Origin of the sequence: Bacillus sp. SN32, from assembly GCF_002837495.1 — a bacterium.
In the GTDB taxonomy this organism is placed as follows: Bacteria; Bacillota; Bacilli; order Bacillales; family Bacillaceae; genus Bacillus; species Bacillus subtilis.
Window position 1 is genome coordinate 748,252 of record NZ_PJCT01000002.1, and the last position, 57,671, is coordinate 805,922.

58 protein-coding genes and 1 other annotated feature (2 of these 59 only partly in view) are annotated in these 57,671 nt (G+C 44.8%); of the genes, 25 read left to right on the forward strand and 33 right to left on the reverse strand.

The genetic code is table 11. The annotated features are described in order from the left end of the window. Together sacA and scrA are read right to left on the reverse strand one after the other, a co-directional pair. A protein-coding gene (gene sacA / locus CW370_RS12185) for a sucrose-6-phosphate hydrolase (protein ID WP_024572193.1) crosses the window boundary here: on the reverse strand, positions 1-1,329 show its 5' portion. It extends 111 nt beyond the left edge of the window; 1,329 of the gene's 1,440 nt are visible here — the first part of the coding sequence; it begins with the start codon at positions 1,327-1,329; the stop codon falls past the left edge of the window. Then, the gene (gene scrA / locus CW370_RS12190; RefSeq protein WP_024572192.1) at positions 1,326-2,711 is read right to left on the reverse strand and encodes a PTS system sucrose transporter subunit IIBC; all 1,386 of its coding nucleotides are present in this window, start codon (positions 2,709-2,711) and stop codon (positions 1,326-1,328) included. The genes sacA and scrA overlap by 4 nt, the downstream gene beginning before the upstream one ends. 301 nt (positions 2,712-3,012) lie before the next feature. Here scrA and CW370_RS12195 point away from each other — a divergent pair, with 301 nt between their 5' ends. Continuing rightward, entirely contained in the window at positions 3,013-3,783 is a 771-nt protein-coding gene (locus CW370_RS12195) for a formate/nitrite transporter family protein (protein WP_024572191.1), read from the forward strand. 38 nt (positions 3,784-3,821) lie between these two features. Here CW370_RS12195 and sacT read toward each other — a convergent pair whose 3' ends face one another. After that, positions 3,822-4,652, reverse strand: a complete 831-nt coding sequence (gene sacT, locus CW370_RS12200; protein WP_024572190.1) for a sac operon transcriptional antiterminator SacT — start codon at positions 4,650-4,652, stop codon at positions 3,822-3,824. A gap of 39 nt (positions 4,653-4,691) precedes the next feature. Next, positions 4,692-4,994 (reverse strand): hypothetical protein, encoded by a 303-nt coding sequence (locus tag CW370_RS12205; protein WP_003222155.1) that lies wholly within the window; start codon positions 4,992-4,994, stop codon positions 4,692-4,694. Positions 4,995-5,523: 529 nt separating this feature from the next. On the opposite strand from CW370_RS12205, the gene vpr reads away from it, so the two are divergent. Continuing rightward, positions 5,524-7,944: a serine protease Vpr gene (gene vpr, locus CW370_RS12210; RefSeq protein WP_029946560.1), complete on the forward strand. Its 2,421-nt coding sequence runs from the start codon at positions 5,524-5,526 to the stop codon at positions 7,942-7,944. A gap of 37 nt (positions 7,945-7,981) precedes the next feature. Here vpr and CW370_RS12215 read toward each other — a convergent pair whose 3' ends face one another. The 3 genes from CW370_RS12215 to rodA all read right to left on the reverse strand — a co-directional run bounded on the left by CW370_RS12215 (position 7,982) and on the right by rodA (position 11,194). Next, positions 7,982-8,983: an LLM class flavin-dependent oxidoreductase gene (locus CW370_RS12215; RefSeq protein WP_024572483.1), complete on the reverse strand. Its 1,002-nt coding sequence runs from the start codon at positions 8,981-8,983 to the stop codon at positions 7,982-7,984. 173 nt (positions 8,984-9,156) lie between these two features. Further along, entirely contained in the window at positions 9,157-9,906 is a 750-nt protein-coding gene (gene nfsA, locus CW370_RS12220) for an oxygen-insensitive NADPH nitroreductase (protein WP_014478349.1), read from the reverse strand. 106 nt (positions 9,907-10,012) lie between these two features. Next, the gene (gene rodA / locus CW370_RS12225) at positions 10,013-11,194 is read right to left on the reverse strand and encodes a cell shape-determining peptidoglycan glycosyltransferase RodA (protein ID WP_015250943.1); all 1,182 of its coding nucleotides are present in this window, start codon (positions 11,192-11,194) and stop codon (positions 10,013-10,015) included. A gap of 496 nt (positions 11,195-11,690) precedes the next feature. On the opposite strand from rodA, the gene ywcE reads away from it, so the two are divergent. After that, positions 11,691-11,954 (forward strand): spore morphogenesis/germination protein YwcE, encoded by a 264-nt coding sequence (ywcE, locus tag CW370_RS12230; protein ID WP_003227411.1) that lies wholly within the window; start codon positions 11,691-11,693, stop codon positions 11,952-11,954. Positions 11,955-11,995: 41 nt separating this feature from the next. On the opposite strand, the gene qoxD is transcribed toward ywcE, so the two are convergent. The 4 genes from qoxD to qoxA are packed head-to-tail and all read right to left on the reverse strand — an operon-like array spanning position 11,996 to position 15,942. Then, positions 11,996-12,370: a cytochrome aa3 quinol oxidase subunit IV gene (gene qoxD, locus CW370_RS12235; RefSeq protein ID WP_003227410.1), complete on the reverse strand. Its 375-nt coding sequence runs from the start codon at positions 12,368-12,370 to the stop codon at positions 11,996-11,998. Position 12,371: 1 nt separating this feature from the next. Beyond that, complete coding sequence (gene qoxC / locus CW370_RS12240; RefSeq protein WP_003227409.1) at positions 12,372-12,986, reverse strand: cytochrome aa3 quinol oxidase subunit III; 615 nt, start codon at positions 12,984-12,986, stop codon at positions 12,372-12,374. A gap of 13 nt (positions 12,987-12,999) precedes the next feature. Then, positions 13,000-14,949, reverse strand: coding sequence for a cytochrome aa3 quinol oxidase subunit I (gene qoxB, locus CW370_RS12245; protein ID WP_003227407.1), 1,950 nt, complete (start codon positions 14,947-14,949; stop codon positions 13,000-13,002). 27 nt (positions 14,950-14,976) lie between these two features. Further along, complete coding sequence (gene qoxA, locus CW370_RS12250) at positions 14,977-15,942, reverse strand: cytochrome aa3 quinol oxidase subunit II (protein WP_010886637.1); 966 nt, start codon at positions 15,940-15,942, stop codon at positions 14,977-14,979. A gap of 515 nt (positions 15,943-16,457) precedes the next feature. Here qoxA and CW370_RS12255 point away from each other — a divergent pair. Next, positions 16,458-16,703 carry a GlsB/YeaQ/YmgE family stress response membrane protein gene (locus CW370_RS12255; protein ID WP_009968363.1) on the forward strand — a complete coding sequence of 82 codons (246 nt, stop codon included), beginning with the start codon at positions 16,458-16,460 and terminating at the stop codon, positions 16,701-16,703. 70 nt (positions 16,704-16,773) lie between these two features. On the opposite strand, the gene galT is transcribed toward CW370_RS12255, so the two are convergent. The 4 genes from galT to slrC form a co-directional block, all read right to left on the reverse strand. Beyond that, positions 16,774-18,315, reverse strand: a complete 1,542-nt coding sequence (gene galT / locus CW370_RS12260) for a UDP-glucose--hexose-1-phosphate uridylyltransferase (protein ID WP_024572480.1) — start codon at positions 18,313-18,315, stop codon at positions 16,774-16,776. Between the two features lie 3 nt (positions 18,316-18,318). Then, positions 18,319-19,491, reverse strand: a complete 1,173-nt coding sequence (locus CW370_RS12265; protein ID WP_024572479.1) for a galactokinase — start codon at positions 19,489-19,491, stop codon at positions 18,319-18,321. 80 nt (positions 19,492-19,571) lie between these two features. After that, positions 19,572-19,955, reverse strand: coding sequence for a GtrA family protein (locus CW370_RS12270; protein WP_003227398.1), 384 nt, complete (start codon positions 19,953-19,955; stop codon positions 19,572-19,574). 17 nt (positions 19,956-19,972) lie between these two features. Further along, positions 19,973-20,644 (reverse strand): transcriptional regulator SlrC, encoded by a 672-nt coding sequence (gene slrC / locus CW370_RS12275; protein ID WP_014478350.1) that lies wholly within the window; start codon positions 20,642-20,644, stop codon positions 19,973-19,975. A gap of 354 nt (positions 20,645-20,998) precedes the next feature. On the opposite strand from slrC, the gene slrA reads away from it, so the two are divergent. The 3 genes from slrA (at position 20,999) to CW370_RS12290 (ending at position 23,446) form a co-directional block, all read left to right on the forward strand. Further along, on the forward strand, positions 20,999-21,157 hold the full coding sequence (gene slrA, locus CW370_RS12280) for a transcriptional regulator SlrA (protein WP_003243648.1): 159 nt from the start codon (positions 20,999-21,001) through the stop codon (positions 21,155-21,157). 442 nt (positions 21,158-21,599) lie between these two features. Further along, a complete protein-coding gene (locus tag CW370_RS12285; RefSeq protein ID WP_003227392.1) occupies positions 21,600-21,908 on the forward strand; it encodes a DUF485 domain-containing protein in 309 nt (102 codons plus the stop codon). Further along, the gene (locus CW370_RS12290; protein ID WP_003227390.1) at positions 21,905-23,446 is read left to right on the forward strand and encodes a solute symporter family protein; all 1,542 of its coding nucleotides are present in this window, start codon (positions 21,905-21,907) and stop codon (positions 23,444-23,446) included. Before CW370_RS12285 ends, CW370_RS12290 begins: the two co-directional genes overlap by 4 nt. 30 nt (positions 23,447-23,476) lie before the next feature. On the opposite strand, the gene CW370_RS12295 is transcribed toward CW370_RS12290, so the two are convergent. The 7 genes from CW370_RS12295 to cidR all read right to left on the reverse strand — a co-directional run bounded on the left by CW370_RS12295 (position 23,477) and on the right by cidR (position 30,590). Then, positions 23,477-24,079 (reverse strand): DsbA family oxidoreductase, encoded by a 603-nt coding sequence (locus tag CW370_RS12295; protein WP_024573570.1) that lies wholly within the window; start codon positions 24,077-24,079, stop codon positions 23,477-23,479. An 89-nt stretch (positions 24,080-24,168) separates the two neighbouring features. Continuing rightward, complete coding sequence (efeB, locus tag CW370_RS12300) at positions 24,169-25,419, reverse strand: iron uptake transporter deferrochelatase/peroxidase subunit (protein ID WP_101169662.1); 1,251 nt, start codon at positions 25,417-25,419, stop codon at positions 24,169-24,171. Between the two features lie 18 nt (positions 25,420-25,437). Then, on the reverse strand, positions 25,438-26,595 hold the full coding sequence (gene efeM / locus CW370_RS12305) for an iron uptake system lipoprotein EfeM (RefSeq protein WP_024571776.1): 1,158 nt from the start codon (positions 26,593-26,595) through the stop codon (positions 25,438-25,440). Beyond that, complete coding sequence (efeU, locus tag CW370_RS12310) at positions 26,592-28,037, reverse strand: ferrous ion permease EfeU (RefSeq protein WP_024571775.1); 1,446 nt, start codon at positions 28,035-28,037, stop codon at positions 26,592-26,594. Before efeU ends, efeM begins: the two co-directional genes overlap by 4 nt. A 156-nt stretch (positions 28,038-28,193) precedes the next feature. Further along, positions 28,194-28,862 (reverse strand): thiamine phosphate synthase, encoded by a 669-nt coding sequence (gene thiE, locus CW370_RS12315; protein WP_024571774.1) that lies wholly within the window; start codon positions 28,860-28,862, stop codon positions 28,194-28,196. Continuing rightward, positions 28,859-29,677 (reverse strand): hydroxyethylthiazole kinase, encoded by an 819-nt coding sequence (thiM, locus tag CW370_RS12320; protein WP_024571773.1) that lies wholly within the window; start codon positions 29,675-29,677, stop codon positions 28,859-28,861. The genes thiE and thiM overlap by 4 nt, the downstream gene beginning before the upstream one ends. Positions 29,678-29,684: 7 nt before the next feature. Then, positions 29,685-30,590 (reverse strand): cidABC operon transcriptional activator CidR, encoded by a 906-nt coding sequence (gene cidR / locus CW370_RS12325; protein ID WP_003227377.1) that lies wholly within the window; start codon positions 30,588-30,590, stop codon positions 29,685-29,687. A gap of 105 nt (positions 30,591-30,695) precedes the next feature. Between cidR and CW370_RS12330 the strand changes: the two genes are divergently transcribed. The 4 genes from CW370_RS12330 (at position 30,696) to CW370_RS12345 (ending at position 33,278) form a co-directional block, all read left to right on the forward strand. Next, positions 30,696-31,082, forward strand: a complete 387-nt coding sequence (locus CW370_RS12330; RefSeq protein ID WP_003227375.1) for a CidA/LrgA family holin-like protein — start codon at positions 30,696-30,698, stop codon at positions 31,080-31,082. Then, entirely contained in the window at positions 31,064-31,741 is a 678-nt protein-coding gene (locus CW370_RS12335; protein WP_003227371.1) for a CidB/LrgB family autolysis modulator, read from the forward strand. The genes CW370_RS12330 and CW370_RS12335 overlap by 19 nt, the downstream gene beginning before the upstream one ends. Before the next feature lie 103 nt (positions 31,742-31,844). After that, on the forward strand, positions 31,845-33,047 hold the full coding sequence (locus tag CW370_RS12340) for an MFS transporter (RefSeq protein WP_015250930.1): 1,203 nt from the start codon (positions 31,845-31,847) through the stop codon (positions 33,045-33,047). 33 nt (positions 33,048-33,080) lie between these two features. Next, positions 33,081-33,278: a YwbE family protein gene (locus CW370_RS12345; protein WP_015385004.1), complete on the forward strand. Its 198-nt coding sequence runs from the start codon at positions 33,081-33,083 to the stop codon at positions 33,276-33,278. 33 nt (positions 33,279-33,311) lie between these two features. Here CW370_RS12345 and CW370_RS12350 read toward each other — a convergent pair whose 3' ends face one another. After that, positions 33,312-34,499, reverse strand: coding sequence for a class I SAM-dependent rRNA methyltransferase (locus CW370_RS12350; protein ID WP_024571772.1), 1,188 nt, complete (start codon positions 34,497-34,499; stop codon positions 33,312-33,314). Positions 34,500-34,619: 120 nt separating this feature from the next. Here CW370_RS12350 and glxA point away from each other — a divergent pair, with 120 nt between their 5' ends. Next, the gene (gene glxA, locus CW370_RS12355) at positions 34,620-35,000 is read left to right on the forward strand and encodes a glyoxalase GlxA (RefSeq protein WP_003227362.1); all 381 of its coding nucleotides are present in this window, start codon (positions 34,620-34,622) and stop codon (positions 34,998-35,000) included. A 38-nt stretch (positions 35,001-35,038) separates the two neighbouring features. Here glxA and CW370_RS12360 read toward each other — a convergent pair whose 3' ends face one another. Both CW370_RS12360 and celB read right to left on the reverse strand, forming a co-directional pair. Then, on the reverse strand, positions 35,039-35,716 hold the full coding sequence (locus CW370_RS12360) for a DUF2711 domain-containing protein (RefSeq protein WP_024571771.1): 678 nt from the start codon (positions 35,714-35,716) through the stop codon (positions 35,039-35,041). A 77-nt stretch (positions 35,717-35,793) separates the two neighbouring features. Further along, positions 35,794-37,128 carry a PTS cellobiose transporter subunit IIC gene (gene celB / locus CW370_RS12365; RefSeq protein WP_029946268.1) on the reverse strand — a complete coding sequence of 445 codons (1,335 nt, stop codon included), beginning with the start codon at positions 37,126-37,128 and terminating at the stop codon, positions 35,794-35,796. 219 nt (positions 37,129-37,347) lie between these two features. Between celB and epr the strand changes: the two genes are divergently transcribed. From epr to sacY, 3 genes are all read left to right on the forward strand, one after another. Further along, positions 37,348-39,285 carry a minor protease Epr gene (gene epr, locus CW370_RS12370; protein ID WP_024572917.1) on the forward strand — a complete coding sequence of 646 codons (1,938 nt, stop codon included), beginning with the start codon at positions 37,348-37,350 and terminating at the stop codon, positions 39,283-39,285. A gap of 426 nt (positions 39,286-39,711) precedes the next feature. Further along, positions 39,712-41,091 carry a SacY negative regulator SacX gene (sacX, locus tag CW370_RS12375; protein WP_024572918.1) on the forward strand — a complete coding sequence of 460 codons (1,380 nt, stop codon included), beginning with the start codon at positions 39,712-39,714 and terminating at the stop codon, positions 41,089-41,091. Positions 41,092-41,144: 53 nt separating this feature from the next. Beyond that, complete coding sequence (gene sacY, locus CW370_RS12380; protein WP_003244589.1) at positions 41,145-41,987, forward strand: transcription antiterminator SacY; 843 nt, start codon at positions 41,145-41,147, stop codon at positions 41,985-41,987. A gap of 52 nt (positions 41,988-42,039) precedes the next feature. Here sacY and CW370_RS12385 read toward each other — a convergent pair whose 3' ends face one another. Together CW370_RS12385 and CW370_RS12390 are read right to left on the reverse strand one after the other, a co-directional pair. Then, a complete protein-coding gene (locus CW370_RS12385) occupies positions 42,040-42,900 on the reverse strand; it encodes a glycosyltransferase family 8 protein (RefSeq protein WP_015714932.1) in 861 nt (286 codons plus the stop codon). A 109-nt stretch (positions 42,901-43,009) separates the two neighbouring features. Continuing rightward, positions 43,010-43,723, reverse strand: a complete 714-nt coding sequence (locus CW370_RS12390) for a YwaF family protein (protein ID WP_024572602.1) — start codon at positions 43,721-43,723, stop codon at positions 43,010-43,012. 150 nt (positions 43,724-43,873) lie between these two features. Between CW370_RS12390 and ywaE the strand changes: the two genes are divergently transcribed. The 3 genes from ywaE (at position 43,874) to ywaD (ending at position 47,404) form a co-directional block, all read left to right on the forward strand. After that, positions 43,874-44,389: a tyrZ transcriptional regulator YwaE gene (ywaE, locus tag CW370_RS12395; RefSeq protein ID WP_024572601.1), complete on the forward strand. Its 516-nt coding sequence runs from the start codon at positions 43,874-43,876 to the stop codon at positions 44,387-44,389. After that, positions 44,384-44,598, forward strand: a binding site (T-box leader). (Overlaps the previous gene by 6 nt.) A 41-nt stretch (positions 44,599-44,639) precedes the next feature. After that, on the forward strand, positions 44,640-45,881 hold the full coding sequence (gene tyrS, locus CW370_RS12400; protein WP_080262636.1) for a tyrosine--tRNA ligase: 1,242 nt from the start codon (positions 44,640-44,642) through the stop codon (positions 45,879-45,881). A 155-nt stretch (positions 45,882-46,036) separates the two neighbouring features. Then, positions 46,037-47,404: an aminopeptidase YwaD gene (ywaD, locus tag CW370_RS12405; RefSeq protein WP_029946269.1), complete on the forward strand. Its 1,368-nt coding sequence runs from the start codon at positions 46,037-46,039 to the stop codon at positions 47,402-47,404. 48 nt (positions 47,405-47,452) lie between these two features. Here the strand turns inward: ywaD and CW370_RS12410 are convergent, their stop codons facing one another. The 6 genes from CW370_RS12410 to CW370_RS21275 all read right to left on the reverse strand — a co-directional run bounded on the left by CW370_RS12410 (position 47,453) and on the right by CW370_RS21275 (position 52,092). Continuing rightward, the gene (locus CW370_RS12410) at positions 47,453-48,292 is read right to left on the reverse strand and encodes a helix-turn-helix transcriptional regulator (RefSeq protein WP_024572548.1); all 840 of its coding nucleotides are present in this window, start codon (positions 48,290-48,292) and stop codon (positions 47,453-47,455) included. Between the two features lie 67 nt (positions 48,293-48,359). Continuing rightward, positions 48,360-48,743, reverse strand: a complete 384-nt coding sequence (locus CW370_RS12415; protein WP_024572547.1) for a carboxymuconolactone decarboxylase family protein — start codon at positions 48,741-48,743, stop codon at positions 48,360-48,362. A 6-nt stretch (positions 48,744-48,749) separates the two neighbouring features. After that, complete coding sequence (locus tag CW370_RS12420; RefSeq protein WP_029946271.1) at positions 48,750-49,943, reverse strand: MFS transporter; 1,194 nt, start codon at positions 49,941-49,943, stop codon at positions 48,750-48,752. Positions 49,944-50,085: 142 nt separating this feature from the next. After that, on the reverse strand, positions 50,086-50,718 hold the full coding sequence (ywaC, locus tag CW370_RS12425) for a GTP pyrophosphokinase YwaC (protein ID WP_003244564.1): 633 nt from the start codon (positions 50,716-50,718) through the stop codon (positions 50,086-50,088). Positions 50,719-50,859: 141 nt separating this feature from the next. Further along, positions 50,860-51,795 carry a 1,4-dihydroxy-2-naphthoate polyprenyltransferase gene (locus tag CW370_RS12430; RefSeq protein WP_015250916.1) on the reverse strand — a complete coding sequence of 312 codons (936 nt, stop codon included), beginning with the start codon at positions 51,793-51,795 and terminating at the stop codon, positions 50,860-50,862. Positions 51,796-51,957: 162 nt separating this feature from the next. Beyond that, a complete protein-coding gene (locus CW370_RS21275) occupies positions 51,958-52,092 on the reverse strand; it encodes a hypothetical protein (protein WP_021480955.1) in 135 nt (44 codons plus the stop codon). Between the two features lie 149 nt (positions 52,093-52,241). On the opposite strand from CW370_RS21275, the gene CW370_RS12440 reads away from it, so the two are divergent. The 7 genes from CW370_RS12440 to CW370_RS12470 form a co-directional block, all read left to right on the forward strand. Continuing rightward, a complete protein-coding gene (locus CW370_RS12440; protein WP_003227330.1) occupies positions 52,242-52,391 on the forward strand; it encodes a teichoic acid D-Ala incorporation-associated protein DltX in 150 nt (49 codons plus the stop codon). Positions 52,392-52,408: 17 nt separating this feature from the next. Beyond that, positions 52,409-53,920 carry a D-alanine--poly(phosphoribitol) ligase subunit DltA gene (gene dltA / locus CW370_RS12445; protein ID WP_101169663.1) on the forward strand — a complete coding sequence of 504 codons (1,512 nt, stop codon included), beginning with the start codon at positions 52,409-52,411 and terminating at the stop codon, positions 53,918-53,920. Further along, entirely contained in the window at positions 53,917-55,104 is a 1,188-nt protein-coding gene (dltB, locus tag CW370_RS12450) for a D-alanyl-lipoteichoic acid biosynthesis protein DltB (protein WP_003227327.1), read from the forward strand. The genes dltA and dltB overlap by 4 nt, the downstream gene beginning before the upstream one ends. 16 nt (positions 55,105-55,120) lie before the next feature. Beyond that, positions 55,121-55,357 carry a D-alanine--poly(phosphoribitol) ligase subunit DltC gene (gene dltC / locus CW370_RS12455; RefSeq protein ID WP_003227325.1) on the forward strand — a complete coding sequence of 79 codons (237 nt, stop codon included), beginning with the start codon at positions 55,121-55,123 and terminating at the stop codon, positions 55,355-55,357. Continuing rightward, a complete protein-coding gene (gene dltD, locus CW370_RS12460) occupies positions 55,357-56,535 on the forward strand; it encodes a D-alanyl-lipoteichoic acid biosynthesis protein DltD (protein WP_003227323.1) in 1,179 nt (392 codons plus the stop codon). Before dltC ends, dltD begins: the two co-directional genes overlap by 1 nt. A 90-nt stretch (positions 56,536-56,625) precedes the next feature. After that, positions 56,626-57,384: an SDR family oxidoreductase gene (locus CW370_RS12465; RefSeq protein WP_015714939.1), complete on the forward strand. Its 759-nt coding sequence runs from the start codon at positions 56,626-56,628 to the stop codon at positions 57,382-57,384. Positions 57,385-57,524: 140 nt separating this feature from the next. Continuing rightward, positions 57,525-57,671, forward strand: partial view of a branched-chain amino acid aminotransferase gene (locus CW370_RS12470; RefSeq protein ID WP_003244231.1) — the beginning only. The gene runs 945 nt beyond the window's last position; the window shows 147 of its 1,092 coding nt (coding positions 1-147); its start codon is at positions 57,525-57,527; its stop codon lies beyond the right edge, outside the window.

Consider the following 57,671-nt stretch of genomic DNA (forward strand, 5'->3'; position numbering starts at 1 on the left):
GTTATTGATAAAGATTTCCACAGATGACGCGTCGAGAAACATGTGTACGGTATGCAAATCCTTGATGTGGCAATGTCTCGCTTCTGTTCTTTTTCCGTCAAAGCTCTTTCGTTCCAGAGTAACAATCCCCTCGTCTTTTTGGAAGGAAAACGTAGCCGTTCCGCGGATACTGATTGAAAAGCCAGACTCCGTATGAATGTCTTCCAGCAGAATCTCAGCTCTTTCAGGTTTTTCCACTGGAATCGTACCAGATGATCCATGCATATTGATGTGTATTTTTTTCTCATTTCTGCGCATGGCTTTTAGCTCAGGCAGCGGCTGCTGAATCAGCTTCTGGCCTGAAAGCGTCAGCTGTCTCGGCAGCGTCATGCAGTGAATCCAGTGGCAGTCAATCGTCGGATGGGACCCTTCATCCTGATCAGGCACCGCCATCCATGCAAACAAAATCCGCCTTCCCTGATCGTCTTCAAGTGTTTGCGGCGCGTAAAAATCAAAACCTTGATCAAGCTCCGTAAATTCACCATGCTTCAGTTCAGGCTTGTTATAATCGAGACGGCCGACAAAATAACCTGATTGATATACGTTCTGATAACGGAAACCGTCAGCCTCAAGCCCTTGAGGCGAAACAATCAGCACGTCCGATCCTTGAAGGGAAAACAAATCAGGGCATTCCCACATGTATCCAAAATCGTCCAGCCCGTTGAAGCCTGCGCCAGTTATCGGGCCAAGAAATCTCCACTCTGTCAGGTTATCAGAAGCAAACAATACAGCCTGCCCTTTCAAATTCTCTGTTTGCGCACCAATCACCATATACCATGTGCCTTCATGCTCCCATACCTTCGGATCGCGAAAATGCGCCGTATATCCTTCCGGAAGGCGGGCGACGACACCCTTTTTCTCAAAGGACAGCCCGTCGTCAGAAACAGCAAGGCATTGATACGTTTCCCGATTTCCATCCTGATCCCTGACATTTCCTGTGTAAAAAAGATAGAGCCGATCGTCTTTCGTGACAGCGCTGCCCGAGTAGCAGCCGTTTTTATCAAACCAATCACTCGGAGCCAGCGCAATCTCTTCCCGCTTCCAATTCACAACATCCTGTGTCGTATAATGCCCCCAAAATTTTGCGCCGTGCCCCGTCTGAAACGGCTGCCACTGAAAGAATACATGATAGCTGCCCTTCCAATAAATCACGCCATTCGGGTCATTCAGCAGCCCAACCGGCGGCATGATATGAAAATGCTGGCGGTGCGGATCGCTGTTAGCGATGGGCTCTTTTTTCTCCACTTCTTCATAAGCCCGGCGACGAAGCTCCTGATCATGTGCTGTCATTTTTTCCTCTCCTCATCCTCATTAATCTTCATGACAAATGCTGCAATGAACGCTGACACTGCCGCAATCGCCATGCCAATCAGATAGTGAATCAAGTTGCTGACGCCAAACGGAGCCGCAATGGCGATCATCGGAATTCCCGTTAACCCGTAAGCGTTTGCAGCTACATGTGTAAAGACGACATATGCCCCACCCAATGCGCCTCCGATCATCGCGGCGATAAACGGTTTTCGGTAGCGCAGATTGACTCCGAAGATGACGGGCTCAGTAATGCCAAGAAAAGCGGAAAATGCAGCTGGAAGCGCGATTTCTTTTGTCTTTGCCTTTTTCGCCATAAAGAAGACGGCAAGACCTGCCCCGCCCTGTGCGACATTCGCCATTGACCAGATCGGCAGCAAGTAGTTTTTGCCTATATCTGCAATAAGCCCAGCCTCAATCGCATGGAAGCTATGATGAACGCCTGTCAGCACGATGAGTGAATACGTGCCCCCGAAAATCAGACCTGCGACAAAACCGGCATGGTCATACACATAAGTTAAAGCAACCGTAATGCCGGAGCCAAGCGCTCTGCCCAGAGGGCCAATCGCGATAAAAGCAACAAACCCGGTGACAATCACAGTAACAAATGGTGTAACAAGCAAATCCACCGCATGTGGAACCACTTTTCTCGTCCATTTCTCTACCTTGCTCATCACATACACCGCAAGCAGGACAGGGATAACAGTTCCCTGGTAGCCGAGAAGCGCGATATCAAATCCGAAAAGATGCATGTAATCAGGTGTCGCTTCCGCCAATCCCCATGGATTTAAAAGATTCGGATGAATCATGATTCCCCCGATGACCGCTCCCAAGTATGGATTGCTGCCAAACTCTTTTGAAGCGCTGACCCCGATTAGAATCGGCAAGAAAATGAATGCTGCACTTGAAAACATATCAAGCAGCTGCAAAAGCGCAGAATCCTTGCTCATCCAATGAAACGCATTGATCATACCCAGCAATCCCATTAATAGGCCGCTGGCTACAATAGCCGGGATGATTGGAACAAAAATATTAGAAAGCGTTTTCGCAAATCTCGCAGCGGGATTCAGCTTTTCTTTTGCCGCATCCTGATGATTTACGTGTTCTTCACGCTCGATATCTGCTTCTTTAGAAAAGGCATCGAATACTTTATTCACAAGGCCTGTTCCGAAAATGATCTGGTACTGGCCAGAGCTGCTGAAAGCCCCTTTGACGCCATCAAGCTCTTCTACTTGTGCTTGATCTATCTTTGATTCATCTTTCATCACTAAACGCAGTCTTGTTGCACAATGAGCCGCGCTGATAATATTTTCTTTCCCTCCGAGAAGCTCAATGAGGCGTTTGGCAGTCTCTTTGTAATCCATCTATTTCTCCCCCTTTTATTTAAACAAAAAAGACCTAAAATTCGCCAACGAATAAAGGATACAGCGATCCTTTTTCATTTACGCAAATTTTAGGTCTTGCCTGCTTTACCAGTCACAATCCCGCTTATTCAGATTAAGAATACGCTTTCATCATAAATCATGACAGCGTTTTCGTCAACTATTTTTTTAGTTAAATAGTTTGATAAAACATGTAGACAAAAATTCGTAAAAATTAATTGTGAAATAATTCACAATATCGTGCTATACTATGCTCAATCATGAAAGAAAGCAGGAAAAGACAATGGAAACTCAAGCATTGCAAAAGGTTGAACAGTATGCTTTGAAAAAACAAAACATATTCGCTTCAAGCAAAATCCGTTATGTGCTTCGGTCCATTTTGGCCAGTATGTTTATTGGTTTTGGCATTACAGCCGCAAGCAAAACAGGCAGCTATTTCTTTATGGCTGATTCTCCGTTTGCCTTTCCGGCAGCCGCTGTCACTTTCGGGGCCGCTATTCTGCTGATTGCTTACGGAGGCGGAGATTTATTTACCGGCAACACCTTTTATTTCACCTATACCGCGCTCCGGAAAAAACTCAGCTGGCGCAACTCCCTGTACTTGTGGATGTCAAGCTATGCCGGCAATTTAATCGGCGCCATTCTGTTTGCCATCCTGATCAGCGCGACGGGACTTTTTGAGGAGCCTTCTGTTCATTCCTTTTTGATTCATTTGGCAGAGCACAAAATGGAGCCGCCGGCTTCCGAATTGTTTTTCAGAGGAATGCTGTGCAATTGGCTTGTGTGCCTCGCCTTTTTCATTCCAATGTCTCTCAAAGGGGAAGGAGCAAAGCTTTTTACCATGATGCTTTTCGTTTTCTGCTTCTTTATTTCCGGCTTTGAACACAGCATTGCCAATATGTGCACATTCGCCATCTCGCTTTTGATCGAGCACCCTGATACAGTGACACTGATGGGAGCAGTCAGAAACTTAATTCCCGTTACGCTCGGCAATCTGACCGCGGGAATAGTTATGATGGGCTGGATGTACTACACACTGAATCCTGATCAATAAAAAAACTTCCAGAGATCACTCCCTGCAAGTCAAAGCGGTTATTCCGAGAGATCTTGAAGACGCTGGACATGCAGCGTGATATAGCCGGCCTCGGATTCCGGCAAATGTAATTGATATTCATTTTTCAAAAACTCCGCCAGCTCCAGCGCACATTGATAGGCGAATGAATACTTTTTTTGGATGAAATAAAGCATCTCCTCGTCCATACGATGGAGCGCTTCATTTGATTCCAACCGGCTGACCGCGTATCGCAAATGCGTGACAAGGCGTTGATAGGAAATGCTGTTTTCATCCACCTTTCGATTAAAGTATTGTTCTATTTTCTCTATCATTTCTTTGATCATGGTCGTATGCTTCAGCGCTGAATACATGCTCTCCGCATCCATCTTCGCCGTATGGATGTGAAGGGCAATATAACCCGCTTCATCTTCAGGCAGAGACACGCCCAATGTCTCTTTTACATGTCCGATCGCCCACAGGCCGATCTCATATTCTTTTTTATAGAGCGCCTTTATCTCATGCAGCAATTTATTCTGCACAAGCAGCCCATTTTGAATCCTTTCGAGCGCAAAGGACAAATGGTCAGAAAGCGCGATATGAATGTGATCGCTCAGCGGCGCCGCGAGCTCTCCTTCCGCATAGCTGATGATATCCTCAGCTATTTCTATATGCTCCTCCGGCAGTGTTTGCAGGATTTGTTTGAACTTTTCATTCTCGTCGCGCACGACAAAGATCTTTTCCACTTTATTCATAGGGATGAGATCATTTTTCTTTTTTTGAAAAGCGATTCCCGGCCCCATCACGATTTTTTCCTGATCATCCTCTTTTATTAAAGCCGCATTGTTGTTTAATACTTTATAGATTTTCAAGAGGTTATCTCTCCCGCCAATTTGCTTTTGACTGGGATTTTACCTCCTTTTGACCGCCATGTAAAGATGCGGGCCCGCTCTCTCCTGCTTTGGCGATTCCTTGAAGGCTTGCAAACATCTTCTTTTATAAAGCGCGGCGGCTTTCGCTTTCTGCTTTTCTTCCTCATTCACAGCCATCCGCCATTCATAAAACGAAACGAGTCCTGCGGCCTGCACAGCCGCCTTTCTTTGGTATGTACGCTGAGCCGAATAAACCGCGGCAGCCGCAGTTTTTCTGTCCGGCGTCACCCAGTTCATCAAAAAGACCATCCACACCCGTAAAGATACAAGCAAACGTTTCATAGAAAAACATCCCTCCGCTTCTTTTTGGCAGGCAGCCTTTTTAGCAGCCCGTTTTCTCAGCCGCAGCCCGCAAGAAAAGACGGCCGATTTCTTTTCTCGCAAACTAGCGGCTCTAGCAAAACTCATGACTCTATGATAGACCGTGGAAAGAGAATTCTTTGTCACAATATGAGTGAAAAAACCAACTAGTTTTTAGAAGTTTTGTTGAAAGCTGAAAGAATTGAAATGAAAATTGGAGAACCGCTTTGAAAACTTTATACACAAGTTATCCCAAAGATAAGAACAACTTAATCACAAGAGATATCCACATGTCCACAAACTCTATCTATATTTTGTATACGAACGTATATTCCTAACTATATATATACACAGGTTTATTCACTTATACACAGGGTTCTGTGCATAACTCCTTCGTTATACACAAACAAAATCCAATAAATGGTCCAAATGACACAAGGATTTTTTTGAATTTTCAAGAAATATATACTAGATCTTTCACATTTTTTCTAAACACAAAGGGGGAAACACATTGAAAAAGGGGATCATTCGCTTTCTGCTTGTAAGTTTTGTCTTATTTTTTGCGTTATCCACAGGTATTACGGGCGTCCAGGCAGCTCCGGCTTCTTCAAAAACGTCGGCTGATCTGGAAAAAGCCGAGGTATTCGGTGATATCGACATGACGACAAGCAAAAAAACAACCGTTATAGTGGAATTAAAAGAAAAATCCTTGGCAGAAGCGAAGGAAGCGGGAGAAAGCCAATCGAAAAGCAAGCTGAAAACCGCTCGCACAAAAGCAAAAAACAAAGCAATCAAAGCGGTGAAAAACGGAAAAGTAAACCGGGAATATGAGCAGGTATTCTCAGGCTTCTCTATGAAGCTTCCAGCTAATGAGATTCCAAAACTTCTCGCGGTAAAAGACGTTAAGGCAGTGTACCCGAACGTCACATATAAAACAGACAATATGAAGGATAAAGACGTCACAATCTCCGAAGACGCCGTATCTCCGCAAATGGATGACAGTGCGCCTTATATCGGAGCAAACGATGCATGGGATTTAGGCTACACAGGAAAAGGCATCAAGGTGGCGATTATTGACACTGGGGTTGAATACAATCACCCAGATCTGAAGAAAAACTTTGGACAATATAAAGGATACGATTTTGTGGACAATGATTACGATCCAAAAGAAACACCAACAGGCGATCCGAGGGGCGGAGCGACTGACCACGGCACACACGTAGCCGGAACTGTGGCTGCAAACGGAACAATTAAAGGCGTAGCGCCTGATGCCACACTTCTTGCTTATCGTGTGTTAGGGCCTGGCGGAAGCGGCACAACGGAAAACGTCATCGCCGGTGTGGAACGTGCAGTGCAGGACGGGGCAGATGTGATGAACCTGTCTCTCGGAAACTCTTTAAACAACCCGGACTGGGCGACAAGCACAGCGCTTGACTGGGCCATGTCAGAAGGCGTTGTCGCTGTTACCTCAAACGGCAACAGCGGACCGAACGGCTGGACAGTCGGATCGCCGGGCACATCAAGAGAAGCGATTTCTGTCGGTGCGACTCAGCTGCCGCTCAATGAATACGCCGTCACTTTCGGCTCCTACTCTTCAGCAAAAGTGATGGGCTACAACAAAGAGGACGACGTCAAAGCGCTCAATAACAAAGAAATTGATCTTGTCGAAGCAGGAATCGGCGAAGAAAAGGATTTTGAAGGGAAAGACCTGACAGGCAAAGTCGCCGTTGTCAAACGAGGCAGCATTGCATTTGTGGATAAAGCGGATAACGCTAAAAAAGCCGGTGCCATTGGCATGGTTGTGTATAACAACCTCTCTGGAGAAATTGAAGCCAATGTGCCAGGCATGTCTGTCCCAACGATTAAGCTTTCATTAGAAGACGGCGAAAAACTCGTCAGCGCCCTGAAAGCTGGTGAGACAAAAACAACATTCAAGTTGACGGCCTCAAAAGCGCTCGGTGAACAAGTCGCTGATTTCTCATCACGCGGCCCTGTTATGGATACGTGGATGATTAAGCCTGATATTTCCGCGCCAGGGGTCAATATCGTGAGCACGATCCCAACACACGATCCTGACCATCCATACGGCTACGGATCAAAACAAGGAACAAGCATGGCATCGCCTCATATTGCCGGAGCGGTTGCCGTTATTAAACAAGCCAAGCCAAAGTGGAGCGTTGAACAGATTAAAGCCGCCATCATGAATACCGCTGTCACTTTAAAGGATAGCGATGGGGAAGTATATCCGCATAACGCTCAAGGCGCAGGCAGCGCAAGAATCATGAACGCAATCAAAGCAGATTCGCTCGTCTCACCTGGAAGCTATTCATACGGCACGTTCTTGAAGGAAAACGGAAACGAAACGAAAAAAGAAACGTTTACGATTGAAAATCAATCTTCCATTAGAAAATCATACACACTGGAATACTCATTTAATGGCAGCGGCATCTCCACATCCGGCACAAGCCGTGTTGTGATTCCGGCACATCAAACCGGGAAAGCCACTGCAAAAGTAAAGGTCAATACGAAGAAAACAAAAGCTGGCACCTATGAAGGAACGGTTATCGTCAGAGAAGGCGGAAAAACGGTTGCTAAGATACCTACATTGCTGATTGTGAAAGAGCCCGATTATCCGAGAGTCACATCTGTCTCTGTCAGCGAAGGGTCTGTACAAGGTACCTATCAAATTGAAACCTACCTTCCTGCGGGAGCGGAAGAGCTGGCGTTCCTCGTCTATGACAGCAACCTTGATTTCGCAGGCCAAGCCGGCATTTATAAAAACCAAGATAAAGGTTACCAGTACTTTGACTGGGACGGCACGATTAATGGCGGAACCAAACTTCCGGCCGGAGAGTATTACTTGCTCGCATATGCCGCGAACAAAGGCAAGTCAAGCCAGGTTTTGACCGAAGAACCTTTCACTGTTGAATAAGAAAAAGCCCTGCCGATTCGGCAGGGCTTTTTAAAGATCAGTCAGCAAACGCCTCCTGCAATAAGCGATACGATCGGAGCTTATCTTCAAAATGATGCGTGATGGTCACCACCATGATTTCCTCTGTTTCATACGCTTTACTCAAAGCTAGCAGCCGCTCCTTAACCTGTTCTTTCGTACCAACAATCATTCGATTTCGATTATCAGCAATTCGTCTCTGTTCATAAGGAGAATACGTATTTTTCCGAACAGCTTCATACGAAGGAACTCCCTCTAAAGGAATACCCTGCTCTCCCGCCAAAAGTGTAAAATCAAGCACAGCCCCAAGCTCATCTGCCTTCTTCTCCGTGTCAGCACAAAGAACAAAAACAGCAACTGCCGCTCGAGGCGTATCTCCTAACACAGACGGTTTGAATCGCCTCTTATACTGTCTGACAGTACCCTCTCCGCCCTCTCCATTGATAAAATGGGCAAACATATAGCCAGCGCCAGATTCAGCTGCGAGCAGCGCGCTTTCTCCAGATGAGCCGAGCAGCCACACATCCGGAGCCGTTGAAATATGCGGCGCAGCCGTCAGATTCGGAAAACGGTGTTTATCATCCGCCAAATCATGCAAATACATGGTCAACTCCTTGATTTGCTGCGGATACTGATCAGCATTGCGCTTACCGCCGTCATTCAGCGCCCATGATGCAATCGGCATTCCCCCCGGTGCTCTGCCAAGCCCCAGGTCAATTCTTCCTGGTGTCAGCCCCTCCAGAACACGAAAGTTTTCAGCTACTTTATAAGCACTGTAATGCGGCAGCATGACTCCTCCTGATCCAACACGGATTCGCTTTGTTTTCGCTGCTATATGACTGATTAGCACCTCAGGACTGGACCCTGCCAGACGTTTTGAAAAGTGATGCTCAGAAACCCAAAATCTCTTATATCCAAGGTCCTCAGCAGCTTGGGCAAGCGCAACGGTTTGCTGTAAGGCCGTTTCTGCATTGCTGCCCTCTGATACTGGAGATTGATCTAATATACTTAATGAAACCATCCCTACCACCTCATCCTCATCGTATCACTGATCTTCTATTTTTTCTCCAAAGCCGCTCACACTGCTTATCAGTGTTCCCTATCATTCGCCATTTATTTGTGAAAGCCTGTCCCTATTTGTCGGAATATGTTACACGTGAAACATAAAAACCCCTCCAGACGGAGAGGTTTGCTTTAGTTTTTATTAAAGCCCTTTTCTTTCACGTAGTCATTTAAATACGTACGCGGCTTTTGCTTCATAAAGTTCAGTATTTGATCGGACCACGTTTCTTCCCGCTGCCCGTTTGTTCTTTCTCTATAGTAATCAGAAATGGTTTTGTCATACGTATTCATAGTATGACGGAAATCGTCTGTGTTCACATTATACGTATTCTCATGATAAACGGCCTGCTTTGGCAATCTCGGTTTTTTGCCGGAAAGGTTCGCAGGATGGCCTACTGCCAGTCCGAAAAGCGGGAGCACATGGTCAGGCGTTTGCAGCACCTCTGTCACCTTGTCCAGTTCATTCCGAATGCCGCCGATATAGCAAATGCCAAGCCCCATGGATTCAGCGGCAATGCTCATATTTTGCGCTGCCAGCGCCGCATCAATCAAGCTAACCATAAACATTTCTGTATTCTCGAGCAGCTCAGAAATATGTTCACCTTTTTCCTCAGCCAGTTGTTGATGGCGGTACAAATCCGCACAAAATACAAAAAAGTGTCCGTTCTTCTCAACGTAAGGCTGATTCCCAGCAAGCACGGACAGCTCGCGTTTTTTCTCAGGATCAGAAACCCCGATAATCGAATATGCCTGCACATAGCTGGATGTAGACGCAGCCTGCGCACTTTTCACTAATGTATCAATTTCTTCAGCTGTCAAAAGCTGATCAGTAAAAGACCGGATTGACCGATGATTCAAAATGGTTTCGATTGTGTTATTCATCACAAGAACCTCCTTATCACTTTTTATCATATCCGAAAAAAAGTGATCTCAAAAGTGAAATGCTCTGCACAAAAAAAAGACAGCCTCTGTAAAGGCTGTCTGCATATTAAGAATTAAAAAGATAACTTCTGTATTTCGTCAGCTGCACACTTGCATTATATACAATCCCAAATCCGATTAACGTGGAAAGGGTCGAACTTCCCCCATAGCTGACAAACAGCAACGGAATCCCGGTAACAGGCATAATTCCAATGTTCATTCCGATATTCTGGAATGTGTGGATCACAATTAACGCCGTATAGCCAACGCAAAAGAAAGAAGCGAAACGGTTAAACGGATGTATTTTGTCTATCAGAACAACAAGCCTGTAGATTAAAAAGAAGAACATGATGACAACAATTGCACAGCCTATAAAGCCAAATGACTCACCTATTATAGAAAAGATAAAGTCAGTCGTACTCTCTGGAACATAAACCTTCAAATTAGAAATACCATTACCTAAAATACCACCAGATCCTATTGCCATGATGGCCTGGTCAACTTGCCAGCTGTCATTTGAATCTTCCTGTGTCTCATTTGAAGCAGACACCCAAGAAGTGACCCGCTTAATTTGATAATCCTGTATTCCAACTGATTTAGCAACGTCAGGAAAGTTTATCATTACTAATAAAATTAATGAAATGAGTAAGATACCTGAACCAGCTATGATCGCAATCAATTTCCAATTTATCCCTGACATAAAAACCATTACAAGAACGATAAACATACATATTCCCGCAGTCCCAGCATCCTGCATCAGGATAAGACCTACAGGAATAACTGCGACACCCGCAATCTTTAATAACAAGTGGATATCATCCCTAAGCGTCCGAACTCCTTTAGGATTAGCTTTTCCAATAACTGAAGCAAGCATCATAATCAAACCAACCTTCATAAACTCTGACGGCTGTATTGTTATTCTACCGATCCTAAACCAACTTTTTGCCCCTTTAATAACAGGTGCAATAGACTCGGGACTGATTTTAAGAATAATCAAAGATAAAATACCAATGATAAAAATATATAAACTTAACTTTTCAAGCTGTTCTAAATCAAAGTACAAAAGAACTGTAATGGCAACAGCCCCCAAAAAATAAAACACAATTTGCTGAATCCAATCCGTGTTCCCATACTGCCCAAACTGACCGGCAGCATAAATTGATACTACGCTTATAATAAAAAACACACCAAATATAAAAATCAAATCCCCCTGGTAAAAGGGGCTTTGCTGTTTCTTATATCGACTCATTCTATCCCGCCTTACATTTTCATCGGAAAATCACTAATGTTTATTATACATGAACCACGTTCAAGATGACACGTGAAGCTCGCTTCCTTTTATGTTTTTTCAGCATTTGCAGCGCTTTTTCAGCTACACGAAATATGACGTATCATAAACCGAAATGTTTCGATTGACACAAAACTTTTCAAATGAAAAAAACGCCATACCAAAAGAATTTGTTAAAAAACGAATGCGATAATGTGTTATGTTCCCAAATAATGTGATACCTCATATAGAAACAGCTAAAAATTCAGAGCCCCATGCCCATACATTCTCCTAGCATATTGAACGAAAAAAATAAGACGATAGATCCAGTCCATTTCTGCAAAAACACGTATCAATTTCTGGAAAACATGGTATAATAATTGTAACAGAATGTTCAAAAAACAATCACAAAACAGACACAACTCAGTTCCTCTATTTCATTTTTGTAAACGTTATCACAAAATGAAAGGAGACGGGTATGATGGACATGTTTTTTGCTTACTTATTGGTTGCCAGCGCAACGCCTCTCTTTATTTGGCTTGATAACAAAAAAGTCGCACTCTCAGCTATTCCGCCAATCATCTTAATGTGGGTATTCTTCTTCTTTTACGCAACAGAAAGCCTTTCTCCACTAGGACACACTCTCATGATTATCTTGTTTGCCGTCAACGTCATTGTCGCTCATATCGCCGCATTTATCATTTACGGCCTTCCGTATCTTCGCAGAAAGCGAAGCAGCTGAAGACAGCAAAAAACCCTCTTCCAATGAAGAGGGTTTTTGTATTATTCGTTATGGCCTGAATGCTCTGAGTGTTCAGCGCCTCCAGGAGGATTTCCGTCCATATGGTCACCATGGTGATAGTGAGCCGCAAAAATCCAGATGGATCCAAGTACGATAACGATCGCGCCAAAGAATCCGAACAGCGTGTTTCCGACTTGGATCGTGCCGTTTTCGCTCTCTGTCATATGCATGAACATGAGAAGCTGCAGCGCCGCCTGAATGAAGGCGAAGCCGAAGATTATCCAAAGTTTTGCTGATGAGCTCAGGTCAGTATACACTGCAACCCATAGAGCCAGCAGGGTCAAAACGATAGACAGGATAAAACCTACAATGTGTTTCCATGGAAAGTGACTGTGTTCAGCAGATTTGTTTGCCATTTTACAGACCCCCCAATCCCATGAGATAGACACCTGTAAAGATGAAAATCCATACAACATCTAAGAAGTGCCAGTACAAGCTTGAGATAAAGATTTTAGATGAAGTTTGCGGAGTTAAGCCGCGTTTCTTCAACTGAATCAGAATTCCTGTGATCCAGAAAATCCCGATTGTTACGTGAGTTCCGTGAGTTCCAAGTAAAACAAAGAATCCAGACCAGAACGCACTTGTACTGAGAGCCGCTCCTTCATGTACATAGTGAACAAACTCGTTGATCTCGCATCCGACGAAGCCGGCACCGAGAAGAAGAGTGATAATTGTCCAAATGACTACACCTTTTAAACTTCCGCGGCGCATTTCATGAACAGCGATCCCGCAGGTAAAGCTGCTGATCAGCAGCAAGAACGTCATAATCATTACCAGATTGACTTCAAATAGTTCGTCTGGCAAGACACCTCCAGCTGTTCTGTTTTTAAGAACGAAGAAGGTTGCAAATAGTGTTGAGAACAACACAATTTCTGCCCCTAAAAAGATCCAAAACCCGAGAATATTAAGTCTGCCGGTTTCAGATTGATATTCCATAGGCGCGTTAGAATTGCCGTGTTCTGCATGTTCCATAACTCACGCCTCCTTATTCGGAAATCTTTCTTTCCGTCTCTTTTATTTCATCAACACTAATGTAGTAGCCGTTGTCGTATTCGAATGAACGCAGAACCATGCAGAGCAGGACTCCGATCAATCCGACTACGCCCATCCAGTACCATTCAAATACCAGTCCAAAGCCAGCGAGACCGAAGGCAACAGACATAAAGAACGGTCTGCCTGAGTTGCTTGGCATATGGATTTTCTTGAATTTGCTTTCAGGGTATAATTCAGTTTTTTCTTCTTTCATATGCAGGAATGCATCTTGAGATTTGACTTCAGGAAGCACCGCAAAGTTGTAATGCGGCGGAATCGCAGAAGAAGTCGCCCAATCAAGCGTACGTCCCACACCCCATGAATCTCCGCTGATTTCACGAGTAGAGTAACGGAAGCTGTAGTAGATGTTATAGCAAAGGATTAAGAATCCTACACCCATCATGAAAGCTCCGACAGTTGAGATAAAGTTCAATGTTGTCCAGCCGTCGTTCGGTCCGTATGTGTAAATACGGCGAGGCATGCCTTGAAGCCCCAAGAAATATTGCGGGAAGAAACAAATATTGAACCCGATCATAAAGATCCAGAAGAACCATTTTCCGATTCTTTCGTTCAGCTTGTGGCCGAACATTTTTGGATACCAGAAAATAAATCCGGCGAAACAAGCAAATACAGTACCCGCGATCAGCACATAGTGGAAGTGAGATACAAGGAAGTACGTATTATGGTATTGATAATCCGCTGCTGCCATCGCAAGCATAACCCCTGTAACCCCGCCGATAACGAAGTTAGGAATGAACGCAAGCGCCCACAGCATAGGTGTTGTAAAGCTGATTCGGCCTTTATACATTGTAAAGAGCCAGTTAAAGATTTTAACCCCGGTTGGTATTGAGATTGCCATTGTCGTAATTGAGAAGAATGAGTTAACGGACGCACTGTTCCCCATTGTGAAGAAGTGGTGAGTCCAAACTAAGAAACTCAATACAGAGATGGCGATAATAGAACCAACCATCGCTTTGTAACCAAACAATTGTTTTCTTGCAAAGCTTGAGATGATTTCTGAGAAAATACCAAACGCCGGAAGTATAACGATATATACTTCAGGATGTCCCCAAATCCAGAACAAGTTAGCCCAAAGCATCGGCATACCGCCTGCTTCCAATGTGAAAAAGTGAGCGCCGAACAAACGATCAAATGATAAAAGTGCTAATGCTACTGTAAGTACAGGGAACGCAAACACGATAATAACCATTGTGATCAGTGTTGTCCATGTGAACATTGGCATACGCATTAATGTCATGCCTTTTGTTCTCATTTTTAAGATTGTTACCATAAAGTTGATCCCTGTCATCAGGGTACCTATACCGGCAATCTGAAGTCCGAGGAGGTAGTAGTTCTCACCCGGCCCAGGGCTCATGTCGTTACTTGCAAGCGGCATATAACTCGTCCAGCCTGCGTTCGGAGAACCTCCGATAACGAAAGAAATATTGAAAAGCATCGCCCCTACAAAGAACGTCCAGAAGCTCAGGTTGTTCAAGTAAGGGAACGCAACGTCGCGGGCACCGATTTGAAGAGGCACAACAACGTTAATAAGACCGATTAAGAACGGCATCGCCATGAAGATGATCATGATTGTACCGTGAGTTGTAAAAATTTCATTATAGTGGTTTGAGTCTAAAAAACTGTTATTCGGAAGCGCTAGCTGGGCACGCATCATCAGACCGTCGACACCGCCGCGGAATAACATAATTACAGCAGATATAATGTACATGATTCCGAGTTTTTTATGGTCAACAGTAGTTATCCATTCAGACCACAGCCATTTCCACTTTTTGAAGTAAGTCAGTACAAAAATAATGGCAATGGTTGAAAGCGCAATGGAAACTTGTGCGCCCAGAATTAATGGGTCACCAGTTACGAAAAATTCGTCCCATTTGAATTTCATGCAGGCTTCCTCCTTTCCTGATCAATATCATTCTTCTGTATCATCAGACTTCTTAAATTCGTTTTTCTTTACGTTTTCAAACGGATCTGTTTTAGAGTGCGGTGAAACGGCTTGATAGCCAAGGCGTTTGCGCGCCTCCATCGCGTACTCAGCGTCTTGTCCGTGATCAACGTATTTCAAGTGAGTAGAAGAGAACGTTAATTCGTCCACATTTTCAGGAAGCATCAATTCATCATACTTCTCTTTTGTCAGCTTAGGAGCCTCGTTCTGAGTCTTTTTCACCCAGCTGTTAAAGTCTTTTTCTGTAACTGCATTCACATCAAACTCTTGGTCTGCAAAATGTTCACCTGTGAAGTTCGCGTTGCGGCCTTCGTAAGTACCCACTTTGTCAGCCTGTAAGTATTGATCCATCAGCATTCCTGCCATCGCATATTTTTGCCCTCCAAGCTGAGGAATCCATAGCGAAGCCATTGAATCTGCAGATGAGATTTTGAACAAGATCGGGCGGTCGACAGGAATGTTTAAGTAGTTGACCGTTTCAATATCCTGTTCAGGGTAGCTGAATACCCATTTCCAGTCTACCGAAGTAGCATAAACAACAAGAGGCTCTTTATCTTTTGTTGCTTCAGGAGCTTTTTCTAACGAATATATCGTCTGTACTGTTGGCACAGAAAGTGCAATGACGATTAAAATTGGGATCACTGTCCAGACTACTTCTAAAAACGTGTTACCGTGAATTTCTGGGTTATAAGATCCATTATCTTTGCCTTTACGGTCGCGGTATTTTACTAAAATAATGGTAAATAGAACAAAGACGACCCCGACGATAAACAGCATAAATCCGATAGATAACAGGATTAAATCACTTTGCTGTTCAGCTACAGGTCCTTTCGGATCTAGTACTGAAGCATTGCTGCATCCCCCAAGGACGAAAACCACAGTTAACAGCGCTAATACAAGCAACGGTTTTAATGCTCTGAACAAGAAGATCACCATCCTTCCTATTGATGTAATAAATCTGAAGTGCATACTTCCTCAAAATCTTTTCTCTACTTTGTTATGCTATCAAAAACTTCACTTATTAGCTTTATTTTTTTATAAACTTCATCCCATTTTCGCTTAAATGTCATAAAATCGACAAAAATTGCTCCAACTTTATTCACATCTATCGCTTAAGATGAAAAGTTTCTAGTTATTTCCGCATATAAGTAAAGAAAAGATGATGAAGAACTAATTCTGACAAATAAAGGTTTACCACAATAAAAAACTTAGGTCAATCAAAAATTTCATTTTGTTAAACTTTCTAGATAGGAATTATTTTTTCCTTGTCTAGCATCTTTTCACACGGTTACCATTTTAACGCATCAAATATTGAAAGAAAAGGCGCAATGAAGAGCCAATATGCTCTGAATTGTCCGTATTTTTTAATGAGAGCATCCAGTTGTTTATCTTATACAAAAAAGAGGAATGATATAAGCAAATAAATAAAAAATAGGATGTGTTGCATGATGAGTTTTCTTATTTCACTTATCGTCGCTATTATTATCGGATGGCTTGGAAGCCTGTTTGTAAAAGGAGATATGCCCGGAGGAATTATCGGGTCTATGATCGCAGGTCTTATTGGCGCCTGGATCGGACACGGGCTGCTTGGAACATGGGGGCCGCACCTAGCCGGATTTGCCATTATTCCAGCGGTAATCGGTGCAGCCATTGTTGTCTTTCTAGTAAGCCTGTTAACCAGAAAAAGAGGATAAAAGCAGCAGCACCCGAAGCGTTAGCGCTTTGGGTGTTTGTTTTGCCATAAAAATCGAAAAAGCCTCAACCCTAGCGGTTGAGGCTTTTGACTGGTTTGACGCCCAACTGGTCGATAAACCTTCTGAAGGCCTGTTTTCCTTCTGTTGTCTGTTTAAACACACCGGCGTGTTCAAGAATGCGAGCGAATACATGTCCCAGCTCTTCTTTTATGACTAGATCTGCATTCTCTTTTGCTATGGTTCTTTTTTCCATCATCCGAATAGCCCACTCACTATGTTTTGCCGTGAGCGGATTTTGTTCTAAAGCTGTTTTCGGATCAGCAGAGCATAGCGCCGCTGCCGTTTCTTTCATTTCCTCCTGTAAGCGGCCCGGCAATATCGCCAATCCCATGACCTCAATCAGGCCGATATTTTCTTTTTTAATATGGTGAACTTCCTTATGGGGATGAAATATCCCTAATGGATGCTCCTCATCCGTCCGGTTGTTCCTCAGTACGATATCGAGTTCGTACAAGCCTCCCCTGCGCCGCGCAATCGGTGTGACCGTATTATGGGGCGTATCGCCTGTATAGGCGGCAATGGCGGCTTTTTCATCGGAATACGTCTGCCACGTGCGGAAGATATGGTCAGCAGCTTCGGCGACATGACCCGGTTCGTCTCCTTGAAGCCTGAGCACAGACATCGGCCACTTCACTAAGCCCAGCGACACGCCGGGATAATCTTTTAATTCATAAACGTCTTCCGCTTCTGCACGTGCCATTGGAAAATCATGCGCGCCGCCTTGGAAATGATCATGGCTTAGGATGCTGCCGCCGACAATCGGCAGATCCGCGTTTGAACCGATAAAATAATGCGGATACTGCCCGAGAAATGACAGCAGCCTTTCAAATGTTTTTTTGCTGATCTCCATCGGTTCATGTTCACCTTTTAAGACAATGCAGTGCTCCGGATAATAGACATATGGCGAGAATTGCAGGAACCATTGTTCGTCCTCAAGGGTGACCGGAATGATTCTGTGATTTTGCCGGGCTGGATGATTCACGCTTCCCTCGAACCCGACATTTTCTTTACACAGCAAACACATCGGATAATTTGTCTGTTCCTGCTCTTTTGCAGCCGCAATCGCTTTCGGGTCCTTTTCAGGCTTTGATAGGTTAATGGTCATTTCCAGTTCGCCATATTCGGTCGGCACCGTCCAATGAACATTTTTGGCGATTCTGTCAGTCCGTATATAATAGACATCCTCTGAATATTGATAGAATTCCTTTGTCGCCTGTTTTGGGCCGTATAATGCTTTTGTCTCTTCAAATTTGCGAATGACCTCTGACGGAGCAGGTACAAAACAGCCCATCAGCTTTGCGCTGAGCAGGTCACGGTACGTATCTGTATCCGCTTCCATTCGGCCGGTTTCGGCAGCCCATTTATAGATGGGAGCGAGCAAGTCCGGCAGGCTTTGTGACTGCTTGATGCAGATGCCGGAGACCGGCTCGGGATGTGTGATGCCCAGCGCTTCATAAAGACGGTTTCTCGTATATTCCCGATCCCAGATCGAAATCAATTTTCGTTCCAGGCCATACTCAAGCAGCTGTTCCAGATGTTCAAAAATGCTCATATGTCACTCCCCCTTTAGTTCTCTCGCTCCCTCTCCGATATCCGCGACATAAAAATCCGCTCGGAGCCCTGTTTTTGCTTGATATCTGTCTCCAACCTTCTGAATAAAATCATCAACGAACTCATCTTTTACAATGCTGATGGTGCATCCGCCAAAGCCTGCTCCCGTCATTCTTGATCCAATTACACCTTCGTGATCCCATGCCGCAAACACAAGCTCATCAAGTTCAGGGCATGTTACTTCATAGTCATCCTTCAATGAAAGGTGGGATTCCTTCATTAACTGCCCGATTTCATCTATATTGTTCTCTTTGAACATATGGGCCGTCTTAATAGCACGATGATTTTCGTATACAGCGTGCTTTGCCCGGCGTCTGTTCGTTTCATTTTGGATCAGGCTGGAATGCGCATCGAAATCAGAAGGCTTGATGTCACCCAGTGCGGCAATATTGAGGCCTTTTTGCAGATCAAGCAATGCATCATTGCATTCTTGGCGTCTCGTATTATAGCTTGAGTCAGCCAATGTCCTTTTTTTGTTCGTGTTCGCGATGACCAGCGCGAGGCCTGAGACATTGAGTTTGCTATATTCATAGTCAAGCGTGTCGCAGTTCAGCAGCATCGCATGATGTTTTTTCCCCATTCCAATTGCAAATTGGTCCATAATTCCGCAATTGACGCCGATAAAATGGTTTTCCGCATGCTGCGCCATTTTCACAAGCTCAAGCGCATCTACTTCAGGATGAAAATAGCTTTGGAGCACGACCCCCATCAGCAGTTCAATAGAAGCGGAAGACGACAGCCCCGCCCCGTTTGGAATATTCCCTGAAAATACAATGTCAAAGCCATGGGGAACTGCATATCCCCTCTGTTGAAATTCATAAATCACGCCTTTTGGGTAGTTCGCCCAGTCGTCTTCTTTTTGATAGCGAATGTCGTCAAGGCTGCATTCCTTGATGCCTGCGTTTCTAAAGTTATCTGAATACATCCGGACAAGCCCGTCGTTTCTTTCTGCAACAGCAGCATATGTACCCATTGTCAGCGCGCACGGAAATACATGCCCGCCGTTATAGTCTGTATGTTCTCCAATCAGATTCACTCTTCCAGGTGCGAAAAAAAACCGTAACCCCTCTTTTTCTCCGAATACACTTGCAAATATCCCCTTTAGCTCTTCCCGCATGTGCAATCACCTTTCTGGTTTTTATTTTTTATTCCCCTTATTTCTTCATAGAAAACGGCAGATCATATGCTGCAGTCCTCTCATACCCCTTCTTCTTTTGTTTTTTTAAAGACGAGCCATTTGCTCGCAACATAGTTGACGACAACAATGACCGCGTTGTCGAGTATTTTGGCCAAGGTTTCATTTGTATTAAACTGGCCGACAAGAATGATCATCATGCCTAAATCTATGCCGAGAGACAGGACCCGAACGCTGAAAAAAGCAGTGAGCTCTTTCAGCAGGCTCTGCAGATCATGTGTTTTTTGCTGAAACACATATAATTTATTTGTTATGTAAGCAAACAGCACGGACAAAATCCAAGCGGCAACAGTGGCGGCTTTGTAATCCACATTCATGATCTCTACCAATATATAAAAGCTGGCGATATTCACAATGGTTGTGAAAACCCCCATAATGATATACATAATTATTTCTCTATACTTCACTGATGTTCCTCGCTTTCTGAAAAACTTTTCAAAATTCTTGGCGTCTCGTGCTCTCTGTCTAAAGTAAAAAATACCGAGAGTGCGTCTAAAAAGCTGCGGAAGGTGGCTGGCTGGCCCAATACATATGATTGTTTGATGATTCCGTCGAGGACTGCACATATTATTTTAGCCGTATATTCAGGATCAATACAGGCGTCAATCAGCTTTCTCTCCTTCAGCCACTTAATATATAACACATTTTCTTCCACCCACAATTCGTACAGCCGGACATAGGCCTTGCATTTCTTTAAGACTTTATATGTCGGCATGTTCATGGCAAACGAGGTGATGTCCCACGACGGCTTATTTATGTAATAGGAATAAAGCAGTTCTGCAGCGTGTTTTGCAGCCTCGTCCAATGTCAGCGATTTCACTGACTCCCGCTCCATTTGATCAAGATACCCTATAATGATCTTTTTTTTCATCTGACGTTTTTCGAGAAGGTACAGCAGAAAATCGTCCTTGCTGACAAAATGAACATAAAATGCTCCTTTGCTGTACCCGGCGGCTCTGCTGATATCTTCTACAGAAACCGGATCATACGCTCGGTCAATCAACAAATTCACGCCAGCGTCTATAAAACTTTCAAATGTTGCTTCTCTTTTAATTTGAAATTTGTTTTTTTTCATATTTTTCTCCTGGCGGTAATGATTACCCTTATCTTACACCGGATCAATCTTTAGCGGTATTTATTTCTTTGAACGGTTATGCTATTCGGTTTCCCAGGGGTCATTTTTAATAGGCTAAATGATTTATTTTCATTTACATACTATCCAGTCAGTATTTAATTGTTTATTATTATAAATAAGGTCCATTGGTTATATTAGTCATTTTTTTAGGGAATAGGTAGGTGGTTTTTCCTTCAGTTTGTGAACACCGAGCAACTATGTGTGAAATTTGTTGTACTCGCCTCATCATCGCGCTGGCTTGTCTTTTATTGCCCGCATGTTGCAGGAAAACATTTTATACAATTGGAGGTTACTATGAAAACTCATGTTAAAAAAGATTTGGACAAAGGTTGGCATATGTTAATTCAAGAAGCTAGATCCATTGGATTAGGCATTCATGATGTGAGGCAGTTTTTAGAATCTGAGACAGCATCGAGAAAGAAAAACCACAAAAAAACCGTCCGGCAAGACTAGTCCGAACAGGCGGATCTATTTACCTCTGGCTTTTCTATCACCTGATCTGAGTTTTCACCATATCCTCTATTCAAAAGCAAATCGCTGCGCTGAGCTTGAGGACAAACGGTGTGTCAGCTAACTACGACAGACAGCCGGTGATGCGATCACCTCTTGGCACATGCATTGTCATAAAGAGGTGATGCGAACATGATAACCGTGCTCTGGTAAACAGCAGCTTTGCTGAGAACAAGCTGCATTCGGTGAGGTTTTGAAAGCAAACTCGTTTATACACGGCCGAGCTTGAAAACCTTCGCCTGTCTTTAGACCACTGTGTTCACCTCTTCACGACTTCCTTCTTTTTTCATCCTCCAGATATTGTTCAACGCATAAATCGGACTTTCAGTACATACCTATTGGTGTACCTTTTTGCTTACGTTTAGCGAATAAAAGGAGGAAAGCCATGTACAAAGCTGATTATAAACAGATTGCTGCAACGCCGTCTTTTCAAGCTTTTTTAAAGCAGAAACGCGCTTTTATTGTTCCTTCTGCGATTTTCTTTTTTGTCTTTTATTTTTCACTCCCTGTTTTGACATCTTATTTCACCTTTTTGAATGCCCCGGCCATTGGAGCTGTTTCATGGGCTTGGCTGTTCGCCATCGCCCAATTCGCTATGACCTGGATACTGAGTACTGTGTATTCCCGGAGAGCCGCCCATTTCGATAAGTATGTAAGCGCTTTAAAAGAGGATCTGAAGGGTGAACAGACATGAATATGACTGCTTTTTTATTATTTTTGGCGATTGTTGGCCTGACGCTTATTATCACGTATTTTGCCGCGAAGCGGACGAAAACGACGAGTGAGTTTTATACGGCGGGCGGCGGGCTCACCGGCGTTCAGAATGGACTGGCAATTGCCGGTGACTACATGTCTGCCGCCTCGTTTCTCGGGATTGCCGGAATGATTGCGTTATATGGATTTGATGGCTTCTTTTACAGCATCGGTTTTCTGGTGGCTTATCTCGTTGTCTTGTACATCGTGGCGGAGCCGCTTCGGAATCTTGGAAAGTACACGATGGCAGACATGATTGCCGCTCGCTTTAAAGAAAAGAAAATCCGCGGTGTCGCGGCTCTCAATACCATTGCCATCTCTACTTTTTATATGATCGCCCAGCTCGTGGGGGCGGGTGCGCTGATCAAACTGCTTCTAGGGCTGGATTATACCGCGGCTGTCCTCATCGTCGGAGTGCTGATGACCATTTATGTCGTGTTTGGCGGCATGATCGCGACAAGCTGGGTTCAAATTATTAAAGCCGTTTTGCTGATGGCCGGCACACTCGTGATTTCGATTATCGTGTTTTCAAAATTCGGCTTTAGCCTTAATACCATGTTTGAACAGATGAAAACGGCTACTCCGCTGGGCGCTGATTTTTTGAACCCCGGAAATAAATACAAGGTGCCGCTTGAGACCTTGTCGTTAAACTTGGCACTCGTGCTGGGAACCGCCGGGCTTCCGCATATATTGATCCGGTTTTATACCGTTAAGGATGCCAAGACGGCCCGTACATCCGTTGTGTCAGCGACATGGATTATCGGTGTGTTTTACATTATGACGGTGTTTCTCGGCTTTGGTGCCGCGGCATTTGTCGGTTTTGACGCGATTACGGCGGCTGATCAAGCGGGAAATATGGCGGCTCCGCTTTTAGCAAAAGCACTCGGAGGAGACTTTCTGTTCGCGTTTGTATCAGCCATCGCCTTTGCCACCATTTTGGCTGTCGTGACAGGGTTGGTGCTGTCTGCCGCCTCAGCATTTGCCCATGATATTTACAGCCAGATCATCAGAAAGGGAGAAGCAACTGAAAAAGAACAGATGAAAGCGGCCAGATGGGCTTCTGTCGCCGTGTCAGTGCTCTCGATTCTCCTTGCGATTTTTGCACAATCCTTAAATGTGGCGTTCCTTGTTGCACTCGCGTTTGCGGTAGCCGCCAGCGCAAACCTTCCGCTGATTGTGTTTACAGTCTTCTGGAAACGATTCAATGCCTCAGGCGCCTTATGGGGCAGCCTGACAGGCCTGATCAGCGCGCTTGTGCTGGTATCGATGAGCCCTAGTGTGTGGGACCCGGCCGGAGGTGCTATTTTTACCGGTGATCCGCTCATTCCGCTGTCTAATCCAGGGATTATTTCCATCCCGCTCGGCTTTCTCGGCGCGTGGCTCGGAACGGTGCTGTCGTCTGATAAAACAATTGATGAAGATACGTTTGCGGAAATACAGGTGAAGGCGCATACTGGCGTCCATATGGAACAGGAATAAAAAAAGCTCTCTTTATCGAGAGCTTTTTCCTTACTTTTTCTTCTGCTCGTCAGAAATCGCTTTTTCAAATACATCCTTGCCGGCAGCACCCGGAATTACAGTGTCACCGATAATAAAGGTTGGAACGGCTGTGATGTTAGCCTCTTCATAGGCGTGCTTCAAGGCTTGGCGCTGCACGTCCTGATATGTTCTTGTTTCCAGTGCTGATTTGAATGATGCACCGTCTAATCCCACTTCCTCGGCGAGCTTCGTCAAGATGTCAATGTCGCCGATATTTTGGCCCTCTTGGAAAAATGCCTGAAAGACACGGGTGTTGTATTCATGTCCTTTATTGTATTCCTTCGCAAAATGGAAGCCTTCAAACGCGAGGTCTGTATACGGATGAGGCGAGACGTTTGGAAAATTGATCTCGACCCCTAATTTCTCCGCCATTGGCTGAATAGATGTCTGCCACATGTACTGTTTAGAAGGATCATTGACCGGATCAAGCTGAGGAGATGGGCTTGGGCGCAGTTCAAACGGCATCCACTCGACTTCAACATCCTTTCCTTTTATCGCTTCTTCAAAAGCGGCTTTTCCAACGAAACAAAATGGGCAGACGTAATCTGAATAAACTTTAATGTGTACTGTCATGATAATCTCCTTTCGTATAAATTGATTTTAAACTGTAACAATTAAAGTTACAACTGTTTTTTAAATAAAGAAGCCGATTTAGGCTTCTTTTATGATTCCAGCAAACGCTGGGCAATATATTCTCCTTTTTTGCAGCCGCCTGGGCATGCATATAAAGCAGAACCGATTGTTTGTGTATATTCGTTTAACGCATCCTTTGCTGAAAGAGCCTTCAGCATCGGGATAAACTGATTGTCGGGATTTTTTTGAAAACTGATAAACAGGAGACCTGCATCCATATAGCCGGTTTTCGGATCAAGTCCTTCTGTGTAAGAGAAAGCTCTTCGCAAAATTTGTTTTCCCGTAGATTTCGCTAGACTGACGTGTGAATTAGACGGAATTTGATTCAGCTTCACGGGATCTGTTTCTTTTTTCTGCCCAAAAGGCGCCCCTGAGCTTTTTGTGCGGCCGAAGGTATCCTCTTGGTCCTTAAGGGAAGAGCGGTCCCATATCTCAAGGAACATTTTGATTTTCCGGAAAGCCATATAGGTGCCGCCCGTCATCCAGTCAGGCTCACCGGACTGAACCCACACGATCGAGTTCATCAAGCTGTCATCCTCCGTGCTCTGGTTGCCTGTTCCATCTTTAAACCCGAAGAGATTGCGCGGTGTTTCGCCATTTTTTCCTCCGCTTAAAAAGCCTTTGTTCACAAAGCGGACCTCACAAGTGCCGACCGCTTGATTTAGCAGGTTACGCAGCGCGTGAAACGCCACTTGCTCGTCGTCTGCACACACTTGAATGCAGATGTCCCCGCCTCCCTGCTTTTCATCCAGGTTGTCATTGGGCATCGCTGGAAGAGCGGCTAGGTGCTTCGGCTTTTTGCTTTTCAGCCCGAAGCGGTCCTTTCCGTCTTTTTCAAAAAAGCCAGGCCCAAATCCGAATGTGACCGTTAAGTTGGAAGGGGATAAATCTGCTGACTCACCTGTATCCTGCGGCGGCAAATACTGATTTCTCTGCTCAGCTGACATTTTCTTGCCAGACGTCAGCATCTGTGCGAGACTTGTCCAGTTTCTAAATAACGTAATGATGTCGCTTTTGTCTTTTGCTGTTACATCCAGTGCAGCAAAATAGACATACGTCTGATGGGCAGTTGTGATTCCGGCCTGATGCTTTCCGTAAAACGGAACGACCTGATCATCCTCTTTTTCATCCTTTTTCGATGACTTGGCCGCGGTCTGCACAAGCGGAGCGAGTCCGCCGAGTCCGCTGGCACCGATCGCAACGGCTGCCCCCGCCATTGCCCCCCATTTTAAAATGTCCCGTCTGTGAATTTGTTCTGGCTTTTTTTGTTCATCGCTCATGCTGTTACAAAACTCCTTTTATAGCACATTCGCAATCTTCGACATGGTTTCAGAAAGAGTCGTCAGCTTTGTGCTCAGCTCTCTGATTTGCTTTTCACTTAATTTATCATAAGACGTATAGGACTGATCATTTGTTTTGTATTTTGCCATTAAAACTTCAAATTCGCTGAACTCCGTATCCAGTTTTTCCGTCAAGTCGGAGTGATCTTTTACAAGCGCGCTTTTCACTGTTTGATAAACGGCTTCGGAGCCTTCCACATTTGCCATAAGGTCCACTAAATCAATTCGTGAGTAGCGCTCTTCTTCTCCCGTGATTTTCGAAATTCCGGCTTCGTTCAGAAGCTCCATCGCGCCTGCAACAATTTGTTCAGGTGTTAATTTCAGTGATTTAACTGAACCGTCAAGCTCTTTTACATCCTTGAGAAGCTGGTCAGCTGTTGCCTTTTCCCCGGAAATATCTTGATCCTTCCAAATGGCCTTCTCAAGCTTGTGGAAGCCTGTCCATTTGTCTCCTTCTTCAACATCGTTTTCTCGTGCATCAATTTTCGGGTCAAGATCTCCAAGGCTTTCAGCGATCGGTTCGATACGCTCGTAATAAACACGCGCTTTCGCATATAACGTTTTAGATTTTTCGATATCGCCGGATTTCACAGCACTCATAAATGCTTCAGTCGCTTTGACAAGCTGGCCACTCTGCTTTTTGACATAGCCTTTATACTCATCCGCTGCTTTTGCCAGCTGATCGCTAGCCTTTTTGCCGCTCTTCTTCGCTTCTGTCAGGTCTTCTAAGGACGCTTTCAATGACTCGGATTCTGTCTTGATTTTTGCTGTATCCGGTTTGTCTTTTTGCGCTTCTGTGTAGATTGGCTGAAGATGCTTTTCGATTTCTGTATATTCGAATGGATAGTCGCTGCGAATGTCGTTTTCAAAGGAAAGCCAGTAGCTGTTTAACTCTTTCCCCTTCTTTTCAATCTCTTTTTGGTCTCCTTTTTCCGCTGAGTCATTCAGCTTGGAAATGATGGTTTCCATTTTATTTACGGATGCGGTGATTTCTTTAGTGACCCCGCTTTTTTCAGATGAAGCTTTTTCTTTAGTTGAAGATGTGTCATTGGCTCCGCAGCCTGCGCACAGCGCAAGGATGCATCCGGCTGATACAGCGATTTTTGTGAAATTCATTTTGTCAGTTCCTTTCCGTTTGTAAAATGTTTTGCCGCTTCTGAAACAAGCGCAATCAGTAAAAAGAGTAAAATCAACATTTGCGGAATCGTGCTGTACACAGACGGATAAATTCCCAGCACCGATACAGACGGCAGCCAGCTTTCTGCATCAGACGGAAGAATGCCCGCCAGTTGAAGGCTGTGAACGCCGGTTCCGAGAAATTTCACGCACATATACAGGACAACCGCCATTGATAGAAGAAAAAACGGCTTCAATGGAATGCGTATTCCGAGCTTGATCATCAGAACACCGACGATGACGAGAACGATAAGCCCTGCGGCAGTTCCGCCGATCAGTTCAGTGAGCGGGAGCTTCCCGACAAGCCCGATGAAAAAGATGACCGTTTCGAGACCTTCTCTTACAACTGCCAGAAATGCAATGAGCGCAAAGGAAAGCAGGCTTCGTTTTTTTAGTGCCTGTGACTTCTGGATATTGATTTTTTCTCTCCATTTATCCATTGAGGCATTTCTGTGCAGCCACACCCCGACATACAAAAGCATGACAGCGGACAGTACGCCGGTAACGCCGCCAAGCAAGAAATTGTTTTCTCCGAATACACTGGAGGAGAACAGAACCGTGACACCGATGCCGGCTGCTAAGGAAACAGCCATGCCGGCGGACGCTCCGCCCCAGATCCATGTCGAGGAACGCGTAACCCGCGCTTTTTTTGTCATGGTTAATAGCGCTCCGATGACAAGGAGGGCCTCCATTCCTTCACGAATCGGGATCAGCGCCGCATCCCACCAGCTGTAGCTGCTTGAAGCGATCGGCTCGAGCAATTGAATCATTTCGTCAATTTGCTTTGATACCTTTTCGGGATGGTTGCCGATCTCCGCCTTCATCAGTGCCAGATTTTCCTCCGATGTCGTATAGGCTTCTTTCGATTGGGAAACGACGTCTCCCTCAACGGCGAGCCAGGATGTAACTAAATTGTCGATTGCGGATGATGCTTCATCCAATTGTTTTTTTTCTATGAACTGCTTCGTGTCTTTCAAGCTTTGTATATAGGCTGTTAAGGACGCCCTTGATTGACCTGAGGATGTCTTTTTCAGTACGACAGCCTGCTGGTAGGTTTCTAAATGAGACGAAAGCTCTTCAAGCTGTGTTTTGAGCTTGCCTGTATCTTGATTGATAAAAGAAAGAGAAATCATCGCGATATTCGCGTCCATTTCACTGTGAGAAGAAAGGTTTTCCTTCTTAATAGAAGGTTCTTCTTTTTTCCACTTCGCCTTGAAGGTTTCAAACGTTTGTTGTGCCGAATCCATATCCCCGTCTTTTACGGATTTGATCATTTGCTTGTTTAATTGAATTAATGCGGCGATCGGATCATCTTCCGCATGTGCCGCAAAACCGAAAACCATCAACAAGCTGAATAGAATAAGTGCCAGCCCCCGAGCCATCATGTTCCTCCTATAATTGAAAATGATTATCATTGTATAACATAATCATAGCCAGTTCCTGTCCTTTGTCAATTAAAATTTGAAGGTCTGAAAACCTTGATGGAAAGCAAAAAAGCTGTCCTTTTACAGAACAGCCTTTTGAAGGAAGATGAACGATTATCTTTCTGTTTTATATGTTTGAATTTCCTCACGAAACTTGCGTGCAGCACTCTCAGGATCCTCCGCCTGACTGATGGCGCTGATCATACTGACACCATCGGCCCCCGCTTGGATAACAGGTGCGGCATTATCTATTGTGATGCCGCCGATGCCGACAATTGGAATGCTGATGCCTTGACGGCGCACTGCTTCGATAAGAGATACACCCTGTACCGCTCTCGTATCCTTTTTCGTTTCAGTCGGATAGATCGGCCCAAGCCCGACATAATCCGCTCCGTCTTCTTCGGCTTGCTTCACCTCAGACATCGTATGAGCGGAAACGCCGAGAATCATATCACCTATGGCAGCTCTTACCTCTTTCGCATTTGCGTCTTCCTGGCCGATGTGGATACCGTCAGCTTTCAGCTTCAGAGCCAATTCCACATCATCATTGACAATGAACGGAACACCAGCTTCACGGCAGGCTGCCTGCGCTTTTTCAGCAAATTCAATCCGAGCCTCTCCTGTCAGCGCATCCCCGCCTTTTTCACGGAACTGGTACAGGGTGGCACCGCCTTTTAACGCTTTTTGTACAACTGCAACAGGATCGGCTTTCGTATTGTTTGACCCCATAATGAAGTAAACAGATAAAAACTCTTTCATCATTTCCCGAGAAATACGAGTCATGAGACAGTCACCCTTTCTATAGTCGCCCATTCTTGGACGTCTTGTTCAGTAACAGTTGAAAGCTTGTTCAACAATTCAATCTGAAAGCTTCCAGGGCCTTTGTCAGCCGTCTGCTGTGCGGCAAGCTGAGCTGCGACTCCATACGAGGAAATGGCCGCGATAGCAGCAAACAATGGATTTTCTTCCACAGCGCAAAACGCACCGACGACGGAAGTCAACAGGCAACCGGCGCCTGTCACTTTTGTCAGCAGCTTGTGGCCGTTATGAAGGGTATATACATTTGATGTATCGGCAATGACATCGACTTCACCAGTAATCGCAATGACCGTATTTAGCTTTTGTGCCGCTTGCTGAGCCAGCCGGATGATGTCGCCTCCGCCTTCACCCGCATCAACACCTTTGATCCGCCAATCCGTCACACCGACGGTATGGGCAATTTCCGCCGCATTTCCTCTGATTGCAGCAAGGCGAACCTCACGAATGATGTCACGTGCCGATTCAGTTCGGAACGGTGTTGCTCCGGCACCGACAGGATCAAGAATGACGGGAACGCCATGTTCATTAGCTGATTTTCCCGCGATGATCATCGCTTCGACTGACTCCTTGCTCAGTGTTCCGATATTTAAAACGAGTGCACCCGCAATTTTCGCCATATCGGCGACCTCTTCTTTTGCGTACGCCATAACGGGCGATGCGCCGAGGGCGAGCAGGCCGTTTGCTGTGAAATTCGTTACGACATTGTTGGTTATGCTATGCACCAGTGGGCTGTGCCGGCGGACAGCCGTAAGACATTTTGCTGCTGATTGTGCATCCATGTTTGCATCATCCTTTACTATCTTTTTTCGGGTCCCATAAATACGATTTCGTATGTTCGAGCCAAGCTCTGGCGGCAAACGACAAGTACCGGTCCTTTCTCCAAATAATGGCGAGGTGCCAAGGGATGACCGGATCAACAAGCGGAATGACTTTCACTTTTTCCGGGTCAAGGCCGCGGCAGATCCGTTCCGGCAAAAGCCCGATCCCAAGGTTGGCTGATACCATCTCACTAATAAAATCCCATTGTGATGTTTCATAAATGATATGGGGCCGGAACCCAGCCTTGATACATTCCGTCATAATTCGGTTGTGCAGGACAAAATCCTCCCTGAAGAAAATAAAAGGCTCGTCCTTCAACTCACGCAGCTGACATTCTTTCTCATCAGCCAGCCGGTGGGAAGGGTGAACGACAAGCATTAAGGTTTCTTTTACGATTGTAAACGAATGAAAGATATCTTCGTTTGCAGGAAGGACCACAACGCCGATATCAAGAGAGCCGTCCCCGACACCTTCTTGGACTTTTATAGAACCGTCTTCGACTAGCTGAAAGGTGACATTCGGATAGTTTTCACGGAAATCGCCGAGCACTCTCGGGAAAAACCCCGATCCAATCATCGGCGGCAGTCCAATCCGTACGTGCCCTTTCTTGACTTCCATAATATCATTTAATTCTGACGTCAGGTTTTGAAATGATTTAATGATTTCCTGCGCCTGCACATACATGCTATGGCCGGCATCAGTCAGTTCTACCTGCCTGCCGTTTCGGTAAAACAGTTCAATTCCGAGCTCTTCTTCTAAATTTTTGATCATTTTTGATATCGTCGGCTGAGAAACATAAAGGGATTGGGAAGCCTTCGTAAAACTTTTTAAACGGGCGACTTCCAAGAAATATGTTAAATGGCGGATATCCATGTGCTTCACCCTTTCTATAGACAAAAGGAATACTTCTTATTCTTAATATATATTTTACCTATAGCGAGACCTTATGTACAATAAGTATATAAGGGAGGCATCAATATGAAAAAACTGTTGCTAACCGTTATTCAAATCGCTCTGTTATTTATATTTGCTCGGCTGATTAATTGGGTGACAGCCCTTCTTCATATAAATATTCCCGGCAGTATAATAGGGATTGTGATTCTTTTCACATTATTGCACTTTAACATTATCAAGCTTGAATGGATAGAGCTTGGTGCAGCGTGGCTTCTCGGGGAGCTGCTTTTATTTTTTATCCCGTCTGCCGTCGGAGTGATTGAATACGGAGACATTATGTCGAAATTTGGTGTCAGCATTCTGCTTGTTGTCATCATCAGCACGTTTGTCGTGATGGTGTCTACAGGAACGCTTACACAACTCATTGCAAAGAGAAAGGAGAAAAAGCATACGTGTTCATCGGAATTGTAAGTTTGTTTTTAACGGTTTTGGTGTATTTAGGAGCAAAAAAGGTATATCAACGCTTTCCGCGTGTTTATACGTCGCCGCTATTGGTGACGCCCGCTGTGTTAGTCGGTCTGCTGCTGCTGGTGAATGTCCCGTACGAGTCCTATAATCTCGGCGGCGGATTGCTGACCGATATGCTACAGCCGGCCACCGTGGCATTCGCGATCCCGCTATATAAATATTTCCCTGTTTTAAAGAAATACGCAGTGGAAATTATTTTGAATGTGGCCGTCGGTTCATGCATCGCGATTATTTCTACCGCTCTTATTGCGAAATGGCTTCACCTCGGCACCGGCTTAATTGACAGCCTCGTCCCGAGATCAGTGACAACGCCGATCGCGATGAACGTATCTGAAATGATCGGCGGAATGCCTGCCGTCACAGCCGTGTTTGTGATTTTAACCGCTTTGCTCGGCACAGTGATCGGCCCGATGGTCATCCGTTACTTCCGCATTGATAACGAAATCGCGCGGGGCGTGCTGCTTGGCACAAGCGCACACGGAGCGGGAACGTCAAAAGCATTTGAGCTCAGCTCTGTGTCCGGCACAATTTCAAGCGTATCGATGATCTTAGCTGCGATTATGACGCTTTGCGCGGCGCCATTTTTGCTTTCATTTATGTAAAAAACTGTCCTCTCGAGGGCAGTTTTTTTTATGTGCTTCCCCTTATTGAAAAGCTGACGAATTCCAATATAATGTATTTGTGGATACCAAAGGAGGCACCCTGATGCACAACTTGCAGGTGAGACGGCATTATGCCGCGTTAAAAGGATTTTATTTGTTTGCTTTTCTCGGTACGGGCAGCATGATTCCCTTACTCAGTATGTATTTAACGAAGGAACAGCATTTAAGCGGATCACAGGTCGGCTTGATCATGTCACTGGGCCCGATTGTGATGATTTTCTTTCAGCCGTTTTGGGGCATGCTGAGCGACTATACGCAAAAAACGAAAGGTTTGCTGGCGGTTTGCACATCAATCACAGGCATCATTGGATTAGCCTATATTGCATTTGACAGTTTCCCTCTGTTTATTTTGATTGCGGCCTGTTTTGCAGCCTTTCAAAGCACGATTATTCCACTTTCGGACAGCATTTCACTAAGGTACACACAAGAAACAAACGGCAACTACGGCGGAATCCGCCTGTTTGGCTCTCTCGGCTTCGGCGTCGCGGTGTTTGCCATGGGACAGGTGACGAACCAGCTGTACCCCATTCACGTGATCTTTATCTTTGGCTGTGCCTTTCTGTGCATTGCCGCCATATTGGCTTCTCAAATGCCGGGCCAGCAAAAAACGAAAACAAAGGTCAATATCCGCAAAGGATTCCGGGAGCTTATCAGCAACAAAACCTTCCTCATCTTTATGATCATCACCTTTACGACATTTGCTCCAAACTTAGCGAACAATACGTATTTCAGTCTTTTTCTGGACAAAAGCGGCGCATCTCTCTCCGCTATCGGCATTTTATTTTTCATCGGCGTGATTTCAGAAATACCATTTATGCGGTTTGCCCAAACATTTATAGATAAAATGGGGCTGCTCAACGTCATTATGCTGTCAGGCGGAGTCTCATTATTCAGGTGGGCGCTCTATTTCACGGCGCCTTCACTATGGATCATTTATGCGACGGTCTTTCTTCAGGGAGTGGCCATCGGTTTATTTATCCCGGCGGCGCTTCAATATGTGAAAAAGATTACCCCAAGACACGTTGAAGCGACGGCGCTGACCATGTACGCCGCCATTGGCAACGGGTTCGGCAACTGGTTCTGCACATTTGCAGGCGGGTACATTTTTGACTACGTGTCGATTTTCGCGGTCTACTTGCTTTTCGGTATTCTGAGCATAGCAGGCTTTGGCCTGACATTATATTTAATGAAGGCTGAAAAAAACAAACATACACTTCATCAGCCGGCTGTTACTTTTAAACCATAATGACTATAATGAACAAAAGAAAGGATGTGCGTTATGAACGGGCAAGAGCGAAACAGCATTTCGAAAGGGTTGCAGGTTGATATTGTATTGAAAGCAGATCAAAAAACAGGAAAACTGACGAGAGGGACAGTGAAGGATATTTTGACGAAATCAAGCTTTCATCCGCATGGCATTAAAGTCCGTCTTGAAGATGGCCGCATCGGCCGCGTCCAGCAGATCATTTCTACATAAAAAAAGCTGCCCCTGAACAGGGCAGCTTTTTCATTATTTTTTCTGCAGAAGGACCACTTTCAGGTAGTTGCCTTCCGGAAATGCCGAAATCGTTTTGAAATCCTCCGGCAGCGTAAATTCCTCAATGATGGTGTAGCGTTCGTTTGTTTCTTTAAATGCGGCATCGATAAAGCCTTTGAATTTCTTCATGCCAAAGGCGCTGCTGTTTGTAGAGGCAACAATGACACCCTTGTCAGCAGTGATGGCGATCGTTTCCTTCAGCAGGTTTTTATAATCCTTGGCCGCGCTGAAGGTGCGTTTTTTTGTGCGCGCAAAGGAAGGCGGATCGAGAATAATCAGATCAAAGCGCAAATCCTTTTTTGCAGCATATGAAAAATAGTTAAACACGTCCATCACTTTAATGTCGTGCGCTTCGTAATCCAGCTTGTTCACGCTGAATTGCTCGATCGTTTTGGCCAGGCTTCGGTTTGCCACGTCAACGCTTGTTGTTTTCTCCGCTCCGCCAAGCGCCGCTGCCACGGAGAATGCACCCGTATAAGAAAACGTATTTAAAACGGTTTTCCCTTTTGCATAGCGGTCTCTGATCGCCTTGCGCACATGTCTCTGATCCAAAAAGATGCCCGTCATGGCGCCTTCATTCAGATCCACCGCGTATTGAATGCCATTCTCTTGGATGATGATCGGGAACTCGCCCCTTCTCCCTTTCACGAAGTCATCATCTTCAACGTATTGTCCAGCCGTGTCGAAGCGTTTCTTCTCGTAAATCGCTTTATAATCAAGATCCATCTCATCCAATGCGGAAATCAGCATGTCTTTAAAGATGTAAATTCCCTTGCTGTACCATTGAATCAGCAGGTAGCCGTCATAATAGTCGATGGTGACGCCGCCGACACCGTCGCCCTCACCGTTGAACAGGCGGAAAGCTGTTGTATCTTGAGCCTCAAATAGTTTGGCGCGCGCTTGGGCCGCTTTTATTAATTTGGTGAGAAAAAATGCCTGGTCAACCTGTTCATGTTTATTGCGGGTAAGCGTCCAGCCGACCCCTTTGTTTTGCAGGCCGTAATAGCCCCGCGCGAGAAACTCGCCGCTCTCAGACACGATATCAACGAGGTCTCCTTCTTTCATGTGCCCCGCACTCCCTGCGAGAGCTTCTTTTTCAATAAGGGGATAGCCTTTTTTGATTTTGGCAGCGTGTGCTTTTTTTAGGGTGAGTAGCTTCATATATGTCGTCCTCTTTCCGTTTGCTTTCTCTTATCGTACCACAAAACGCCAAGATGTCTGCATTGACAGAAATGAAAGGTTTTTCTACGATAGACAAAAAGAGTTTCGAGGAGGAGCAGCATGCCAAAACGAATTGACCATACAGGCATCATGGTAAGAGATATTAACGCGTCCATCACATTTTATGAAGAGGTACTCGGCATGAAATTGAAGGATCGCATCACACACACGAACGGTGTAATCGAGCTTGCATTTCTTGGCTTTGAAGACGGCCCGGAAACAGAAATTGAACTGATTCAAGGCTACAGCAGCGAGCTTCCCGCTGAAGGAAAAGTGCACCACATTGCCCTGCTGACTGATGACATCGCGGCTGAATATACAAAAGCGGAAAAAATGAACGCAAAATTTATCGACGAGGAGATCACAACACTTCCAAACGGATACCGTTATTTCTATATCGAAGGCCCTGACGGTGAGTGGATTGAGTTCTTTCAGCGATAAAAAAAAAGAACGTACATTTTGTGATGTACGTTCTTTTTTTATCTATACCAACTGATATACGTTGACTCATCGCAAATCATAGATTCCCAGCCCATACGCTGAACCAGGTCATTGATGTTTTTATCTTTTGCTAAGAAGACATTAATGAATGAGTCATATACACTCATAAACACAAAGTCCATTTTCTCATCAGTCAAAACGAGCTCTGCTGCGGCTTCATCAAGAACCGTCCGCAAGTTGGCCTCAGTTATGTCCAAAACGCCACGGTTTTCCACAATCGGTTCTGCGTAATAAAACCGATTGGATCCGTTCGCACCTAACACCTTTACCAAACTCGGAATATGAAAATTTGAAATATGATCCTCACTGGGATAATAGAGGTCTCCATTTATGTTTTCATGTAACACCTCAGCCAAATCCTCTCTCGCGAACTCGTCCCTTAAAGCGCCTATCGACGTCATTAAAGCCAGCGCCAGCTCAGCATGTGTTTGAAAGCCGCAAGAAGACATAACCTTCTTCCAGGAAACAGCCTTGCCTTTTTCTCTGATTTCATCATCGTTTGGATAAATATGCTCGTAATCATGTTTTCTTTTTGCATTCTCCCATCCTTCAGGCATTTGGATAAAAGGAGAAAAAATAAGAGCAGCTGATGAGTATTCAACAGGTATTTGTTGTAAGATCGGTGATTCGTCATCGAACCATATATAATCTAGCATGCGCACCTCCTTTACATATTCTAACATTCCCTTTCATTTGAAAGAAGATGATCAGCCTATGACAGGCTGATCATCTATCACATCACATTTTTATCCCCAGATTCAACCGCACTCTCTTCCCGCCATTTTTGATGATCCCATATTCTGAAAAACGGATAGTAGATGGCACAGGTGATCAGCAGATTTACCAGCTGCATAACGGCGCCCGACACCTTTCCGCCTGTCGCCAGGTAACCTGATATGAGCGGCGGCATCGTCCATGGCACCGCGATTCCGGCCGGTCTTGCCACCAGCCCGGTGCTCATGCCGATATAAGTCGCGGTAATCGTGAGGAGCGGTGCGATGATAAATGGGACAATAAGGAGCGGATTCATGACAATCGGCATGCCGAAAATGATCGGCTCGTTGATATTAAAAAGCGCGGGCCCAATCCCTAATCGGCCAAGCTGCTTCATTTGTTTGCTGCGAGATCGGACAAGCATCGTCAGGACAAGCGCCAGTGTCGCTCCGCTCCCGCCGACATTGATCCAAATTTGAAAAAACTGAGTCGTAAAAATACTCGGCAGCGCCTCGCCCGCTTGGAAGGCGAGACGGTTGGCATCCATCGCGCCGTACCAAATCGGCGCCATGATTCCGCCAATGATGGAAGCCCCGTGAATCCCGCACGACCAAAGCAGCATCTGTACAAATTCAGCAATCAGGCTTCCGCCGAGACTGCCGCCAAGGATGGAAAGCGGTGTGCCAAGCAGGTCTCCTACGACATTGTGCAGACTCTGAAAAGGTGTCATTTCAATCAGAAGACGCGCCAGCCATACGAGAAGCACAATGATAAAGCCGGGAATCAGCGCGACAAATGATTTGCTTACCGCAGGCGGCACACCGTCTGGCATTTTGAAGACGATATTTTTTTGAATAATGTACCGATAGATTTCGGTTGAAAACAAGGCGATCAGCATGGCGACAAATAAGCCCTTGCTGCCAAGCAGCGTGATCGGGATTCCGCCCCCTACCATGATGGACTCCGTTGAGCCATCCGGTGTAAACGGCACCTCAAACGGCGTTGCCAATAGAAATGCGGCAATTGAAATCGCTCCGGCCGAAAGGGCATCAACACCATAGCTTTCCGCCAGCCGATAAGCGATCCCGAAAGCGGCGATCATCGCCATAATATCAAACGAAGCATTGACGGGATATCCGAGCTTATCAGCCCACTCCTTCCCAAACACACTCGCCATGAAATCAGCATACCCCGGAATCGGCAGGCTCGTTAAAATCAAGAAGACAGACCCGATAATAATCAGCGGCATGGTCAGGATAATTCCGTCACGCAAAGCGCTGAGGTGCCGCTGTCCGGCAATTTTCCCGGCGACAGGCATTATTTTTTCTTCCATTACCCGAGTGAATGCGCTCATCTTAAAAGCCCCCTTTTCTCATTGCTTTGTGAACAACCTCCGCAATGTTTTCTTTATCTTATTTTGAAAACGCTTACAAATTCATTTGGAAAATTTCCTCTTCCTGCGGAAAAAATCTGCATTTTGCCAAACAATCCTGTCTATGAAAAATTTTTATCTATTAATCTCTCTTTTTTCTCCGATATATATATCAAACATCATAGAAAAAGGAGATTAATCATGAAAAACATGTCTTGCAAACTTGTTGTATCAGTCACTCTGTTTTTCAGTTTTCTCGCCATAGGCCCTCTCGCTCATGCGCAAAACAGCAGCGAGAAAGAGGTTATTGTGGTTTATAAAAACAAGGCCGGAAAGGAAACCATCCTGGATAGTGATGCTGATGTTGAACAGCAGTATAAGCATCTTCCCGCGGTAGCGGTCACAGCAGACCAGGAGACAGTAAAAGAATTAAAGCAGGATCCTGATATTTTGTATGTAGAAAACAACGTATCATTTACCGCAGCAGACAGCACGGATTTCAAACTGCTGTCAGACGGCACTGACACCTCTGACAACTTTGAGCAATGGAACCTTGAGCCCATTCAGGTGAAACAGGCTTGGAAGGCAGGACTGACAGGAAAAAATATCAAAATTGCCGTCATTGACAGCGGGATCTCCCCCCACGATGACCTGTCGATTGCCGGCGGGTATTCAGCTGTCAGTTATACCTCTTCTTACAAAGATGATAACGGCCACGGAACACATGTCGCAGGGATTATCGGAGCCAAGCATAACGGCTACGGAATTGACGGCATCGCACCGGAAGCACAAATATACGCGGTTAAAGCGCTTGATCAGAACGGCTCGGGGGATCTTCAAAGTCTTCTCCAAGGAATTGACTGGTCGATCGCAAACGGGATGGACATCGTCAATATGAGCCTTGGCACGACGTCAGACAGCAAAATCCTTCATGAGGCCGTGAACAAAGCATATGAACAAGGTGTTCTGCTTGTTGCCGCAAGCGGTAACGACGGAAACGGCAAGCCAGTGAATTATCCGGCGGCATACAGCAGTGTCGTTGCTGTTTCAGCAACAAACGAAAAGAATCAGCTTGCCTCCTTCTCAACAACTGGAGATGAAGTTGAATTTTCAGCGCCGGGGACAAACATCACAAGCACTTACTTAAACCAGTATTATGCAACAGGAAGCGGAACATCCCAAGCGACACCGCACGCCGCTGCCATGTTTGCCTTGTTAAAACAGCGTGATCCTGCCGAGACAAACGTCCAGCTTCGCGAGGAAATGCGGAGAAATATCGTTGATCTTGGTACCGCAGGCCGCGATCAGCAATTTGGCTACGGCTTAATCCAATATAAAGCACAGGCAACAGATTCAGCGTACGCGGCAGCAGAGCAAGCGGTGAAAAAAGCGGAACAAACAAAAGCACAAACCGATATCGACAAAGCGCGAGAACTCGTCAGCCAGCTGCCGGGTTCCGACGCCAAAACTGCCCTGCAAAAAAGACTGGATAAAGTACAGTCATACAGAAATGTAAAAGATGCGAAAGACAAAGTCGCAAAGGCAGAAAAATATAAAACACAGCAAACCGTTGATACAGCACAAACTGCCATCAACAAGCTGCCAAACGGAACAGACAAAAAGAACCTTCAAAAACGCTTAGACCAAGTAAAACGCTACATTGCGTCAAAGCAAGCGAAAGACAAAGTTGCGAAAGCGGAAAAAAGCAAAAAGAAAACAGATGTGGACAGCGCACAATCAGCAATTGGCAAGCTGCCTGCAAGTTCAGAAAAAACGTCCCTGCAGAAACGCCTTAACAAAGTGAAGAGCACCAATTTGAAGACGGCGCAGCAATCCGTATCTGCGGCCGAAAAGAAATCAACTGATGCAAATACGGCAAAAGCACAATCAGCCGTCAATCAGCTTCAAGCAGGCAAGGACAAAACGGCATTGCAAAAACGGTTAGACAAAGTGAAGAAAAAGGTGGCGGCGGCTGAAGCAAAAAAAGTCGAAACTGCCAAGGCAAAAGTGAAGAAAGCGGAAAAAGACAAAACAAAGAAATCGAAGACATCCGCTCAGTCTGCAGTGAATCAATTAAAAGCATCCAATGAAAAAACAAAGCTGCAAAAACGGCTGAACGCCGTCAAACCGAAAAAGTAACCAAAAACCTTTAAGACTTGCATTCCAGGTCTTAAAGGTTTTTTACATTCTAAGAAAATCGTACACAACCTTTTTCCCATCCGCCTCACAGGCTTTTCATACTATTGCTATACAGCCATGAACAGCATAAAATGAACGTTATTACAGTTATCACCACATATGGCGGGATTGTGACTGGGCAGGCAGGCAAGACCCAATGATGCAAAGGGAGTATTAGTGCCTAAAAAGCAGGGCATTTTAACTCTTCTTTTCGTGTTGGGCTCATAACGGCGCCTTGGACAACCCCTATTCTCATGCTCCGTCGTCGACGCGGGCATTTTTGTCATTTTCAGCCGGTATTTCTCACTTTTTTCATTTTGATTGTCAACTTTTCATTTGATACGATGAACAAGCCGACTTTTCTTCAGCAAAGGAGGTTTTGATTGCTTGCATAAAGAGATTGCAAAAGAATTACTGCTGCTCGCAGGAGGAAAAAACAATATTATCAGCATCAGCCATTGTACGACCCGTCTTCGTTTTGATGTAAAGGACGAGACGAAAATTGATATACATGCCATTGAGAACCTGCAAGGTGTGCAGGGCACCTTTTTCCGTTATGGGCTTTTCCAGATTATCTTCGGAGCAGGCGTCGTCAACAAAATATATAAAGAAGTCGTTCATGTATGGGAGAACGCGCCTTCTGAAGAACCTGTCCACCAGAAAAAAGCCAGCCGGAAGCTGAACCCTGCCGCAGCTTTTGCGAAAACACTGTCCGATATTTTTGTGCCGATTATTCCGGCAATAACAGCAAGCGGCCTGCTCATGGGGCTGATCGGCATGATTAAGGTGTTTCACTGGTTCGCTGCCGGCAGCCCATGGATTAAAATGCTCGACCTCGTGTCCAGCACAGCCTTTATTTTACTGCCGATTTTAGTCGGCTTCAGTGCCGCACGGCAATTTGGCAGCAACCCATACCTAGGGGCAGTGATCGCGGGGCTTTTGACGCATCCTGATCTGCTGGACCCGTCTATGCTCGGCAGCAAAACCCCGTCTTCTTTAGACATATGGGGGCTTCATATCCCGATGATGGGGTATCAGGGTTCCATGATACCGATTCTTCTCTCCGTTTTTGTCATGAGCAAAATTGAGAAGCTATTAAAATCGATTGTGCCGAAGTCACTTGATGTCGTGATTATTCCCTTTATTACGGTCATGGTGACAGGGTGCCTCGCGCTGATTGTGATGAATCCCGCCGCGTCCATCATCGGCCAGATCATGACACAATCGATCGTCTATATCTATGATCACGCCGGCATTGCCGCCGGAGCCCTTTTCGGCGGCATCTACTCCACCATCGTCCTATCTGGATTGCATCATAGCTTTTATGCAATTGAGGCAACGCTGCTTGCTAATCCGCATGTCGGTGTCAACTTTTTAGTGCCGATATGGTCGATGGCGAATGTGGCCCAAGGCGGAGCGGGGCTTGCGGTATTCCTCAAAACGAAACAATCAAGCCTGAAGAAAATTGCGCTCCCCGCTTCTCTGACCGCGTTTTTAGGCATTGTTGAGCCGATTGTATTCGGGGTAAATCTCAAACTGATCCGTCCCTTTATCGGAGCAGCCATCGGCGGTGCTATTGGCGGAGCGTACGTGGTTGCGGTACAAGTTGTGGCAAATTCCTACGGGCTGACAGGCATTCCGATGATTTCAATTGTGCTGCCGTTTGGCGCCGCGAATTTTGTTCATTATATGATCGGTTTTTTGATCGCAGCCGTCTCTGCTTTTATAGCTACATTGTTTCTCGGGTTTAAAGAAGAGACAGAATAACTGGATTTATTCGTTTTCATTCATAAAACGGGGGATGAAAGGACAAAAAAGCTATGAAAATTAAAAGAATCTTAAATCATAATGCTATCGTCGTAAAGGATCAAAATGAAGAGAAGATTCTCTTGGGTGCAGGAATTGCGTTTAACAAAAAGAAGAATGATATTGTCGATCCGTCAAAAATAGAAAAAACCTTTATCAGAAAAGATACACCTGACTATAAGCAGTTCGAAGAGATTTTAGAAACATTGCCTGAAGACCACATTCAGATTTCTGAGCAAATTATCTCTCATGCCGAAAAAGAGCTGAACATCAAAATCAACGAGCGCATTCATGTCGCTTTTTCAGACCATCTTTCCTTTGCGATTGAACGCCTGAGCAATGGGATGGTCATTAAAAATCCGCTGCTGAATGAAATCAAAGTCCTTTATCCGAAGGAGTTCCAGATCGGCTTATGGGCCAGAGCACTGATTAAAGATAAACTGGGGATTCACATTCCTGATGATGAAATCGGCAATATCGCCATGCATATTCACACAGCAAGAAACAATGCCGGCGATATGACACAAACGCTTGATATTACAACAATGATCCGTGATATTATCGAGATTATCGAAATTCAACTGTCTATTAATATCGTTGAAGATACCATCTCTTATGAACGGCTTGTGACCCATCTCCGCTTTGCCATTCAGCATATCAAAGCAGGCGAATCCATTTACGAGCTGGACGCAGAAATGATCGACATCATTAAAGAGAAGTTTAAGGATGCCTTCCTGTGTGCCCTAAGCATCGGCACCTTTGTGAAGAAGGAATACGGCTTTGAATTTCCTGAAAAAGAATTGTGCTACATCGCCATGCATATTCAGCGGTTCTACCAACGGTCAGTCGCACGCTGAGACAAACAAAAAACGCTTTTGATCATCTCAAAAGCGTTTTTTTATATCTGTATTATTGGTTGATCGCCGGATTCCCAATCGTATTCCACTTCGTATAGGACATGTAATGGAAATACTCATCGCGATACGGATGTTTTGTATTGGAGTTCCAAGGCTTTTCTCCGCCGCAGAAGTGCACGATTGCCGGGTTTTCTCTTGTTTCATTATATTGCTTCCGCCCTAACAGAGTCGATGGGGTTTTCAGCTTTAACATGATATAGGTTTGAGCGTTCCAGCGCGGATGAAGTTCATACCACTGATCATACAAGATCGCATTCAGTGCATCTTGGTCATGCAGCACAAGAAAGTCTTCGTCTGGGTGTTCATTGATAAAGTTGATGACTTTTTCTGTGATGTTTTGCTTTCTCCAAGACTCAAAATCAATAATCATGATACCTGAGTTAAAATACTTCCCTGTATCAGTGACGTTCATTTCTTTCAGGCGTTCATGCTGCCCCGCATCCTCAACAGCGGCTACGGTGTATGGCGCAATGTCTAAGTCCCATAGCTTAGAAATATCCTCTAGGACAAGCGCATCACAATCGATGTAAATCATTCGTTTGATGCTTTCATCCTTAATTAAGTCGGGAATCGAAATGCGGTAATACGCGGCTTTTGTAATATGGCTGCTCTCTACCGCATGTTCATACATTTTGGTATCCACTTCTAAAAACTCAATCGGCACTCCGAATTTCAAAGTGGTTTCTTCCAGTCTTTTTTTGTTATCAGGCTTAATTCCGCCATCAATGACGTATAATTTTACCTCTCTCTCCTGATCCATGTTAGTCAATAAAGAAACGAACATCCCACCTAAATGACGAGCATAATTATCATCTGCGCATGATACGATATGCATGATTTCATCTTTCCTCAATGGTATTCATCTCCCTTTTTGTTGTACAAGTTACATACCCTTTTTCAAAAAAATAAACACGTTCTCCGACATTTTTTAAAACAGAATGTGTGATACAACAAAAAAGGTGTCATTTTTTGAAGATGCGATAAAGCCAATAAAGAATGAAAAAGCTTGCGATTGTGATGGCTTCAGCCGAGACGATATACCACGGCCATGGCCCGAGAACATCTAAGAGAGAGGATCCGCCCGGTTTTTTCGTCAAATACATATAATTCGCGCCAAGCCAGCGATCAATCAGGAAAATACAGACGCCGTACACATTAACAAGCAGGACTGTCACCCATAACGAGCGCTGGCCCATTCTGTAGGTGCCAATCACAGCCATCAGCAGACAGGATAAAAACACAGACCCGTGAGAAATAAAAAAGAGGATATATCGGATATGCGGAAATGAAAACATTCCGAGGTCAGGAGTGGCAAGAGCCTGAATCGAACTGCCGATGCCGGCAAAAAACAAAAACACAAACAGCTTTCTGCTTTTTGTCACTAACATAATAGCTGACAAATACACCGACAGGTCACTAAGCTGGAGAGGCAATGAAGTGCGCACCGACCACCTGCCCGTGGCGACCATCCATATTTGATAGCCGATTTGCGAACCAAGCAAAAGAAACACAAACAGAGAACGCAAAAACCGGCTGGCCCTCGGCTGCTTGACCCCCTCTTGGAACAAAAACAACAGAATGGCCAAAAGGGCGATAATCGCTAACGTCACTACATGCTCTGTCGAAAACAGATGAAACGGATCATGCTTATAGACGGATTGAACATATTTTTGCAAAACTGCACCCCCGTTTGCGGGTTTTTGTTTATTTTGGCGTTGTTTGGGCTTTTTTTATTCAACCGATATATGGGCTTGAAGTTCACATCAGACTCTGTTACAATTCGTTTCATAGCTAATGATTCTGATAATTTAAGGCAGGCCTAAAAAATGGAACGTTCACATCAATATCAGCAGCTTCGGAAGGAAGAACACGATACACTTTCTAAGCTCAAACAAATGCCCGTCGAGTCACTCAACCTAGAAGCCATTTCGATCGCTACGAATCTGTATCGGTCTGCACAAAGGCTCCGTGTCAAAATGGAGACTGAGGTTCTTTCTTCCTATAACCTTTCTTGGACCGCTTTCTCCATTCTTTATGATCTATGGGTATGGGGAGCGCTCGAAACGAGAAAAATCGCTGAGCTGTCAGGGATATCTACAGCTACAGCAAGCAACGTGATCAAAACGCTCGAAAAAAAGAGTTTTTGCCGTAAAAGCATTGACACAAGAGATCGGCGACTCGTGTTTGTCTCAATCACCGATTCCGGCAAACAAGCAATCGAAGAACTCTACCCGGAGTTTCACAAAGGGGAAACAGAGCTCATTGCGGGAATGACGAAGGACGAACAGAAAATATTGACAGGGCTGCTTAGAAAGGTAGCTGACAATCTTCATACAACATAAGCTTTGACGGGAATCCAGTAGCGGTTTGTCTCCCTGTTTCAGAGAGCCGGCGGAAGGTGCGAGCCGGCACACAGCAAACGTGAATTACCTCCCCGAGCTTTCTTTGTGAACCTTAAAAGTAGCAAAGAACGGGAAACCGTTATTCGAATGAGCGGAAGACAATGTCTTCAACCAGGGTGGTACCGCGTGCATTGAGCCACGTCCCTTATCGGGATGGGCTCTTTTTTGTGTTTGTAAAAAAGGAGGAAAAATGATGAGAACATTTGAGCAGCTCACAGCGTCACAGCAAAAAGAGGTAGAAAGACAGCTTCAGCTATACATGACAGGCGCCCACGAAGTCATACCGCCGGAGGAATTAAAGGCAAAGCTCGTGAAATCAATTTCCACGGGCACGCCGCTTAAAATTAAGCTCGGATTAGATCCGTCTGCACCGGATGTACATTTGGGCCATACGGTTGTGTTAAATAAGCTTCGCCAATTTCAAGAAAACGGCCACATTGTCCAGCTGTTAATTGGGGATTTCACAGGAAAAATTGGTGATCCGACGGGAAAATCGGCAGCCAGAAAGCAACTGACTGATGAAGAAGTTCAGCACAATGCCAAAACCTACTTTGAGCAATTCGGAAAAGTGCTTGATCCAGAAAAAGTCGAGCTTCACTATAACTCAAAATGGCTGAAAACATTGAATCTGGAAGATGTCATTGAATTAGCAGGGAAAATAACGGTAGCCCGCCTGATGGAGCGCGACGACTTTGAAGAACGCATCGCCATGCAAAAACCAATCTCACTGCATGAATTCTTTTACCCATTGATGCAGGGATATGATTCTGTCGTTCTCGAAAGTGATATTGAATTAGGCGGAACGGATCAGCATTTCAATGTCCTCATGGGACGGCATTTCCAAGAACGATACAACAAAGAAAAACAAGTCGTCATCCTTATGCCGCTCTTGGAAGGCTTGGATGGCGTCGAAAAAATGTCAAAGTCGAAACACAACTACATCGGCATTAACGAACATCCAAACGACATGTATGGAAAAACGATGTCACTGCCCGACAGCCTGATGAAAAAATACATCCACTTGGCAACAGACTTAGAGCTTGAAGAGAAAAAACAGCTCGTGAAAGACTTAGAAACCGGCGCAGTTCATCCGCGTGATGCCAAAATGCTTTTAGCCAAAACAATCGTCCGAATGTATCACGGAGAGAAAGCAGCAGAAGCTGCCGAACACTCGTTTAAAACAGTCTTTCAGGAAAACAGCCTTCCTGATGATATTCCGTCTGTCCAATGGGAAGGCGAGAAAACAATCGCGATTGTCGATCTGCTCGTTACATTGAAGCTCCTCTCTTCGAAGAGCGAGGCGCGCCGCATGATTCAAAACGGAGGTGTACGCATCGACGGAGAGAAAATAACAGATGTTCACGCCAAAGTAGAGATAAGAGAGAATATGATCATCCAAGTCGGCAAACGCAAGTTTTTAAAGCTCCAATAGTCTGATATTCCGAAACGCTTATGACCCTTCATTCATAAGCGTTTTTTTGCAGGTATAAAGCACTGTCTTTTCAAAAACGCTCTCCATCTTGCAGGAAACTCCTTTAGCATCCCGAAATATTCCCCAACCATACATTTAGGGGAGGTTTATTTTTGATGAAAAAGCTTTTGACTGTCATGACGATGGCTGTTTTAACTGCCGGCACACTGCTCTTGCCGGCACAGAGTGTCACCCCTGCCGCGCACGCTGTACAAATATCAAATAGCGAGCGCGAGCTTCCATTCAAAGCAAAACATGCGTACTCTACCATTTCTCAGCTAAGTGAAGCAATCGGCCCCAGAATAGCCGGAACTGCAGCTGAAAAAAAGAGTGCCCTATTGATCGCCTCATCAATGAGAAAATTAAAGCTTGATGTGAAGGTTCAACGATTCAACATTCCTGACCGGCTTGAGGGAACACTGTCTTCAGCAGGACGCGATATTCTTCTCCAAGCGGCGTCCGGCTCAGCTCCGACTGAGGAACAAGGACTGAGGGCCCCGCTTTACAATGCGGGATTGGGCTATCAAAAGGACTTTACCGCTGACGCCAAGGGCAAAATCGCCTTAATTTCCAGAGGAGACCTGACTTATTACGAGAAAGCCAAAAATGCCGAAGCCGCCGGAGCAAAAGCTGTCATCATTTATAACAACAAAGAAAGCCTCGTGCCTATGACGCCAAACCTGTCGGGAAATAAAGTCGGCATTCCGGTCGTCGGCATTAAGAAAGAAGACGGTGAAGCACTTACCCAGCAAAAAGAAGCCACCTTAAAACTAAAAGCATTCACAAACCAAACCTCCCAGAATATCATCGGAATCAAAAAACCAAAGAACATCAAACATCCAGACATTGTGTACGTGACGGCCCATTACGACAGTGTTCCTTTTTCACCCGGAGCAAATGACAATGGCTCAGGAACCTCTGTTATGCTGGAGATGGCGCGTGTCTTAAAAAGCGTTCCATCTGATAAAGAAATCCGCTTTATCGCTTTCGGCGCCGAAGAGCTCGGCCTGCTCGGCTCCTCTCACTATGTACATCATCTATCGGAAAAAGAGCTGAAACGAAGCAAAGTGAACTTCAACTTAGATATGGTAGGCACAAGCTGGGAAAAAGCGTCTGAGCTGTATGTCAACACATTGGATGGCCAATCTAACTATGTTTGGGAATCCAGCCATACGGCTGCTGAAAAAATTGGGTTTGACAGCCTGTCTCTGACACAGGGAGGATCATCTGATCATGTGCCATTCCACGAAGCCGGCATTGATTCCGCCAACTTTATTTGGGGAGACCCGGAAACAGAAGAAGTTGAGCCGTGGTATCATACCCCTGAAGACTCGATCGAACATATCAGCAAAGAACGCCTCCAGCAAGCAGGCGATCTTGTGACAGCCGCTGTCTATGAGGCTGTGAAAAAAGAGAAGAAACCGAAAACCATTAAGAAACAAATGAAGGCCAAAGCAACTGACATTTTTGAAGATATCAAATAAAAAAAGACGGCACTTGGGTGCCGTCTTTTTTTTATAATGATCAGCTGTTTAGCCGTCTATAAGTAAAGCTTTCAGTTTATCAACTGTATTTTCTTTTTCTAACGGCCGGTAAATGGTCAGTTTCAAATCAGGAGAGTCATATATTTGTAATGTCATATGCTCCATCACCATTTTTCCGGCTGCCGGGTGATGAAGTACTTTTTCTCCTGCGTGTGTGCCTAATACTTCGTGGTGGTTCCACCATTTTTTAAATTCGGGGCTTCTTTCAGTTAACTCATCGATCAGCTCTTTTATCCATGCTTCCCCAAGAAACCGGCTGGCTGTCGATCGAAACTGTGCGATAAGTTTTTTGGCGTGGCTTTCCCAGTCGTCAAGCAGATCCCGATACTCCTTCGAGGTGAAACATCGCCATATGGCGTTCCTTTCCTTACTGCCCATTTGGCCAAAATTGCCGAACACAGCACAAGCTGCTGTGTTCCAAGCAATAACGTCCCACTTTTCGTCAGTCACATAAACAGGGCAATTGGTTAAATGATCAATAAAGTGCTGCACAGCTAGAGGAAGGCTCTTATTATCTTCATCCTGATCATCTAAAGGAACATGATGGCCAGCCAACAGAAAGACATGACGCTTTTCCTCATAATTCAATTTGAGCACTCTCGATATGCTTTCCAGTACCTGTGTCGATACCCGAATATCCCTTCCCTGCTCCAGCCATGTGTACCATGTGACACCTATACCGGACAGCTGGGCTAATTCCTCTCTTCTCAAGCCTGTTGTTTTCCTTCTGGTGCCCATAGGCAATCCAAACTCTTGCGGAGAAAGCTGTGCCCTTTTAAGTTTTAAAAACTCCCCTAGCTCTTTCCGTTTTTCTGCCATACTGTCCACATACACACTCTCCTTCTGCATAGAATTTCCTATTAGTATTCTACATAAAAAGGAGAAGGTTTTTATATTATTTGTTTCGTTCTGCAAATACTTCAGCGGCCACAGGAAGAATGGTATTCAGTGCATTCGGGAAACCTGAGTAAATAATCATCTGCATCATGACTTCTATGAGTTCTTCTTGTGTCCATCCGACATTCAGGGCTCCGTTAATATAGAATTTTAGCTGCTGGGTATTGCCCAATGCAGTCAATCCAGCAACGGTTGCTAATAATCTGGATTTCAGATCAAGACCCGGTCTTGAAAAAATCTGACCGTAGTTAAACTCCACGGCAAGCACACCAAGGTCCGGAGCGATGGAATGTTTAAAATTGTCCACGATCGCTTCATAGTTCTCCTCATCAATTTGTTTCAGAATATCTAACCCTTTTTTATAACATTCACTTGTTCGCATCAGCTTCTATCTCCCTTCCAATATCGCTTTTTTAGTAGTACGATTTATGGTAATCCTTGAACTGAAGGCAATACCGACCATGATCATCCCCAGGATACAAACACCGTTCCAATGAAACAGCATCCAGACCGCACCCCCTGCATACGATCCCAAGGCGCCGCCTAAAAACGTGCTGACCATAAAGATGCCATTCAATCTGCTTCTCATTTCAGCCGACAATTTGAAAATCTCCGCCTGACACGCTACCTGATTCGCCTGAATGCCCATGGTGATGAATAAAGCGCCGAATACAATCACAATCAATGAAGTCTGGCCTGCCATTAATAAAACAAATGACAATAAGGTAAAAGACATACAAAGCTTGTTGGAAAAAGCAGCTCCTTTTTGATCAATAACCCGGCCGATCAGCGGAGTTGCAAAAGCCCCGCCAATTCCCACCAAACCGATTGTTCCGGCAGTCTGGCTGCCAAACGAGAATGGAGGTTCACTCACCATAAACACTAACGTCGTCCAAAATAAACTGAAGGCGCCGAACATGAAGCCTTGGTTTACACATGCTTTTCTTAACACTTTCTCCTTGATCAAAAGCGGAAATAAAGAAGAAATGAGTTTTCCGTAATGAAATGCATGTGTCCCTTTGCTTTTCGGAAAGCAGAAGTGAATGATCAACATAATGATGACGGCTGCTGCACAGGCAATCCAATACATTATCCGCCAGCCATAATGGGCATCTATCGCCCCGCTGACCACTCTCGCCCCTAAAATTCCGCAAACCAAGCCGATAGCTACGTTTCCGAGTACTTTTCCTCTGTTCCTGTCATTTGCTAAACCTGCCGCAAACGGCACAAGGATTTGAGGAATAATCGTGAAGAATCCCAATAATAAATTTGTGATGACTAGCCATGGAAAGCTTACAGCTAACGCTGAAGCGGCCGAACAAACCCCCACTAAGAATAGCAGGCTCACAATTAAGCGGCGGCGTTCAAAAAGATCTCCCAATGGAACAAGCAGAAGGTTCCCCGCCGCATAGCCAATCTGCGCCAATGTAGCAATCATCCCAGCTTGTGCCGGCGTCACATGAAACGTGCCTGCCATGCTGACAAGCAATGTTTGATTGATATAGACATTAGCTACCGTAAACCCGCTAGTCACCGCTATAAGAAAAATCAAACCTCTCGATAATGAAATGGAATGGTTCATGTTTACCTCCTTTCTTCATGCATGATAAAGCAGGTTCAATCATGGAAACAGAAGTGAGTTTATACTGGTATAAAAAGTACTAGCAAGCAAAGCAAAAAAGCGAAACCCTGTCAGGCTTCGCTTTTGTAAAAAATTTTGTTTATCAATCCACTTCTTTCTTAATCCCCAGCATTTTCTCATCTAGGTAATGGGCAATCTCCGCGGCTTCCTTCAGCTCATCTGTTAATTGCTTAGGAACGTCATTGTTCAATTTATAATAAATTTTATGTTCAAGGCTCGCCCAGAAATCCATCGCGATTGTCCGGATTTGAATTTCTGCTTTGACGTATTCCACACGGTTCGTTAAATTCACAGGCATCTCAATGATTAAATGCAGGCTTCGATAGCCATTCGGTTTGGGTGTCTGGATATAATCCTTTACCTTTACGATTCTCAAATCTTCATGCTGCTTCAACACATTCACGACATTATAAATGTCAGAAATAAAGGAACAGATGATGCGCACGCCGGCAATGTCGTGAATATGCTCCTTCATTTCCTTCGTCGTAATCTCACAGCCCTTTCTCATTAACTTATTCACGATGCTTTCAAAGCTTTTGACACGGGATTTTGTATGTTCAATTGGGTTGTGTCCGTGAATGAGGTTATATTCCTGGCTAATAATTGAGAACTTTGTATCGAGCGCATCTAGCGCAAATTTATAAACTAATAATTCATTTTTCCAGTCTTCCATTACTGTTTTTAAATCGTCCATATGTGTTACAGATAAATCCATTTTCGTCATCTCCTTTAACGGAACTTTATCCGCTGTCCATGTACTAGACGTCCCTGTCTGCTGCAAGGTTCTATGAATTTTTTTACAAAATGCGGTCGATTGTAACAAAAAAAGACCGCACGAAACGAGCGGTCTTTTTTATTATCGGAAGTAGCTGATCAATAATCCGATCGAGAGCAGGAATCCGAAAAATGTATTTGTTTGGGCTGTTGATTTCATTGCGACAATCATATTCATCGGCATTTCTTTTTGGACGAAGCCCTTCACTGCTTGAACCGGCTTAGGCACGCTTAAAAAGACGACAAACAGCCATGGGCTTGCGGCACCGGTAATAACCAAGCCGACAACCCAGATATAAGCGACGGCAAACGACGCAGCTAACAGAGTAACAGCTCCCTTATGCCCCATCAAAATCGCCAATGTTTTGCGTCCGCCTTTTTTGTCCTCTTCAATATCACGAATGTTGTTCGACAGGTTAATCGCGCCGACAAGAATCGCAATCGGGATGGAAATCAAAATGCTTTGCGTGTTGATCATATCTGTCTGAATGAAAAACGAAATCAGCACAAACACCGAACCCATGCAAATGCCTGAGAATAATTCACCGAACGGCGTGTACGCAATCGGCAGCGGCCCGCCTGTATACAGGTAGCCGATCGCCATGCCGACAAGGCCGATCAGCGCAAGCCACCAGCTGCTGCTCGCACAAATATAGACACCGAGCAAAATGGCAATCCCGTATGAGGCAAGAGCTAATTGCAAAATCGTTTTAGGCTTCATTCCGTGGCGTACAATTGCCCCTCCGATTCCGACTGATTCTGCTGTATCTAATCCGCGTTTAAAATCATAGTATTCATTAAATAAGTTCGTCGCGATCTGGATCCATAGGCAAGAAAACAGCATAGCCAAAAACAGCAGCAGATCAACCTTCACATAAAACATCGCCAAAACGGTTCCGAGCAGCACAGGCACAAACGATGCGGTTAACGTATGAGGACGAGTTAACTGCCAAAGGATCTGCCCCATGCTTTCTTTTTGCGGCGCTGTCTGACCCTCACCCTTATTTGTTTGGTTCATCTTCCTCTTCCTTTCTATTAAAAGGCTTACTTTTTTTCAGCCGGCAGCTTAATAAAAAACTCCTTTTGCTTCCTTATCTATCATAATGACTTCTCCCCTATTTCACAAGATACCGCAAGAAGGCGTTTTCTTTCTTATTATACGCTTCTCGCCCCGATTTCATTAGGTTTCTGCTTTCACTTGAACGAACAGGTACAGAAAAATTTTTTTAAGTACATTACACTTTTTAAAAGTTAAAAAGATCTTTTGACTCCAGCTATCTTTTCCTTTATTATGAATCAGCTCGAAACATTCCATTCTTGCCCTTGCAGGTATAAAGATTCATTTTCAAAAACATACGCCGATATATTAATTTGAGGGAGATTAGGGAAAAAATGAAACTTTTTGAGCATCTGATCGTCAAATACTCATGTGATTGTCGAAAAAACGGGAAGGGAATTTTTGATATGCTGCAATTAATGAAACAGCTGTATGAAAAACCCGCTGTCAAGTGGACATGTCATACAGGCTTTTATTTGATGATACTGCTTGTTTTGTTTTTTATGTATGGTTTTCACACCGCGAATACCGGTTCATATATTTATAACGATTTCTAATTGGAGAGAGAATAACTATGAAACTTTTACATGCTATTCAAACACATGCGGAAACTTATCCGCAAACCGATGCCTTCCGCTCTCAAGGCCAGTCGCTCACGTATCAGGAATTATGGGAGCAGTCTGACCGCGCGGCTGCCGCGATCCAAAAACGCATTTCTGGGGAAAAGAAATCTCCTATCCTTGTGTACGGCCATATGGAGCCGCACATGATCGTTTCCTTCTTGGGAAGTGTCAAAGCGGGACATCCTTATATTCCGGTTGACCTGTCCATTCCGTCCGAACGGATTGCGAAAATTATCGAAAGCTCTGGAGCAGAATTGCTGATCCATGCAGCAGGACTCTCAATTGATGCAGTCGGCCAGCAGATTCAGACAGTTTCTGCGGAAGAACTGCTGGAAAACGAAGGCGGCTCTGTCAGCCAAGATCAATGGGTCAAAGAACACGAGACGTTTTATATCATTTACACTTCCGGGAGCACAGGAAATCCGAAAGGCGTGCAGATTTCCGCTGCGAACCTTCAAAGCTTCACAGACTGGATTTGTTCAGACTTTCCAGTCAGCGGAGGAAAAATATTTTTAAACCAAGCACCGTTCTCATTTGATTTGTCTGTCATGGACCTATATCCGTGCCTTCAATCAGGCGGGACTTTACATTGCGTGACAAAGGATGCTGTGAACAAGCCGAAAGTCTTATTTGAAGAGCTGAAGAAGTCCGGGCTGAATGTGTGGACATCAACACCTTCCTTTGTTCAAATGTGCCTGATGGATCCGGGTTTTTCACAGGATCTGCTGCCTCATGCGGACACATTTATGTTTTGCGGAGAGGTTCTTCCGGTTTCTGTGGCAAAAGCGCTGCTTGAGCGTTTTCCGAAAGCGAAGATTTTTAATACGTACGGCCCGACTGAAGCGACAGTGGCTGTCACATCGGTTGAAATTACGGATGACGTCATCAGCCGCAGCGAATCGCTTCCAGTGGGCTTCGCCAAACCAGATATGAACATTTTCATTATGGATGAAGAGGGACAGCCGCTTCCTGATGGAGAAAAAGGAGAAATCGTCATTGCAGGGCCGAGTGTAAGCCGAGGCTACCTTGGTGAGCCAGAGCTGACGGAAAAAGCGTTTTTCTCTCATGAAGGCCAGTGGGCATACCGAACTGGCGATGCCGGCTTTATTCAAGACGGTCAGATTTTCTGCCAAGGACGTTTGGATTTTCAGATTAAACTTCACGGCTATCGAATGGAGCTGGAGGAAATCGAGTTCCATGTCAGACAGTCACAGTACGTTCGCTCTGCTGTCGTGATTCCTTATCAGCCAAACGGAACAGTTGAGTACCTGATCGCTGCTATTGTGCCTGAGGAGCATGAGTTCGAGAAGGAATTCCAGCTGACAAGCGCTATTAAAAAAGAGCTTGCCGCTTCTCTTCCGGCATATATGATCCCGAGAAAATTTATCTATCAGGATCACATTCAAATGACGGCTAACGGCAAAATTGACCGAAAACGCATTGGCGAAGAGGTTCTTGTATGACGCCTTACAGCTCGTTTTTATTCTTTATACTGCTTGGCATTCTTCTTCTGCCGACGATCATTCTCGGCTTAAACGGAAAAAGATTTCAAGCATACAACATGTTCATATCTATCATTATATTGGCTTTAATTTTTTCGCACGACTTACACGGGGTCATCGCGCTGTGCCTGTTTACAATATGGCAGGTGCTCCTGATCAGCGGCTATCTGGCATACCGGCAGAAAGCGAACAGCGGCTTTGTGTTTTGCGGAGCTGTTATCGCGTCTATTCTGCCTTTATTTCTGTCAAAAATATGGCCGTTTCTTTCACACCCGCAGCCGCATCATCCGCCGCATAACCTGATCAGCTTTTTAGGGATTTCATATTTAACCTTTAAAGGCGTTCAGCTGATTATGGAAGCAAGAGACGGACTGCTGAAAGAACAGCTGCCATTGCACCGCCTGCTGTATTTCATCCTGTTTTTCCCGACGATTTCCTCCGGCCCGATCGACAGATACCGCCGGTTCGTCAAGGATGAACAGAAGGCTTGGACGAAAGAAGAATACGCCGACCTGTTGTATACGGGAATCCATAAAATCTTCATCGGTTTCCTGTATAAATTTATTATCGGCTACGCGATCAATACGTACTTCATCATGAATCTTCCCGCAATCACGCACAATAAGATTCTTGGGAACCTGCTGTACATGTACGGCTACAGCATGTATTTATTCTTTGATTTCGCCGGCTACACGATGTTTGCCGTCGGGGTCAGCTACATTATGGGCATTAAATCACCAGAAAACTTTAATAAACCGTTTATCAGTAAAAATATTAAAGATTTCTGGAATCGCTGGCATATGTCTCTGTCATTTTGGTTCAGAGATTATGTGTTTATGAGATTCGTATTTTGGATGACTAAGAAAAAGTGGATCAAAAACCGTATGGCCGTCTCAAACATCGGGTATTTCCTGCTGTTTATGCTGATGGGGGTTTGGCACGGGCTCGCGCCGCAATATATCATCTACGGCCTTTATCATGCCGTGCTGATGACATGTTACAACTTTTTTGAGAAGTGGAATAAGAAATATAAATGGCTGCCGTCCAACCGCTGGACAACCATTCTCGCTATTGTGATCACATTCCATTTCGTTTGCTTCGGGTTTTATATTTTCTCAGGAAAACCATTTCATCACCACCATTAAAGGAGATTAGAAAGCTATGGATTTTAAACAAGAGGTATTAGACGTTTTAGCAGAGGTTTGCCAGGATGACATCGTAAAGGAAAATCCTGATATTGAAATTTTTGAAGAAGGTTTGCTTGATTCTTTTGGAACAGTAGAATTGCTGCTTGCGATTGAAAACCGTTTTGATATTTTAGTGCCGATCACTGAATTTGACCGGGACGTTTGGAATACACCTAACAACATTGTAAATCAGCTGTCTGAGTTGAAATAATGAAAAAGCGTTTTTTCGGTCCAATTATTTTGGCGTTTATTCTATTCGCAGGCGCCATCGCAATTCCATCTTCATGGCTGACAGGCTTCATCACCGATAAGCGTGTGAAAGAGTCAGCAACAGCCTTGAATCCGAGTATGTTTCAAGGGCTATATTTACAAGATCAGATGCTCAAAGATCCGACATATCTTCCGATTTACGGGTCTTCTGAGCTTTCTCGGCTGGACGAGTTCCACCCATCTAATTATTTTCAGGTAAACAATGAGGGATTCACGCCATACCTTGTCGGCAAAGGCGGATCCCAGTCATTGATTCATTCTTTAAACTTCGCTGCCCATATGGATCAGCTGAAGGGCAAAAAAATCGTATTCATCGTGTCTCCGCAATGGTTTATTAAGCGCGGGTCTGATGAACAGCATTTCGCGCCGAACTATTCTGCGCTGCAAGGGCTTGATTTGGCATTTAACGATCAGATCGATCCTGAAATTAAAAAGAAAATGATGAAACGCATGCTTCGCTTTAAGGCTGTGCAAAACGATGCCATTCTTTCTGAGCTGTACAAAGCAATGGTAAACGGCCAGACGTGGAAAGTGAACGCGCTGAAGCCGGCGGCGAAAGTGTATTACAGCATGCTGGAAAAGAAAGATCTGTATTATTCAACGACAGAATCATCCGGGCCAAAGCGCTATATCTCGCAGTCAGTAAAGGATAAGTCATGGTCTGAATTGAATAAACTAGCGGATCAATCGGGCAAACGCCACTCCGGTTCTAACGATTTTCACATCGACAACCCTGTCTATAAAAAGCTGAAGCCGAAAGTGCCTAAGCTGAAAGGGAAAAACAAAGGAAGATCGTATGCGGTGTCACCGGAATATGGCGACTTTGAAATGATGCTCGATATCCTGAAGGATGCGGGCGCAGAGCCTATGTTTGTCACCATTCCTGTTAACGGGAAATGGTACGATTACACGGGCTTCCCGAAAAAAGGACGCACTGACTATTACAAAAAGGTAAATAAACAAATCAGAGCGAAGGGCTTCCAGGTTGCTGATTTCTCAGGGCATGAATATGACCCGTATTTCATGAAAGACACCATTCACATCGGCTGGAAAGGCTGGGTGTATGTCGATAAAGCAATTGACGAATTTTATAAAACCGGAAAAGTCACTTCATCCTGAGCATCTCATAGGACGCGGCTGCATATTTCCTGCTAAGATTTGAAATAGTAAAGGAATCACAGCCAACTTAATTAAGAGGTGTTACATCCAATGAAGATGACAGGCAATACGGTTTTAATCACAGGGGGGTCTGCTGGCATCGGGCTTGAACTGGCCAAGCGCCTGCTGGAGCTCGGCAATGAAGTTATCATTTGCGGACGCAGCGAAGCACGTCTTGCAGAAGCGAAGCAGCAGCTCCCAAACATCCATACAAAGCAATGTGATGTTGCAGACCGTTCGCAGCGGGAAGCATTGTATGAATGGGCTTTAAAGGAATATCCGAACTTGAATGTTCTCGTCAACAACGCCGGCATTCAAAAGGAAATTGACTTTAAAAAAGGGACAGAGGATCTTTTTGTGGACGGTGATGAAATTGAACTTAATTTCCAAGCGCCTGTCCATTTATCCGCCCTTTTCACACCTCATTTGATGAAGCAGCCTGAAGCGGCAATCGTTCAGGTCACATCCGGGCTTGCGTTTAACCCGTTAGCTGTTTATCCGGTGTACTGCGCAACAAAAGCAGCACTTCACTCGTTCTCGCTTACGCTCAGACACCAGCTCCGCGACACGAGCGTGGAAGTGATTGAAATGGCACCGCCTATGGTGGACACGGGCTTAAACCAAAAATCACGCGATAAACAAGGCCTGACGTACCGGGGCATTTCATCTGAAGAATATGTTCAATATTTCTTGGACGGCTTGAAGGAAGGCAAACAGGAGATTACAAATGAACGTGTTGAAGGTCTTCGGGATGCCACTCGCGCCGATTATGACAGGTTATTCGAGCATATGAACACGCAGGAGAATTAATTTCTCCTGCTTTTTTCATATGAATTTCTTACAAATTTGAGCAAACCTATTGCGATTATTTGTTGAAGGTATACAATAGAATATAATTATTTTCAAATAAGTTTGATAATATAAACAATTTAACAGCAGGGAGATTGACCATGACTAAACAAACGATTCGCGTTGAATTGACATCAACAAAAAAACCGAAACCAGACCCAAATCAGCTTTCGTTCGGAAGAGTGTTTACAGACCACATGTTTGTAATGGACTATGCGGCAGATAAAGGTTGGTACGATCCAAGAATC

Excerpts from the sequence above, each read along its gene's own strand:
- CW370_RS12255 (WP_009968363.1), top strand. The coding sequence starts at position 16,458 with ATGAGTTTTCTTATTTCACTTATCGTCGCTATTATTATCGGATGGCTT.
- efeB (WP_101169662.1), bottom strand. The coding sequence starts at position 25,419 with ATGAGCGATGAACAAAAAAAGCCAGAACAAATTCACAGACGGGACATT.
- CW370_RS12290 (WP_003227390.1), top strand. The coding sequence starts at position 21,905 with ATGAATATGACTGCTTTTTTATTATTTTTGGCGATTGTTGGCCTGACG.
- ywaE (WP_024572601.1), top strand. The coding sequence starts at position 43,874 with ATGGAACGTTCACATCAATATCAGCAGCTTCGGAAGGAAGAACACGAT.
- tyrS (WP_080262636.1), top strand. The coding sequence starts at position 44,640 with ATGATGAGAACATTTGAGCAGCTCACAGCGTCACAGCAAAAAGAGGTA.
- galT (WP_024572480.1), bottom strand. The coding sequence starts at position 18,315 with ATGAGCATTTTTGAACATCTGGAACAGCTGCTTGAGTATGGCCTGGAA.
- scrA (WP_024572192.1), bottom strand. The coding sequence starts at position 2,711 with ATGGATTACAAAGAGACTGCCAAACGCCTCATTGAGCTTCTCGGAGGG.
- ywaD (WP_029946269.1), top strand. The coding sequence starts at position 46,037 with ATGAAAAAGCTTTTGACTGTCATGACGATGGCTGTTTTAACTGCCGGC.
- celB (WP_029946268.1), bottom strand. The coding sequence starts at position 37,128 with ATGAGCGCATTCACTCGGGTAATGGAAGAAAAAATAATGCCTGTCGCC.
- qoxB (WP_003227407.1), bottom strand. The coding sequence starts at position 14,949 with ATGAAATTCAAATGGGACGAATTTTTCGTAACTGGTGACCCATTAATT.
- CW370_RS12345 (WP_015385004.1), top strand. The coding sequence starts at position 33,081 with ATGAACGGGCAAGAGCGAAACAGCATTTCGAAAGGGTTGCAGGTTGAT.
- CW370_RS12350 (WP_024571772.1), bottom strand. The coding sequence starts at position 34,499 with ATGAAGCTACTCACCCTAAAAAAAGCACACGCTGCCAAAATCAAAAAA.
- CW370_RS12420 (WP_029946271.1), bottom strand. The coding sequence starts at position 49,943 with ATGAACCATTCCATTTCATTATCGAGAGGTTTGATTTTTCTTATAGCG.
- rodA (WP_015250943.1), bottom strand. The coding sequence starts at position 11,194 with ATGAGTCGATATAAGAAACAGCAAAGCCCCTTTTACCAGGGGGATTTG.
- CW370_RS12265 (WP_024572479.1), bottom strand. The coding sequence starts at position 19,491 with ATGCGGGAAGAGCTAAAGGGGATATTTGCAAGTGTATTCGGAGAAAAA.
- thiE (WP_024571774.1), bottom strand. The coding sequence starts at position 28,862 with ATGACTCGTATTTCTCGGGAAATGATGAAAGAGTTTTTATCTGTTTAC.
- qoxC (WP_003227409.1), bottom strand. The coding sequence starts at position 12,986 with ATGGAACATGCAGAACACGGCAATTCTAACGCGCCTATGGAATATCAA.
- efeU (WP_024571775.1), bottom strand. The coding sequence starts at position 28,037 with ATGGCTCGGGGGCTGGCACTTATTCTATTCAGCTTGTTGATGGTTTTC.
- CW370_RS12195 (WP_024572191.1), top strand. The coding sequence starts at position 3,013 with ATGGAAACTCAAGCATTGCAAAAGGTTGAACAGTATGCTTTGAAAAAA.
- dltB (WP_003227327.1), top strand. The coding sequence starts at position 53,917 with ATGACGCCTTACAGCTCGTTTTTATTCTTTATACTGCTTGGCATTCTT.
- CW370_RS12215 (WP_024572483.1), bottom strand. The coding sequence starts at position 8,983 with ATGGTTTCATTAAGTATATTAGATCAATCTCCAGTATCAGAGGGCAGC.
- CW370_RS12295 (WP_024573570.1), bottom strand. The coding sequence starts at position 24,079 with ATGACAGTACACATTAAAGTTTATTCAGATTACGTCTGCCCATTTTGT.
- epr (WP_024572917.1), top strand. The coding sequence starts at position 37,348 with ATGAAAAACATGTCTTGCAAACTTGTTGTATCAGTCACTCTGTTTTTC.
- CW370_RS12270 (WP_003227398.1), bottom strand. The coding sequence starts at position 19,955 with ATGTATATCATTATGGGGGTTTTCACAACCATTGTGAATATCGCCAGC.
- cidR (WP_003227377.1), bottom strand. The coding sequence starts at position 30,590 with ATGGATATCCGCCATTTAACATATTTCTTGGAAGTCGCCCGTTTAAAA.
- dltA (WP_101169663.1), top strand. The coding sequence starts at position 52,409 with ATGAAACTTTTACATGCTATTCAAACACATGCGGAAACTTATCCGCAA.
- CW370_RS12430 (WP_015250916.1), bottom strand. The coding sequence starts at position 51,795 with ATGAACCAAACAAATAAGGGTGAGGGTCAGACAGCGCCGCAAAAAGAA.
- CW370_RS12205 (WP_003222155.1), bottom strand. The coding sequence starts at position 4,994 with ATGAAACGTTTGCTTGTATCTTTACGGGTGTGGATGGTCTTTTTGATG.
- ywaC (WP_003244564.1), bottom strand. The coding sequence starts at position 50,718 with ATGGATTTATCTGTAACACATATGGACGATTTAAAAACAGTAATGGAA.
- sacY (WP_003244589.1), top strand. The coding sequence starts at position 41,145 with ATGAAAATTAAAAGAATCTTAAATCATAATGCTATCGTCGTAAAGGAT.
- dltC (WP_003227325.1), top strand. The coding sequence starts at position 55,121 with ATGGATTTTAAACAAGAGGTATTAGACGTTTTAGCAGAGGTTTGCCAG.
- CW370_RS12340 (WP_015250930.1), top strand. The coding sequence starts at position 31,845 with ATGCACAACTTGCAGGTGAGACGGCATTATGCCGCGTTAAAAGGATTT.
- thiM (WP_024571773.1), bottom strand. The coding sequence starts at position 29,677 with ATGGATGCACAATCAGCAGCAAAATGTCTTACGGCTGTCCGCCGGCAC.
- CW370_RS12415 (WP_024572547.1), bottom strand. The coding sequence starts at position 48,743 with ATGCGAACAAGTGAATGTTATAAAAAAGGGTTAGATATTCTGAAACAA.
- CW370_RS12360 (WP_024571771.1), bottom strand. The coding sequence starts at position 35,716 with ATGCTAGATTATATATGGTTCGATGACGAATCACCGATCTTACAACAA.
- CW370_RS12465 (WP_015714939.1), top strand. The coding sequence starts at position 56,626 with ATGAAGATGACAGGCAATACGGTTTTAATCACAGGGGGGTCTGCTGGC.
- ywcE (WP_003227411.1), top strand. The coding sequence starts at position 11,691 with ATGATGGACATGTTTTTTGCTTACTTATTGGTTGCCAGCGCAACGCCT.
- slrA (WP_003243648.1), top strand. The coding sequence starts at position 20,999 with ATGAAAACTCATGTTAAAAAAGATTTGGACAAAGGTTGGCATATGTTA.
- qoxD (WP_003227410.1), bottom strand. The coding sequence starts at position 12,370 with ATGGCAAACAAATCTGCTGAACACAGTCACTTTCCATGGAAACACATT.
- CW370_RS12440 (WP_003227330.1), top strand. The coding sequence starts at position 52,242 with ATGCTGCAATTAATGAAACAGCTGTATGAAAAACCCGCTGTCAAGTGG.
- CW370_RS21275 (WP_021480955.1), bottom strand. The coding sequence starts at position 52,092 with ATGGAATGTTTCGAGCTGATTCATAATAAAGGAAAAGATAGCTGGAGT.
- CW370_RS12330 (WP_003227375.1), top strand. The coding sequence starts at position 30,696 with ATGAAAAAACTGTTGCTAACCGTTATTCAAATCGCTCTGTTATTTATA.
- slrC (WP_014478350.1), bottom strand. The coding sequence starts at position 20,644 with ATGAAAAAAAACAAATTTCAAATTAAAAGAGAAGCAACATTTGAAAGT.
- dltD (WP_003227323.1), top strand. The coding sequence starts at position 55,357 with ATGAAAAAGCGTTTTTTCGGTCCAATTATTTTGGCGTTTATTCTATTC.
- glxA (WP_003227362.1), top strand. The coding sequence starts at position 34,620 with ATGCCAAAACGAATTGACCATACAGGCATCATGGTAAGAGATATTAAC.
- nfsA (WP_014478349.1), bottom strand. The coding sequence starts at position 9,906 with ATGAATAACACAATCGAAACCATTTTGAATCATCGGTCAATCCGGTCT.
- CW370_RS12285 (WP_003227392.1), top strand. The coding sequence starts at position 21,600 with ATGTACAAAGCTGATTATAAACAGATTGCTGCAACGCCGTCTTTTCAA.
- efeM (WP_024571776.1), bottom strand. The coding sequence starts at position 26,595 with ATGAATTTCACAAAAATCGCTGTATCAGCCGGATGCATCCTTGCGCTG.